The sequence below is a fragment of the Actinomycetospora chlora genome (genome assembly GCF_039542135.1).
GTDB classification, from domain to species: Bacteria; Actinomycetota; Actinomycetes; order Mycobacteriales; family Pseudonocardiaceae; genus Actinomycetospora; species Actinomycetospora chlora.
Genome location: NZ_BAABHO010000003.1, coordinates 56629 through 113007 on the forward strand (window position 1 = coordinate 56629; position 56379 = coordinate 113007).

The 56379-nt window shown below is 75.2% G+C and carries 56 protein-coding genes and 1 tRNA gene (2 of these 57 cut by a window edge); 19 read left to right on the forward strand and 38 right to left on the reverse strand.

Going from position 1 to position 56379, the window contains the following annotated elements:
* Positions 1–452, reverse strand: partial view of an oxygenase MpaB family protein gene (locus tag ABD994_RS02525; protein ID WP_345410797.1) — the 5' portion only. It extends 373 nt beyond the left edge of the window; only the first 452 of its 825 coding nucleotides appear in the window; its start codon is at positions 450–452; its stop codon lies off the left edge, out of view.
* Between the two features lie 132 nt (positions 453–584).
* On the opposite strand from ABD994_RS02525, the gene ABD994_RS02530 reads away from it, so the two are divergent.
* Positions 585–3743 (forward strand): ATP-binding protein, encoded by a 3159-nt coding sequence (locus ABD994_RS02530; RefSeq protein ID WP_345410946.1) that lies wholly within the window; start codon positions 585–587, stop codon positions 3741–3743.
* Here the strand turns inward: ABD994_RS02530 and ABD994_RS02535 are convergent.
* From ABD994_RS02535 to ABD994_RS02545, 3 genes are read right to left on the reverse strand one after another with little or no spacing between them, the layout of a single operon-like run.
* The gene (locus ABD994_RS02535) at positions 3684–4205 is read right to left on the reverse strand and encodes an MSMEG_0567/Sll0786 family nitrogen starvation N-acetyltransferase (RefSeq protein ID WP_345410798.1); all 522 of its coding nucleotides are present in this window, start codon (positions 4203–4205) and stop codon (positions 3684–3686) included. The two genes, ABD994_RS02530 and ABD994_RS02535, sit on opposite strands and share 60 nt — an antisense overlap.
* A complete protein-coding gene (locus ABD994_RS02540; RefSeq protein WP_345410799.1) occupies positions 4202–5350 on the reverse strand; it encodes an MSMEG_0568 family radical SAM protein in 1149 nt (382 codons plus the stop codon). The genes ABD994_RS02535 and ABD994_RS02540 overlap by 4 nt, the downstream gene beginning before the upstream one ends.
* 28 nt (positions 5351–5378) lie before the next feature.
* Complete coding sequence (locus ABD994_RS02545; RefSeq protein WP_345410800.1) at positions 5379–6035, reverse strand: hypothetical protein; 657 nt, start codon at positions 6033–6035, stop codon at positions 5379–5381.
* 79 nt (positions 6036–6114) lie between these two features.
* On the opposite strand from ABD994_RS02545, the gene ABD994_RS02550 reads away from it, so the two are divergent.
* Genes ABD994_RS02550 through ABD994_RS02560 form a run of 3 tightly spaced genes read left to right on the forward strand, consistent with a single transcriptional unit; the run spans position 6115 to position 9835 of the window.
* Positions 6115–7077: a carbamate kinase gene (locus tag ABD994_RS02550; RefSeq protein WP_345410801.1), complete on the forward strand. Its 963-nt coding sequence runs from the start codon at positions 6115–6117 to the stop codon at positions 7075–7077.
* Positions 7074–8672: an AllF/FdrA family protein gene (locus tag ABD994_RS02555; protein ID WP_345410802.1), complete on the forward strand. Its 1599-nt coding sequence runs from the start codon at positions 7074–7076 to the stop codon at positions 8670–8672. Before ABD994_RS02550 ends, ABD994_RS02555 begins: the two co-directional genes overlap by 4 nt.
* Entirely contained in the window at positions 8669–9835 is a 1167-nt protein-coding gene (locus ABD994_RS02560) for an MSMEG_0565 family glycosyltransferase (protein ID WP_345410803.1), read from the forward strand. The genes ABD994_RS02555 and ABD994_RS02560 overlap by 4 nt, the downstream gene beginning before the upstream one ends.
* Here ABD994_RS02560 and ABD994_RS02565 read toward each other — a convergent pair whose 3' ends face one another.
* The 6 genes from ABD994_RS02565 to ABD994_RS02590 all read right to left on the reverse strand — a co-directional run bounded on the left by ABD994_RS02565 (position 9836) and on the right by ABD994_RS02590 (position 13754).
* Positions 9836–10210, reverse strand: a complete 375-nt coding sequence (locus ABD994_RS02565; RefSeq protein WP_345410804.1) for a nitrile hydratase accessory protein — start codon at positions 10208–10210, stop codon at positions 9836–9838.
* Entirely contained in the window at positions 10207–10815 is a 609-nt protein-coding gene (nthA, locus tag ABD994_RS02570; RefSeq protein ID WP_345410805.1) for a nitrile hydratase subunit alpha, read from the reverse strand. Before nthA ends, ABD994_RS02565 begins: the two co-directional genes overlap by 4 nt.
* Positions 10812–11483 carry a nitrile hydratase subunit beta gene (gene nthB / locus ABD994_RS02575; protein ID WP_345410806.1) on the reverse strand — a complete coding sequence of 224 codons (672 nt, stop codon included), beginning with the start codon at positions 11481–11483 and terminating at the stop codon, positions 10812–10814. The genes nthA and nthB overlap by 4 nt, the downstream gene beginning before the upstream one ends.
* Before the next feature lie 85 nt (positions 11484–11568).
* Complete coding sequence (locus ABD994_RS02580; RefSeq protein ID WP_345410807.1) at positions 11569–12042, reverse strand: MSMEG_0572/Sll0783 family nitrogen starvation response protein; 474 nt, start codon at positions 12040–12042, stop codon at positions 11569–11571.
* Between the two features lie 82 nt (positions 12043–12124).
* Entirely contained in the window at positions 12125–12406 is a 282-nt protein-coding gene (locus tag ABD994_RS02585; RefSeq protein ID WP_345410808.1) for a hypothetical protein, read from the reverse strand.
* 1 nt (position 12407) lies between these two features.
* Positions 12408–13754 carry an FAD-dependent oxidoreductase gene (locus ABD994_RS02590; RefSeq protein WP_345410809.1) on the reverse strand — a complete coding sequence of 449 codons (1347 nt, stop codon included), beginning with the start codon at positions 13752–13754 and terminating at the stop codon, positions 12408–12410.
* A gap of 136 nt (positions 13755–13890) precedes the next feature.
* Here ABD994_RS02590 and ABD994_RS02595 point away from each other — a divergent pair, with 136 nt between their 5' ends.
* On the forward strand, positions 13891–14511 hold the full coding sequence (locus tag ABD994_RS02595) for a helix-turn-helix domain-containing protein (RefSeq protein WP_345410810.1): 621 nt from the start codon (positions 13891–13893) through the stop codon (positions 14509–14511).
* On the opposite strand, the gene ABD994_RS02600 is transcribed toward ABD994_RS02595, so the two are convergent.
* The 7 genes from ABD994_RS02600 to ABD994_RS02630 are packed head-to-tail and all read right to left on the reverse strand — an operon-like array spanning position 14442 to position 22158.
* On the reverse strand, positions 14442–15257 hold the full coding sequence (locus ABD994_RS02600) for an oxamate carbamoyltransferase subunit AllH family protein (RefSeq protein WP_345410811.1): 816 nt from the start codon (positions 15255–15257) through the stop codon (positions 14442–14444). The two genes, ABD994_RS02595 and ABD994_RS02600, sit on opposite strands and share 70 nt — an antisense overlap.
* A 4-nt stretch (positions 15258–15261) precedes the next feature.
* Positions 15262–16674: a YlbE family protein gene (locus ABD994_RS02605; protein WP_345410812.1), complete on the reverse strand. Its 1413-nt coding sequence runs from the start codon at positions 16672–16674 to the stop codon at positions 15262–15264.
* Positions 16671–18182 carry an argininosuccinate lyase gene (locus ABD994_RS02610; protein WP_345410814.1) on the reverse strand — a complete coding sequence of 504 codons (1512 nt, stop codon included), beginning with the start codon at positions 18180–18182 and terminating at the stop codon, positions 16671–16673. The genes ABD994_RS02605 and ABD994_RS02610 overlap by 4 nt, the downstream gene beginning before the upstream one ends.
* A complete protein-coding gene (locus ABD994_RS02615; protein WP_345410815.1) occupies positions 18166–19131 on the reverse strand; it encodes a 1-aminocyclopropane-1-carboxylate deaminase/D-cysteine desulfhydrase in 966 nt (321 codons plus the stop codon). Before ABD994_RS02615 ends, ABD994_RS02610 begins: the two co-directional genes overlap by 17 nt.
* The gene (locus tag ABD994_RS02620; RefSeq protein WP_345410816.1) at positions 19128–20468 is read right to left on the reverse strand and encodes a class-II fumarase/aspartase family protein; all 1341 of its coding nucleotides are present in this window, start codon (positions 20466–20468) and stop codon (positions 19128–19130) included. The genes ABD994_RS02615 and ABD994_RS02620 overlap by 4 nt, the downstream gene beginning before the upstream one ends.
* Positions 20453–21373, reverse strand: coding sequence for a DUF7714 family protein (locus ABD994_RS02625; RefSeq protein WP_345410818.1), 921 nt, complete (start codon positions 21371–21373; stop codon positions 20453–20455). Before ABD994_RS02625 ends, ABD994_RS02620 begins: the two co-directional genes overlap by 16 nt.
* Positions 21370–22158: a phosphosulfolactate synthase gene (locus ABD994_RS02630; RefSeq protein ID WP_345410819.1), complete on the reverse strand. Its 789-nt coding sequence runs from the start codon at positions 22156–22158 to the stop codon at positions 21370–21372. Before ABD994_RS02630 ends, ABD994_RS02625 begins: the two co-directional genes overlap by 4 nt.
* Before the next feature lie 63 nt (positions 22159–22221).
* Between ABD994_RS02630 and ABD994_RS02635 the strand changes: the two genes are divergently transcribed.
* Positions 22222–23232: an AIR synthase related protein gene (locus tag ABD994_RS02635; protein ID WP_345410820.1), complete on the forward strand. Its 1011-nt coding sequence runs from the start codon at positions 22222–22224 to the stop codon at positions 23230–23232.
* A 5-nt stretch (positions 23233–23237) separates the two neighbouring features.
* On the opposite strand, the gene ABD994_RS02640 is transcribed toward ABD994_RS02635, so the two are convergent.
* The gene (locus tag ABD994_RS02640) at positions 23238–23600 is read right to left on the reverse strand and encodes a hypothetical protein (RefSeq protein ID WP_345410821.1); all 363 of its coding nucleotides are present in this window, start codon (positions 23598–23600) and stop codon (positions 23238–23240) included.
* A gap of 101 nt (positions 23601–23701) precedes the next feature.
* Here ABD994_RS02640 and ABD994_RS02645 point away from each other — a divergent pair, with 101 nt between their 5' ends.
* Positions 23702–24106 (forward strand): OsmC family protein, encoded by a 405-nt coding sequence (locus tag ABD994_RS02645; RefSeq protein WP_345410822.1) that lies wholly within the window; start codon positions 23702–23704, stop codon positions 24104–24106.
* Positions 24107–24121: 15 nt separating this feature from the next.
* Here ABD994_RS02645 and ABD994_RS02650 read toward each other — a convergent pair whose 3' ends face one another.
* Entirely contained in the window at positions 24122–24652 is a 531-nt protein-coding gene (locus ABD994_RS02650) for a hypothetical protein (RefSeq protein ID WP_345410824.1), read from the reverse strand.
* 86 nt (positions 24653–24738) lie between these two features.
* On the opposite strand from ABD994_RS02650, the gene ABD994_RS02655 reads away from it, so the two are divergent.
* On the forward strand, positions 24739–25512 hold the full coding sequence (locus ABD994_RS02655) for a bestrophin-like domain (RefSeq protein ID WP_345410825.1): 774 nt from the start codon (positions 24739–24741) through the stop codon (positions 25510–25512).
* 7 nt (positions 25513–25519) lie between these two features.
* Here ABD994_RS02655 and ABD994_RS02660 read toward each other — a convergent pair whose 3' ends face one another.
* The gene (locus ABD994_RS02660) at positions 25520–26317 is read right to left on the reverse strand and encodes an SIR2 family NAD-dependent protein deacylase (protein WP_345410827.1); all 798 of its coding nucleotides are present in this window, start codon (positions 26315–26317) and stop codon (positions 25520–25522) included.
* Between the two features lie 136 nt (positions 26318–26453).
* Between ABD994_RS02660 and ABD994_RS02665 the strand changes: the two genes are divergently transcribed.
* On the forward strand, positions 26454–26996 hold the full coding sequence (locus ABD994_RS02665) for a hypothetical protein (protein ID WP_345410828.1): 543 nt from the start codon (positions 26454–26456) through the stop codon (positions 26994–26996).
* A 254-nt stretch (positions 26997–27250) separates the two neighbouring features.
* Here ABD994_RS02665 and ABD994_RS02670 read toward each other — a convergent pair whose 3' ends face one another.
* On the reverse strand, positions 27251–27625 hold the full coding sequence (locus tag ABD994_RS02670; RefSeq protein ID WP_345410829.1) for a hypothetical protein: 375 nt from the start codon (positions 27623–27625) through the stop codon (positions 27251–27253).
* Positions 27626–28152: 527 nt separating this feature from the next.
* Positions 28153–28347 carry a hypothetical protein gene (locus ABD994_RS02675; protein WP_345410830.1) on the reverse strand — a complete coding sequence of 65 codons (195 nt, stop codon included), beginning with the start codon at positions 28345–28347 and terminating at the stop codon, positions 28153–28155.
* An 11-nt stretch (positions 28348–28358) separates the two neighbouring features.
* Here ABD994_RS02675 and ABD994_RS02680 point away from each other — a divergent pair, with 11 nt between their 5' ends.
* Both ABD994_RS02680 and ABD994_RS02685 read left to right on the forward strand, forming a co-directional pair.
* Positions 28359–28577 carry a hypothetical protein gene (locus ABD994_RS02680; protein ID WP_345410832.1) on the forward strand — a complete coding sequence of 73 codons (219 nt, stop codon included), beginning with the start codon at positions 28359–28361 and terminating at the stop codon, positions 28575–28577.
* A 297-nt stretch (positions 28578–28874) separates the two neighbouring features.
* A tRNA-Arg gene (locus tag ABD994_RS02685) sits at positions 28875–28947 on the forward strand.
* A gap of 272 nt (positions 28948–29219) precedes the next feature.
* Here ABD994_RS02685 and ABD994_RS02690 read toward each other — a convergent pair.
* The 5 genes from ABD994_RS02690 to ABD994_RS02710 form a co-directional block, all read right to left on the reverse strand.
* On the reverse strand, positions 29220–29441 hold the full coding sequence (locus ABD994_RS02690; protein ID WP_345410833.1) for a hypothetical protein: 222 nt from the start codon (positions 29439–29441) through the stop codon (positions 29220–29222).
* Positions 29442–29697: 256 nt separating this feature from the next.
* Positions 29698–31371: a molybdopterin-dependent oxidoreductase gene (locus tag ABD994_RS02695; protein WP_345410834.1), complete on the reverse strand. Its 1674-nt coding sequence runs from the start codon at positions 31369–31371 to the stop codon at positions 29698–29700.
* A 133-nt stretch (positions 31372–31504) separates the two neighbouring features.
* Complete coding sequence (locus ABD994_RS02700; protein ID WP_345410835.1) at positions 31505–31765, reverse strand: hypothetical protein; 261 nt, start codon at positions 31763–31765, stop codon at positions 31505–31507.
* A 70-nt stretch (positions 31766–31835) separates the two neighbouring features.
* Positions 31836–32516 (reverse strand): ribulose-phosphate 3-epimerase, encoded by a 681-nt coding sequence (rpe, locus tag ABD994_RS02705; RefSeq protein WP_345410836.1) that lies wholly within the window; start codon positions 32514–32516, stop codon positions 31836–31838.
* Between the two features lie 101 nt (positions 32517–32617).
* Positions 32618–33595 (reverse strand): class I fructose-bisphosphate aldolase, encoded by a 978-nt coding sequence (locus ABD994_RS02710; protein ID WP_345410837.1) that lies wholly within the window; start codon positions 33593–33595, stop codon positions 32618–32620.
* Between the two features lie 770 nt (positions 33596–34365).
* Between ABD994_RS02710 and hxlB the strand changes: the two genes are divergently transcribed.
* The 7 genes from hxlB to ABD994_RS02745 all read left to right on the forward strand — a co-directional run bounded on the left by hxlB (position 34366) and on the right by ABD994_RS02745 (position 41914).
* On the forward strand, positions 34366–34974 hold the full coding sequence (gene hxlB, locus ABD994_RS02715) for a 6-phospho-3-hexuloisomerase (protein ID WP_345410838.1): 609 nt from the start codon (positions 34366–34368) through the stop codon (positions 34972–34974).
* A 55-nt stretch (positions 34975–35029) separates the two neighbouring features.
* The gene (locus tag ABD994_RS02720) at positions 35030–35773 is read left to right on the forward strand and encodes an orotidine 5'-phosphate decarboxylase / HUMPS family protein (RefSeq protein ID WP_345410839.1); all 744 of its coding nucleotides are present in this window, start codon (positions 35030–35032) and stop codon (positions 35771–35773) included.
* A 73-nt stretch (positions 35774–35846) separates the two neighbouring features.
* Positions 35847–36842 (forward strand): class II fructose-bisphosphatase, encoded by a 996-nt coding sequence (gene glpX / locus ABD994_RS02725; RefSeq protein ID WP_345410840.1) that lies wholly within the window; start codon positions 35847–35849, stop codon positions 36840–36842.
* A gap of 55 nt (positions 36843–36897) precedes the next feature.
* Positions 36898–38265, forward strand: a complete 1368-nt coding sequence (locus ABD994_RS02730) for an ATP-dependent 6-phosphofructokinase (RefSeq protein ID WP_345410841.1) — start codon at positions 36898–36900, stop codon at positions 38263–38265.
* 85 nt (positions 38266–38350) lie between these two features.
* Positions 38351–40423, forward strand: coding sequence for a transketolase (tkt, locus tag ABD994_RS02735; RefSeq protein WP_345410947.1), 2073 nt, complete (start codon positions 38351–38353; stop codon positions 40421–40423).
* A gap of 103 nt (positions 40424–40526) precedes the next feature.
* Positions 40527–41195, forward strand: a complete 669-nt coding sequence (gene hxlA, locus ABD994_RS02740; RefSeq protein ID WP_345410842.1) for a 3-hexulose-6-phosphate synthase — start codon at positions 40527–40529, stop codon at positions 41193–41195.
* Positions 41192–41914, forward strand: a complete 723-nt coding sequence (locus ABD994_RS02745; RefSeq protein WP_345410843.1) for a response regulator — start codon at positions 41192–41194, stop codon at positions 41912–41914. The genes hxlA and ABD994_RS02745 overlap by 4 nt, the downstream gene beginning before the upstream one ends.
* Positions 41915–41936: 22 nt before the next feature.
* Here ABD994_RS02745 and ABD994_RS02750 read toward each other — a convergent pair whose 3' ends face one another.
* From ABD994_RS02750 to ABD994_RS02770, 5 genes are all read right to left on the reverse strand, one after another.
* Complete coding sequence (locus ABD994_RS02750; protein ID WP_345410844.1) at positions 41937–43136, reverse strand: GAF domain-containing sensor histidine kinase; 1200 nt, start codon at positions 43134–43136, stop codon at positions 41937–41939.
* Between the two features lie 31 nt (positions 43137–43167).
* The gene (locus ABD994_RS02755; protein WP_345410845.1) at positions 43168–43845 is read right to left on the reverse strand and encodes a response regulator; all 678 of its coding nucleotides are present in this window, start codon (positions 43843–43845) and stop codon (positions 43168–43170) included.
* A 50-nt stretch (positions 43846–43895) separates the two neighbouring features.
* Positions 43896–45398 (reverse strand): CoA-acylating methylmalonate-semialdehyde dehydrogenase, encoded by a 1503-nt coding sequence (locus ABD994_RS02760; RefSeq protein ID WP_345410846.1) that lies wholly within the window; start codon positions 45396–45398, stop codon positions 43896–43898.
* Between the two features lie 58 nt (positions 45399–45456).
* A complete protein-coding gene (locus ABD994_RS02765) occupies positions 45457–45885 on the reverse strand; it encodes a tautomerase family protein (protein ID WP_345410847.1) in 429 nt (142 codons plus the stop codon).
* A 112-nt stretch (positions 45886–45997) separates the two neighbouring features.
* The gene (locus ABD994_RS02770; RefSeq protein ID WP_345410849.1) at positions 45998–46402 is read right to left on the reverse strand and encodes a PNPOx family protein; all 405 of its coding nucleotides are present in this window, start codon (positions 46400–46402) and stop codon (positions 45998–46000) included.
* A 149-nt stretch (positions 46403–46551) separates the two neighbouring features.
* On the opposite strand from ABD994_RS02770, the gene ABD994_RS02775 reads away from it, so the two are divergent.
* Positions 46552–47433, forward strand: a complete 882-nt coding sequence (locus ABD994_RS02775) for a sigma-70 family RNA polymerase sigma factor (protein ID WP_345410850.1) — start codon at positions 46552–46554, stop codon at positions 47431–47433.
* A gap of 4 nt (positions 47434–47437) precedes the next feature.
* On the opposite strand, the gene ABD994_RS02780 is transcribed toward ABD994_RS02775, so the two are convergent.
* From ABD994_RS02780 to ABD994_RS02805, 6 genes are all read right to left on the reverse strand, one after another.
* Positions 47438–48775 (reverse strand): dipeptidase, encoded by a 1338-nt coding sequence (locus ABD994_RS02780; protein ID WP_345410851.1) that lies wholly within the window; start codon positions 48773–48775, stop codon positions 47438–47440.
* Between the two features lie 19 nt (positions 48776–48794).
* The gene (locus ABD994_RS02785; RefSeq protein WP_345410852.1) at positions 48795–49754 is read right to left on the reverse strand and encodes a heparin lyase I family protein; all 960 of its coding nucleotides are present in this window, start codon (positions 49752–49754) and stop codon (positions 48795–48797) included.
* A gap of 155 nt (positions 49755–49909) precedes the next feature.
* Positions 49910–50509 (reverse strand): dihydrofolate reductase family protein, encoded by a 600-nt coding sequence (locus ABD994_RS02790; RefSeq protein WP_345410853.1) that lies wholly within the window; start codon positions 50507–50509, stop codon positions 49910–49912.
* 9 nt (positions 50510–50518) lie between these two features.
* On the reverse strand, positions 50519–51469 hold the full coding sequence (locus ABD994_RS02795) for an NAD-dependent epimerase/dehydratase family protein (protein WP_345410854.1): 951 nt from the start codon (positions 51467–51469) through the stop codon (positions 50519–50521).
* 11 nt (positions 51470–51480) lie between these two features.
* On the reverse strand, positions 51481–52320 hold the full coding sequence (locus ABD994_RS02800) for a DUF6597 domain-containing transcriptional factor (protein ID WP_345410855.1): 840 nt from the start codon (positions 52318–52320) through the stop codon (positions 51481–51483).
* 39 nt (positions 52321–52359) lie between these two features.
* Positions 52360–56379 carry part of the coding region annotated (locus ABD994_RS02805) for a hypothetical protein (protein WP_345410857.1) on the reverse strand (this coding region is incomplete at its 5' end). 1753 nt of the annotated region lie beyond the right edge of the window, so 4020 of the 5773 annotated nt are shown.

Here is a 56379-nt window from a genome sequence, read left to right on the forward strand (position 1 = left end):
TCGGCGGCCCGCACGCTCTCGGCGACGTAGGCGTCCGCCTCGGCGTCGTCGACCACCCCGGCCCGGCGCGCCACGGAGACGTACGAGTCGATCTCGGCGTTGTGCACCCAGAGCAGGTTCTCGGGGTCGTCGAGGGCGATCACCGAACCGTCGGCGTCCCGGCCGCGCAGCGAGGCGTGCAGGCGGCGCACCCGGCTCGCGGCGTTCTCCACGTCGGCCGTCGAGCCGAACGTGCGCGTGCCGACGAACCCGACCGTGCGCTGGAACCGCGGCCAGGCCTTCTTCGGGTCGAACAGCGCCGAGTTCTGGTAGGTCGCGCGCATGACCTGCGGGTGCAGTGACTGCAGCAGCAGCGCCCGCATGCCCGCGACCCACAGCACGGGCTCGAGCTGCACCCGCCACGTCACCGACGTCGGACCGAACAACCCGTCCCGGAGACCCTCGCCGTCCACACCACCAGCATCCACGCCCACGCACGCGGGGTGTCCGGATCGGGGGCGTCCAACCGCGCCCGGCACCCGACGTGGGCCTCCGGCCGCGATGTGTGACCGCGACCATCCCGCCGGTCGTAGCATCACCCGGTGATGACCACGGGCGGCCTGCGGATCCGGCTCGTCGGCCGGTTCGCGGTCGAGGGCGTGGACGAGCGCGCCCCGGCAACGGTGCCCCACGGCCGCGCCCAGCGGCTGCTGGTCGTGCTGGCCGCCCACCAGGGCCGCTTCGTGCCCGCCGACACCCTCGTGGGCGCGCTCTGGCCCGACGGCCCGCCCGACCGAGCCGGCCGGAACCTCGCCGCGCTGGTCAGCCGGCTGCGCCGGGCCGTGGGCCGCGCGCGGATCGAGGGCGACCCGGGCGGCTACCGCCTGGTCCGCGACGCCACCACCACCGTCGACGTGCACGAGGGCCTCGCGCTGGTCGAGGAGGCCGAGCGCGACCTCGAGCGCGGCATGGTCCTGCGAGCGGTCACGGGTGCGCAGGCCGCGGAGGACCTCCTCGGGCGCGGGACCGCGCTGGTCGGCGAGCCCGACGCGCCGTGGGCCGAGGAGATCCGCCGCCTCGTGGCCCTGACGCTCTCGCGCGCCCGCTCGTGCCACTGGACCGCCGCCCTCGCCCTCGGCGAGGACCGCACGGCCATCGACCTCGCCGGGCGGGCCCTGGCCGCCGACGCCCTCGACGAGCCCGCCTGCCGCGCCCTCATGCGCGCCCACATCCGCCAAGGCGCCGACGGCGCCGCGCTCGCCGCCTACGAGCAGCTGCGCCGTGCGCTGTCCGAGGAGCTCGGCGCCGACCCCTCCCCGGCGACCCAGGAGATCTACCGCTCGTTGCTGCACCGGGACGACCGCGCCGACGCGCCGGGGACGGCCGTCCACGGGCGCGATCCCGAGCTCGCCCAGCTCCGTCGGGCGTGGTCGGCGGCGACGCGCGGCCACGGAGGTCTCGTCCTCGTCACCGGCGAGGCGGGCATCGGCAAGAGCGCGCTCGCGCGGGTGCTCGCCGGCGAGGCGCGGGCGGCGGGCGGCACGGTGGTGGAGGTCCGCTGCTACGAGGCCGAGCGGTCGCTGTACCTGCAGCCGCTGGCCGAGGCGGCCCGGGCACTGACCGGCCGACAGGGGGGTGACGGGGGTACGCCCCTGCTCGGCCCGGCCGAGGCCGAGGCCCTCGGCGAGCTGGTCCCCGAGCTCGCCGGGCGCGGCGGGGACGGCACCCGCCGGGCCGCCGACGAGCTGGGTCGTCGGCGGACCCTGCTCGCGCTCGCCGAGCTGTTCGGGCGCAGCGCGGAGGTCCACCCGGTGCTGCTCGTCGTCGAGGACCTGCACCACGCGGGCCAGACGACCGTCGAGGCCCTGCACGTGCTCGCGACGCGCCTGGCCGCGCGCCGGGTCCTCGTGCTGGCCGTCGAGCGTTCCGCCGAGGAGCGCGGCGCCGCCGAGGGCCTGCTCGACGTCGCCACCCACCTGACGGTCGGGCCGCTCCCGCAGCGGGCGGTGACCGCGCTGCTCGTGGCTTCCGGCCGCGGGTACGACCCGGACGCGTTCTTCGCGTGGACCGGCGGCTCCCCGTTGCTGGTCGGCGAGCTGCTGCGCCACCCCGGACCGGCGCCCGGGGCCGGGGCGGGCCCGGTGGTCCCCGGCACGCTCCACGACCTGCTCGACCGCCGCCTCGACGACACCGCCGAGGACGTCACGGTCCTGCTCGGCCAGGCCGCCGTGCTCGGGTCGTCGTTCTCCCTCGACGACGCGTCCGCCCTGGCGGGCGTGGGCCCCGAGGAGTGCGCGCGGCGCGCCGAGCGCGCGGTGCGGGCGGGGCTCCTCGCGCCCGACGGCGGGCGCTACCGCTTCGCCAACGACATCGTCCGCGCCGTCGCCTACGCCCGCGCGGAGCTCCCGGTACGCGTGAGCCGCCACCGGCGCGCGGCGGAGCTGCTCGCCGACCGGCCGGAGGCGGCGGCAGGGCACCACAGCGCCGCCGGCGACCACGCCGCCGCGGCGCGGGGGTGGCTCGGGGCCGCCGACGCCGCGCACCTCTCGTTCGCCCACCTCGAGGCCGAGCGCCTGCTCACCTCGGCACTGGCGAGCGCGCAGCGGGCGGGCGACGTCGCCCTGCGCACGACGGTGCTGCTGCGCCGGGGGCAGGTGCGCTGCGACCTCGGCCGGTTCGACGAGGCGCACGCCGACCACGACGCCGCCCTGGTCCTCGCCCGCGCGCTGGGCGACGAGGAGCTCGAGGCGCGGGCGCTCGAGGCCCTGGGCTGGACGGCCCTGTGGGCGCGCGACGCCTTCGCCGCCGTCGACCTCGCCGAGCGGGCCGGGCACCTCGCCGAGTCCGCCGCCGCGGCGCCGGGCGCGCGGCGCAGCTCGCTGCTGCTGCTCGGCCGGGTCCGGCACTGGGACGGCGACTACACCGGCGCCACCCACGCCTACCAGCAGGTGCTCGCCGTCGGTACCGACGACGCCCTCGGGGCGGTGGCGATGGCCTACCGCGGCGCCCTGCTCCAGCACATGGACCGCTTCGCCGAGGCGCGTGCGGTGCTGGAGCGCGCCGTCGCGCTGTGCCGGGCCACCGGCGAGTTCCGGACGCTGCTGCAGAGCCTGTTCTTCTGCGGGCTCGCGCGCGGCGACGCCGGTGACTTCGCCGGCGCCCTGCGCGCCCTCGACCGCGCCCGGCGGCTCATCGACGACGCCGGCGTCGGCTACTACCGCGCAGGCATCGAGACCACCACATCGTGGTTGTGGCAGGAGCTCGGCGACCTCCGGCGGGCCTACGAGCACGCCGAGGTCGCCGTCGACCTCGCCCACCGCGGCGGCGGCGCCCTCGAGCTGGAGCAGGAGCTGCACGCGCTGCTCGCCCTCGCCGACTGCCTGCTCCTCGACGGCAAGGACGACGACGCCGGCGCGACGGTGGAGGCCGCGGCCCCCCTGCTCGACCGGTCGCTGCCGTTCCGCCCGCGCGCGGCCATGCGCCTGGTCGAGATGCAGGCGCGCTGGGAGCCGGCCCGGGCCGAGGAGCTGCTCGGGATGGCCCGCGCCTACCGCTCGACCAAGTACGAGGCCCTGGCCCTCACCCACCTCCACCGTGACGAGGAGGCGGCGGCCGCCGCCGTGCGCACCCGCTCGGACCTGGTGATCGCGCAGGTCGGGGCACCCTCGACCCGCACGCCCGCGCGCGACCGCATCGCCGCCGGGCTACCCGCCGAGCTGCGGGGCCGGTTCGTCGAGCAGGGGCGCCTGGCCGTCCCCCGCTGAGGGCCCCAGCCCGATCGTCATCAGCACGTGCGGGTGGCCGGCGTACTGCTCGGCGCCGTGCGCGACCCAGCCCAGGCGCTCGAAGAAGCGCTGGTTGGCGGGCTGGACGTGCGCCACCATCCGCCGCCCGCCCGCGGCCGCCGCCGTCGCCACCGCGAAGCGCACCAGCGGCGCGCCCGCGCCCGCCGTGCGCCACCGGTCGAGGACGGCCAGCCGGTCGCCCTGCCAGGTCCCCGTCGCCGGGTCGAGCGGGAAGAGCCGGACGGTGCCGACCACGGTCTCCCCGACACGGGCGACGACGTGCCGCACGTCGTCGCGGGCGTCGTGCGGGTCGAGGTCGTCGCCGGTGAAGATGCCCTGCTCGGCGACGAACACCGCGCGGCGCACCCGGTGGTGCTCGGCGAGCTCGGCGTCGCCGGTCGCCACCGCGCACACCACGGAGCGCGCGAGCGAGCGCGTCACGACCCGCTCCCCGGGCGGCGCCCGATCTGCAGCAGCGGCTGCACGGCGTTCAGCGCCGAGCAGGCCTGGCAGCGCGCGCAGCCGGCCACCGCGTCCGCCGACGACATGTTCCGCTCGGTCATGTACGCCGCCACCTTCTGGTACACGCGGTCGGTGTACGCCGCGTCCGGCGGGGTGGCGTCGGCGAGCAGGCTCCCGGCGACCGGGCGCAGCGGCACCACGAAGGGGTAGACCCCGATGTCGATCGCGCGCCGGCAGCCCTCGACGGTGAGGTCCGGGTCCTCGCCCATGCCGAGGATGACGTAGGTCGACACGCGGCCGCGGCCCCACAGCGCGACCGCGCGCTCCCAGGTGCGGTAGTAGGTGTCCAGGCCGGTGCGCGCCTTGCCCGGTGCGACGCGGGCGAGCACCGCGGGGTCGAACGTCTCGACGTGGATGCCCACCGCGTCGGCCCCGCCGGTGCCGTGGACCTCGTCGAGGATCGCGAGGTCACGCGGCGGCTCGAACTGGATCTCGACGGGCAGCCCCGCGGCGTCCTTGACGGCGCGGCCGCACCGCGCGACGTAGCGGGCGCCGCGGTCGGCGGCGACGGAGCTGCCGGTGGTCAGCGTGGCGTCGACGGCGCCGTCGAGCTCCTTCGCCGCGACGGCGACCTCGGCGAGCTGCTCGGGCGTCTTCCGGGCCACGGTGGACCCGGCGTCGAGCGAGACCCCGATCCCGCAGAAGGCGCACTGGTCGGCGGTGTTCCAGTAGTTGCACGCCTGCACGACCGTGCTCGCCAGCGAGTCCAGGTGCAGCAGGGCGATCTTCCAGTACGGGGTGCCGTCGGCGGTGGTGCGGTCGTAGAAGCGGGGGCGCCGCGCGCCGGTGACCGACGCGAGCCGCACGTCGTCGCGGTAGAGCCCCTGGGCGCCGTTGTCCTCGGCGCGCAGCACGTACGGCGAGCCGCTGCTGGTCGGCACGGTGACCGGGAAGCCCTCGATCCACAGCATGCCGGCGTCGGTGGGCCCGGCCCCGCCCGTGCGGGTCTCCACGGCCGTCTCGAGACGGATGCCGGCGCTCTGCACGGCCACGATGACCGACGCGATCGCCGCCGGGTCGGGCACGTCCGCGGTCAGCGACCCCGGGTCCACCACGCCGGTCATGCCCCACCCGCCCTACGTTGACGAAAAGCTACGGCCGTCTCTTATCGGAAAGCATCGTGTCGCCGCCGTCAAGGGACCCGATCTCGGCACGGCGGCGCGCGCGCTCGGCCCGCCACGCGGCCGCGTCGGCGAAGGCGGTCTCCGCGCCCTCGTCGTCCGCCTCGCCCGCCAGGGGGTCGCCGGTCGCCGCGTCGAGGACCACCTCGCCCAGCGCGTAGGGCTCGTCGCCCGCGTACGGGTCCGCCGTCGCGACCAGCGCGAGCCCCGTCGCGAGGTGCATCTCGACCGTGCGCTGCGACGACCCCGCCGTCTCGTCGAGCACCACCCACGTCTCGCCGGCCGCCCGCGCCGCCGCGATCGCGGCGATCCGCCGGTCGCGCGCCCGCGCGGCGATCAGCTCGTCGCCGCGCACGGCCAGGGCGGCCTCGAGCACCCGGCGGTCGCCGTCGGGACCGAGCAGCGGGGTCGGGTCGGCGTCGAGGGCGAGCAGGCTCTCGACCGTCGGCGTGCACGCGCGCACGCGCTCGAGCACGCCGCCGACGAGCCCGGCGACGCGCCGGTACTCCTCGCCGTCGACGACGGCGATCGACCACACCCGGTCGCCGGTCGCGCGCCACCGTGCCCGCGCCCGCTCGAGCGCGGTGCTCCCGGTGGCCCCTTCCGCGGAGGGCGACGGACCGCTCATGATGTCCACTATAGTAGACGGACCGTGCTCATCATGGAGACGGCGCCCCGCCACCCGCGACCCCGGGAGTGATCCACAGATGCCCAGGACCGCAGTGGTCGCCCTCGGCGGGAACGCCATCACCCGGGGCGGCCAGGCCGGGACCTACGCCGAGCAGGCCGCCAACGCGCACGACATGGCCCGTGCGGTCTGCGCGCTGCGCGACGCCGGGTGGAACGTCGTGCTCGTCCACGGCAACGGGCCCCAGGTCGGCAACCTCGCCATCCAGCAGGACGAGGCGGCGTCGATCGTCCCCGCGCTGCCGCTGTTCTGCGTCAACTCGATGACCCAGGGCCAGCTCGGCAGCCTGCTGAGCCTCGCGCTGCTCGCGGAGGGGCGCGGGCGGCTGCCCGGCGTCGTCTCGGTGGTCACCCACGTCATGGTCGACCCCACCGACCCCGCCTTCGAGCGCCCGAGCAAGCCGGTCGGGCCGTACTTCACCCGCGACCAGGCGGCCGACCTCGTCCGGGAGCGCGGCTGGGACATGGTGCGCGACGGCGAGCGCGGTCACCGCCGCGTCGTCCCCTCGCCCAAGCCGGTCGGGATCGTCGAGGTCGACGCCGTCCGCGCGCTCATCGAGCAGCACATGATCGTCGTCGCGGGCGGGGGCGGCGGCATCCCGGTGATCGCGGGCGACCACGGCCTCGAGGGCATCGACGCCGTCATCGACAAGGACTTCACCGCCCAGCGCCTGGCCGCGTCGGTGAACGCCGACGCGCTGGTGCTGGTCACCGACACCGAGAAGGTGTTCGTCGACTTCGACACCCCGGACCGCCGGGCGATCGACGAGATGACCGTCGACGAGGCCGCGAAGCACCTCGAGGACGGCCAGTTCCCCGACGGCAGCATGGGCCCGAAGGTCCGGGCGGCCGTGCGGTTCATCCGCGAGGGCGGCCGCACGGCGGTGATCACGACGGCCGACCGCGCGGGGCCGTCGCTGGACCTGGGCGACGCCTACGGCACGGAACGCACCGGCACGCGGATCGTGGCGGGCGTGCGATGACCCCCTCGACGAGCGCGGCCGTGCTCCTGTTCCCGGACACCTACCTCGACTCGGTCGTGCAGCTCTCGGGCACGCGCGCCATGCGCGAGGTGCCCGGCGTCGACTGGGCGGCGGTCGCGATGGCCACCGAGGCCAACCTCGCGACGCTGCGCGACGAGGGCTTCGACCCGGCCGACTGGGACGGCGCCGGCCCGGGCGACCTGTTCCTCGCCGTGCGGGCCGACACCGACGCGGCCCGCGACGCCGCCCAGGAGGCGGGACGCGCGGCGGCGTTCGCCCCGCGCACGGCCGCCGGCGGGGCCGGGCTCGCCGAGCCCGACCCGCGCTCGCTGGCCGAGGCCGTCGGGCGGCAGGCCACGAGCAACGTCGCGGTGATCTCGGTGCCGGGCGACTACGCCGCCCTGGAGACCCACCAGGCCCTGGGTGCCGGGCTCGACGTGCTGCTGTTCAGCGACAACGTGTCGCTCGACGACGAGGTCGAGCTCAAGACGCGGGCGGCGGCGCTCGGCCGGCTCGTCATGGGGCCGGGGGCGGGCACGGCCATGCTCGGCCACACGTGCCTGGGGTTCGCCAACGTGGTGGCGCCGGTGGCGCAGCGCACGGGAGCGGTCGGTGTGGTCGCCGCAGCGGGCACCGGCGCCCAGGAGGTCGCGTCGCTGCTCGATCGCCACGGCGTCGGCGTGACCCAGGTGATCGGCCTGGGCGGGCGCGACCTCTCCGCGCGCGTGCGCGGGCTCATGGGCCGGCTCGCGGTGCGCACGCTGGCCGCGGACCCGGCCACCGACGCGATCCTGCTCGTCTCCAAGCCGCCGGACCCCGACGTCGCCCGCGCCGTCGTGGCCGAGGCCGGGGACACGCCCCTGGTCGCGGCCCTCATCGGGATGGACGAGTCGCTCGGCGCGCCGGTGACCGTGGTCCAGGCCCCGACGCTCGAGGCGGGAGCGCTGGCCACGCTCGGGGTCCTCGGGCGCCCGGCGCCCGACCCGGCCGCGGGGCTGCGCGCGCAGGTCGAGGAGGCGATCGCGGCGATCGGGCCGGAGCGCACGCTGGTGCGCGGGCTCTACTCCGGGGGCACGCTCTGCTACGAGTCGCTGGTCGTGCTGGACCGGGTGCTCGGCCCGGTGTGGTCGAACACCCCGCTCGATCACGACCTCGCGGTGCCCGCGCCGCCGGGCAGCCACGTGTGCCTCGACCTCGGCGAGGAGGAGTACACCCAGGGCCGGCCGCACCCGATGATCGACCCCGAGGCCCGTCTGGAGCACCTGCGCGAGCAGGGCCGCGACCCCGACGTCGCGGCGATCGTGCTCGACGTCGTGCTCGGCTACGGCGCGCACCCCGATCCCGCGGCCGCGCTCGCGGGCGAGTGCGCGCGCATCACCACGGGCGGCGGGCCGCGGGTCGTGGTCTACGTGCTCGGCACCGAGGGCGACCCGCAGGACCTCGAGGCCCAGCGCCGCGCGTTCCGCGACGCCGGGTGCGTCGTCACCGGGACGGCCGCGCGAGCGGCCCTCGCGGCGGCGGCGATCGCCCGGCGCGAGCCGGGCATCGTTGAACTCACGGCGCTGCCGGCGCAGGCCGCGGAGCGGGCGCGGTGACCGAGCTCGCCCTCGTCACGCACTCGACGTCGCCGCGTGGCGGGATGGTGCACACCCTCGCCCTCGCCGAGGCCCTGCAGGCCGCCGGACAGGCGGTGCACGTCGTCACCCAGGGCGACCCGGCGGCCGGGCTCTTCCGCCCGACCACCGTGCCGTGCACCGTGCTGCCGGCTCCGCCGCGGGGCGGCTCGCTGTCCGACCGGGTGTTCGCCTCGATCGACCTGCTCTCCGGCGCGCTGGGCGACATGGCCTCGCGGTTCGACGTGCTGCACACCCAGGACTGCATCGCCGCGCGGGCGGCCGCCCGGGTCCGGGACGCGGGCGCGCCGGTGTCGGTGGTGCGCACCGTCCACCACGTCGACGACTTCACCACCCGGGCGCTGATCGACTGCCAGCGCGCGGCGATCCGCGAGCCCGACCGCGTGCTGGTGGTCAGCGAGCAGTGGCGCCGGATCCTGCGCGACGAGCACGGGCGGGAGACGACGGTCGTGCCCAACGGCGTCGACCCCGACCGCTTCCCCCCGGTGACACCCGGGCGCATCGCCGAGCTGCGCGCCTCGATCGGCGCGCAGGACCGCTTCCTCTTCCTGGGCGTCGGCGGGGTCGAGCCACGCAAGGGGACGCACGTCGCGTTCGAGGCCCTGGCCCGGCTGTGCGCGCGCATGCCGCACCCGCCGATGCTCGCGATCGTCGGCGGGCACTCGTTCCGCGACTACGCGGCCTACCGCACCGAGACCCTCGCCCGCCTGCCCGAGCTCGGCCTGGAGCTCGGGCGCGACGTCGTGCTGCTCGGCACGCTGTCCGAGGCCGACCTCGGCGCCTGGTACCGCAGCGCGGACGCCCTGTGCTTCCCGTCGCTGCAGGAGGGCTGGGGACTCGCGGTGCTCGAGGCGATGGCCGCCGACCTGCCGGTGATCGCCGGCGACCTCCCGGTGTTCCGCGAGTACCTGATGAACCGCTACGACGCGCTCATGCCGGCCACCGGTGACGCCACGGCGCTCGCCCGCGCGATGCAGGAGATGTACGCCGACCGGGCCCTGCGCCGGCGGCTGCGCGAGGGCGGGCGCAGGACCGTGGCGCGGTGGACCTGGGCGGCCAGCGCCCGCCGGCACCTCGCGGTGTACGAGGAGGTGCGGGCGGGCGCCGCGCGGGCGGCCCGATGACTAGTGGCCGTGGCCGTGGCCGTCGTCGCGGTGGTCGTGACCCGCGGGGCGGGCGGCGAAGGCGACGGAGCGCTCGGTGACGTCCGCGTCCCCGATCGCGCCGCGGTCGACGAGCACGTCCTCGAGGGCGTCGAGCCAGCAGGCGTAGTACCGGAAGGTCGGGTCGTCGAGCCCGTGCTCGGCCTCCCAGGCCCCGATGCGCGCGACGAGCCGGTCGCGGAAGTCGTCCCACGTGAACGCGCCGGCGTCGGCGAGGGTCACCGCCATGCCGAAGGCGCGGCTCTCCCAGGGCTCACCGAAGACCAGCTCGCCGTTGCTGCGCGGCGGGGCGGCCGGGCCGGCGGTGTCCAGCACGCTGGTCACGGCCTGCGTCACGGCCCGGCCTCGGTTGGGGAGGTCACCGTCGCCACGCCGACCATCGCGTCGCGGGTGACGAGCGGGGTGAGGGCCTCGGCATCCCAGCCCTCGGTGCCCGCCGGCTGCTGGGGCAGGACCAGGTAGCGCACCTCGGACGAGGAGTCCCACACCTCGATCTTCTTGCCCTCCGGCACCTCGCAGCCCATCTCGCGCAGCACCGCGCGGGGCTCGCGCACGACCCGGGCACGGTAGGCGGGGTCCTTGTACCAGCTCGGCGGCAGGCCGAGCACCGGCCACGGGTAGCAGGAGCACAGCGTGCAGACGACGACGTGGTGGACCTCATCGGTCTGCTCGAGCACCACGATGTGCTCGCCCTGCGGGCCGGCGAATCCGAGCTCCTTGATCGCCGCGGTGCCCTCGGCGAGCAGGCGCTCCCGGTACTCCGGATCGGTCCACGCCCTCGCGACGACCTTCGCCCCGTTGAGGGGACCGACGTCCTGCTCGTAGGTCTTGATGAACTTGTCCATCACCGCGGGGTCGATCAGCCCGCGCTCGACCAGCAGCGACTCCAGCGCCTCCGTGCGCCGGGCGGGCTCGGGACGACGGGCGGGGGCGTCGGTCACCGGTCACTCTCCAGGTACGACTCGAACAGGTCCACGTGCACGGTGGACGGCTCCGCGTCGTCCCCGAAGAGCTCGGCGGAGTCGAACCCCACCGTGTAGACGTACTGCGGGTTCTCGCCCTGGAACACCGCGTGGGTGTCGGGCAGCAGGTGTCCCGGCCGCACGGCCGTGACCGTGCCCCGCCGGCCGCGCACGTAGCCGGGCAGCTTCGAGGGCCCCTGCGGGCGCGGGCTGGTCGTCGTCCGCACCGCGTCGCCCGCGGCGAACCGCGGCGGGCCCTCGACCTCGCGCAGCGAGCCCGGGCCGCTCGGGGCGTAGTCGGGCTTCTCCGGCTCGGGGAACTCCGGCTCCTCGACGTCCTCGCCGGCCAGCCGCCGGGCCCGGGCGTCGACCGCGCCCGGTGCCAGGATCCTCGAGTCCTGCAGCATGAGCTCGGCGGCGTTGAGCCAGCGGCCGTAGTAGCCGTCGGCGAGGTAGGACACCGGGTCGAGCCGTTCGAGCGCGTAGCGGAACGCGTCGAGGTTGCGTCCCGAGATGCGGCCCATGGTCAGGACCGTCATCGCGAAACTCCGGCCCTCCCACGGCTCGGCGAACGGCGGCTCGTCCGGGGTAGGCGCCGTGACGGGGCCCCACCCCGGTGCGCCGCCCATGTCGGCCAACGGATCCACGTGCGCTCCCTCCCTGGTGGTCGGCGCCCGGCCGGGGCGGCGCCCCGGTGCGCCGCCCCGTCTCCTCCGACCGACGGCGTCGTGCTCAGACGGTCCAGGTCTGCATCACGAGGGCACCCTCGCGACGCGCGGTGAGCTGGGCGTCGAGGACGTCGAGCGGGTTGATGGGCTTGACGCCCTCCATCATGTCGACCTCTCGCATGCCGTAGAGCATCGCGGCGGAGAAACGACAGGCGTAGATGTGGCCGCCCTCGTCCATGAACGTCTGGAGCTGCTTGTTGTAGCCCAGCGCGCCCGGGAAGCCCTCGTCGCCGACCTTCGGGTAGCCGCGCGAGGCGGAGGCCATCAGCGACCCCGGCCCGAAGAGCACGATGCTGGTGTCGAAGCCCTTCCGGCGGATGCGGGTCGCGGTCAGCATGTTGACCAGGCCCACCGAGCCCTCGTAGGGCACCGTGTGCATGAAGATGTAGGCCTTCTCGCCTGCCTCGGCCTGGATGTCGTCGAAGACCTTGTCCTCGTAGTCGACGATCGCGTCGCCCTTGCTGACACGCTCACCCACGATCTGGACCACTGGTACCCCTCGTCTCTGTCGTCTGCGGTGCTGCCGGCGGGCGGGTCCCGCCGCGGTCGGTGGGCGGTGCTCAGACCGCCGGGTCGCGGCGCGCGGGCGGCGGCGCCCAGGTCCGGCGGTGGCTGCCCGGCATCGCGCGGAGGATCCGGTGGCGCAGGGGCCAGGGCAGGGCCCGGTAGACCGGGGCGAAGACGCGCAGCCAGGCGATCTCCAGCGCACCGTGCGGGCGCGCCGGGGCGCGCGTGCCCGGGTAGCGCTTGGCGAGCTGCTCGTGGGCGCCGACCATCAGGTAGTGCTGGGAGTTCTCGCGCAGCCAGCGCGAGAAGGAGGGCCTGGATCGTCCTCTGGCCATCTCAGAGCTTCCCGGCCTTCCGCAGCTCGTCGAGCCCGTTGGTCGCGGCCACGACGATCGGCTCGTTGAGCGCCCCGATCGCCGGGGAGTAGACGTTCTCCATCGCGGCGAGGTCGTGGAACGTGAAGCCGTGCTTGACGGCCATGGCGAGGAAGTCGGCCCGCTCCTTGATGCCTTCCTGGCCGACCATCTGCGCGCCGATGAGGCGCAGCGAGCCGGGCTCGGCGAGCAACTTGACCTTCACCGGCTTGACGCCCGGGTAGTAGCGGGCGCGCGAGATGCCCTGCGCCTGGCCGAGCACGTACGGGATGCCGAGCGCGGTCGCCGTGGTCTCGCCGAACGACGCGCCGCCGATGACCCACTTGCCGGCCGGCGTGCCCCACGGCACGTAGACCGCCTTGTAGGTGCGGGTGCCGCCCCCGGCGCTCGAGCCCGCGGTCTTGCCCTGGGCGTAGGCGTGGCTGCCGGTCAGGCCCTGCAGGGGCACCCGGGTCAGCCCGTGGGGGACCTCGACGGCGTCGCCCGCGGCGAACACGCCGGGAACCGACGTGGCCATCCGTTCGTCCACGACGATGCCGCCGGTCGAACCGATCTGCAGGCCGGCCGCCGCCGCGAGCCGGGCGTTGGGCTCCTTGTGGGTCGCGACGACGACGAGGTCGCACGGGATCTCCCCGTCCGAGGTGGCCACCGCGTTGACGTGGCCCTGGCCGACGAAGCCCTTGAGCGTGGTGTTGAAGTGCGCGACCACCCCGAGCTCGCGCCACGACTCCTCGACGGGCGCCATGATGTCCGCGTCGGCCATGTCGGCGAGCGGCCACGGGTGGGGGTCGATCAGGTGCGTCTCGATCCCGCGGTGGGCCAGGGAGGTCGTCATCTCGACCCCCAGCGGCGTCGCGTGGACGACGACGGCCTTCTTGACCGAGTCGAGGACCTTGTCCCACTCCATCGCCCGGCGGATGTTCTTGACGTAGTAGAGGCCGTCGAGGTCCCCGCCGGGCACGCCCGGGTCCGCGTACTCGAAGCCCGTGGCGACGATCAGTGTGTCGTAGCCGACGGTGCCCTCGCCCTCGACGGTCACGGTGCGCGCGCGGGTGTCGATCGCCGACACCGTCGTCTCGTAGTGGACGTCGATGCCCACCTTGACGTACTGCTCCTTGGTGGCCAGGAACAGCTTCTCGAAGTCGGGGATCTCGTGGCCGTGGACGTAGGGGATCCCGCACGGGCTGTACGCGACGTCCTCGAACTCGGTGTAGACGACGACCTCGGCGTCCGGCGCCACGGCCTTCACGCCGCCGGCGGCGCCCAGCCCGGCGGCCCCGCCACCGATGATCACGGTCTTCTGCGGCACACGGACCTCTTCCTCGACCCCTACGATGCGTGGCTCGGAGCCGGTCGACGTCCAGCGCCGGATCCGACAGGATGTCCACCAAAGTTGATGCTTGTTGACCATACTGACCGCGTCGTGGGTGTCAAGGAGTAGCGCCGTGGCCCGATCGACCGCCGAGCCGGCACCCGAGTCGTCGCCACCCGGCGCGTCACCACCCGGCTGGGAGTCGGTGGTCGACGCGATCGGTCCGAAGGTGCGGGACCTGCGGCAGCGGGCGGGCCTGTCGCTGCAGCAGCTCGCCCGGCGCGCCGACGTCTCGGCCGCCGCGATCCACAAGGTCGAGCGCGGCGACATGGTCCCGACGATCACGACGCTGCTGAAGCTGGCCGACGCGCTCGAGCGCCCGATCGGCCACTTCGTCGGCGACGACGGGCCGGCCGCGGTGGCCAGCGTCGTCCCGGCCGGGGCGGGCGCGGTGGTGCCGACCGAGGAGCCCGGCACGGTCCGCACCGCGCTGACGGCCGCGCCGGAGCGGTTCCGTGTCGGCGGCACGCTGGTCGTCGTCGACGTCGACGGCTCGGGGTCGTCCGAGGGCCGGGGTGCCGGCGAGGAGCTCGTGCACCTGCTGGAGGGCACGCTCGCGTTCGAGGTGGCCGGGGAGCGCCACACCATCGGCGCCGGCGACACCATCCAGTACCCCGCCGACCGTCACGTGCGCTGGCGCAACGACGGGCCGGCGGTGGCCCGGGCGGTCTGGCTGACGACCCGCGGGAGCTGACCCGCTCCCGTCCGGCACAGCCCCAGCGCCAGGCCGGCGCCGAGGTGGCGGCCGGAGTCGGCGCCGACGGCGTGCAGGCGGGCGAGCGCCCGCCGGGCCTCGGCCGCGTCGCCCGCGGCGACGGCGTCCAGCCAGTCGTGCGCGGGCGCGATCGACTGCCCGCGCGCCGCCCACGCCAGGAACGCCCGGGACACCTCGGTGGTGCGGACGCCGGCGACGAGGTCGGCCAGCCCCGGCTCGGCCGGCTCGCCGCCGGCGATCCGGGCGACGAGCACCAGCCCGGCGAGGACGTCGTCGCCCGCCGGGGTCAGGCCGGGGCCGCGGCCCCCGAGCTCCGCGGCGAGCTCCTCGAGGGTGGTCCGGGTCGGTTGCCCGGCCACCGCGTCCAGCGCCGGCCGGAGCAGCGCGTCGTCGACGGGGCCGAGCGCGGGGGCACTCCCCCGCCACACCGTGCCCGGGCCGCCGACCGCCCAGCGTGGCCCGGCCAGCGTCGACCCGTCGCCGGTCACGCGCTCGCCCGCCCGGCAGGCCGGCAGGTCGGTGACGCGGACGTGCAGCGGTCCCGGCTCCACCCCGGGCGCCACGAGCGCGACGAGCTCCCCGTCCTCCCCCGATGGTCCAGCTCCGCTCCGCTGCGTGTCCAACCGCAGGTAGGCCGCGCGCCGGTGCACCGACACCACCCGCCCGGTCACCGGGCGGCGCAGCAGCGCGGCGGCCCCGAGCCCGGCGTCGAGCACGGCGACCACGGCGTCAGCCCTGGGCGAGGGCGAGCAGCGCGTCGGTGAAGCACGCGAGCGGGGCCGTCGCCACGCCCGCGCCGACCTGCCCCTCACCCGTGGCCGCGGCGAGGATGCCGGTGGTGACCTTGGGTGTCACGCCGGTGGCCACCACGCGGCGCAGGTCCACCCCGACCGGCGTGCCCGTGAAGCCGGCCGCCGGCAGGGTGAACCGACTGCTGGTGCCCGCGCAGATGCGGCGGAAGCCGTCGGTGGCCGCGGCCGCGTCGGCCATGCTGCCGCCGAGGAACGCCGCGACGGCCGGCGAGTTCGCGGCGGCCGGCCCGCCCATCCCCACCAGCTCGAGCACCGCGCTGTCCCCGATGTCGCGCGCGGCGTCGTCGGGGCTGTGGCCCGAGTAGTACAGCGCCTCGCCGACCGGCGGGGCCTCGGTGGTGTACCAGCGGTCCGAGCCCGGCAGCCGGATCCCGAAGGTCGTGCCGTTGCGCGCCATCGTCGTGACGATCGTCGACCCGGGTACCCGCGTGGCCCACAGCGTCAGCGACTTCGCCGCGGCCATGGCCGGGGTGAGGAAGAACAGGTGGTTGCCGGCGAGGAAGTCGGCGAACGGGCCGCGGACGTCGTCGGGCAGGGCGGCGACGTGGCCCACCCAGCTGCGCACGAGCAGGTTGGTGGCGGCCTGGGTGCGCATGTGCAGGTCGTCGCCCATCGCGATGCCCTGCGCGGCCACGGCCAGGACGTCCAGCGGCCCGGACCGGGCGAGGACGGCGGCGAGCGCGGGCCCGACGACGTCGCGGAGCAGGCGCAGGCGGGCGATCGCGGCGTCGGTGTCGCGGCCGAACCACGGCACCTCGCCGGGGCCCTGGTTGACCGGCGCGAACGCGCGTACCGGCCCGCCTCCGTCGTCGGGCGCCGTCTCGACGACCAGCACCGGCGCCGACGGCCCGATCGCGCTGGCCATGGGCACGACGGTGTCGTGGTGGTTGGCGGGCTCCAGCCGGACGTCGCCGGCGGCGAGCAGGCGGTCGGCCTCGGCCGTGTCGGCGGCCCAGCCCTCGGCGACGGTGGCGGCGCGCATCGAGCGGCGCAGCGGGTCGCACACCTGCTCCCAGGCGATGGACGGGCCGCAGTGCAGCAGCATCCGGCCGCCGACGCCGGGCACGACCTCGTCGGCGCGGCGCACGGCGGTCAGGAACGGCACCCCGGTGTCGAGGCGGCGCAGCACCTCGGTGTTCGCGGCGTCGATCCGCTCGTCGGCGTACAGGCGGGTCAGGGCGCGCACGGCCGCCGGGTCGCCGGCCGCGGGCGGGCGCCAGTCGACGTGGGTGACGGTGCCACCCTGGGCCCGGACCGCCTCGGCGAACATCGGCAGGCCGACGTTCACCACGGCGATCTCGTCGGGCAGGGCGCGGACGGGTGCGCTCATGCGGTGTCCTCCATCGCGGGGTCCGTGGCGGCGCGTACCGCCTCGAGCAGGGCGTTCTCGGCCCGGTCGAACGCCGCCAGGCGCTCGCGGGCGCGGTCGTCGAGGTCGTCGAGCCGGCGGGTCAGGTCCGTCGTCATCCGGTGCACCGCGGCGGGTGCCGCACCGCCCTGCGCGTCGCGGGAGAGCACGATCCGCCACGGGTCGAGCGCCTCGGTGAGGTCGCGTCCGGCGAGACCGAGGGCGTGCCCGGTGTGGTCGACGGCCGCGCGGTCCAGCATCTCGCCGGTGATCTCCACGCCCGGCACGCCCGCGCGGCTCGCGGCCCGCACGGCCCGGCCGACGACCAGGTAGGCGGTGCGGTAGTCGACGTCGCAGGTCTGCACGAGGTGCTCGGCGAGGTCGGTCGCCTGGCTGTAGCCGCCGCGGACCTCCTCGGCCAGCCGCGCGCCGTTGACGCGCAGGGTGCGCACGACACCGGCCGACAGGCGCGTGATCCGCACGGCGAGGTCGAGCGCGCGGGGCACCTCGCCGTAGGCGTAGATGAGGTTGTCGCTGCGCGCCGAGGGGCTCTTGCTCACCGCGAGGAAGCCCGACAGCCGCCCGATGAGCACCCCGGACGCGCCACGGATGATCGAGAGCGAGTACGGGTTGCGCTTCTGCGGCATGAGGACGCTGGCGCGGGTGAAGCCGTGGTCGAGGTCGACGTAGTCGAACTCGCTGGACGACCAGATCTCCAGGTCCTCGGCGAGCTTGGACAGGTTCGACACGAGGCTCGACGCCACCGCGAGCACGGAGATCAGCCCGTCGACCTGCCACATCGCGTCGCGGGTGTGCTCGATGACCCCGGAGAACCCCAGCGACTCGGCCACGAACGCCCGGTCCTCGAGCAGCCGCGTGCCGTTGACGCAGCCGGCGCCGCCGGGGCTGGTGTCGACCCAGTCGAGCTCGGCGAGCAGGCGCTGGGCGTCGCGCACGGTCGAGTAGACGAACGAGAGCAGGTAGTGGGCGAACGTCGAGGGCTGCGCGTGCTGCAGGTAGGTCTGGTCGGGCATCACCGTCTCGACGTGCTCCTCGGCGCGCGCCACCGCGTCACGGCCGAAGCGGACGGCCTCGGTGACGAGCTCGGCGATCTGGTGGCGCACGTGCAGGCGCAGGGCGATGCGGACGGCCTCGCGGCGCGGCCGGCCGGCGTGCAGCCATCCCGCGACGTCGCCGAGGTGGGACACCGACCACGCCTCGCGGGAGTTGTACGGCTCGCCGAGCGCGGGGTCGTACGGGAACTCGTCGGCGGGCGTCGCGTGCGCGACCAGCAGCAGCTCGAGCAGCGCCCGCCGGGCGGCCGGTGGCACGAGCCCGCGCCGGGACAGGTCGAGCACGTGGGCCATGTCGGCGAGGTTGAGCCCGCGGTGCAGGAACGGGGCGTCCGCGTTCTCCAGCGCGAACCCGGAGTCGACGAGCTCCGGGGCCGGCCCGCCCACGGGCGGGCCCTCGTCACGGTGTGCGCTCACGGATCTCCTCGTCGTGGGCCTGCTCCCCGGCGTGCGCCAGGGCCGACGGGATCCCGCCGGTGAGCCAGAACAGAGCGGGGCGCGGGTCGGTCCCCAGGTGCTCGACGAGGACGGCCGCGGCCTCCGCGCCGTAGGTGTCGTCGAGCAGGAGTCCCTCGGTGCGGCGGACGAGGGCGGCGGCCGCGCGGTCGGCCGGGGACGCGACGCCGAAACCGGGGCCGCGGGCGTCCACGATCGTCAGGAGGTCGGCGCGCGGCGGGGCGCCGGCGGTGGCGGCGGCCAGGTCCAGGACCGTCGCGGTGATCTCGTCGGGCGGGCGGCTCACCGACACCCCGAGCACCGGCCAGTCGGCTCCGGCCGCGGCGAGCCCGGCGAGCAGCCCGGCCACGCTGCCACCGCTCCCGACCGGGATGACGACGGACGCCGGGGGCTGCGGCTCCGGCCACTGGGCGACGACCTCGGCCGCCGCCGCGGCGAACCCGGCCGCCCCGACCCGCGTCGACCCGCCGCGCGGCACCGCGAGCGGGCGCCGTCCCTCCCGGGCCAGGCCGGCCGCGAGCCGCTCGACGGCGGCGTCGATCCCCTCGCGCGGCCCGTCGAGCGGGTGCAGGACCGCCCCGGCGTCGGCGGCCAGGGCCAGGTTGGTCGTGCGGTGGGCACCGCCGGCGACCACCAGCTCGCAGTCCATCCCCGCCACGGCGGCCGCCAGCGCCGCGGCGGCCACGAAGTTCGAGTCCGGCCCGCCGCCGGTGACGAGGACGTCGGCGCCCCGGGCGAGCGCGTCGCCGACGAGGTGCTCGAGCGCGCGGGCCTTGTTGCCCGCGACGCCGAACCCGGTGAGGTCGTCCCGCTTGGCCCACAACGGGCCGCGGCCCAGCGCCGCGGCGAGCCGGTCGAGGCGGGTCAGGGGGGTCGGCAGCACGGCGAGGGGGAAGCGCGCGGACGTCACGGCGTCCCCTCGCCCAGCCGGGCCACCGTCGCGTCGACCATGGCGACGGCCAGGCGGTCGGCGGGGCGCTCGAGCCAGGCCCGGACCTCGTCGCGGCCGGCCACCCCGCGCCCGGCGAGCTCGTCGGCCAGGTCGCCGCCGCCGGCGAGGACGTCCTGGAGGAGCTCCTGCGCGGCGTGCTTGCCGAGGCGGCGCGCCAGCGCCGCGAGCACCCGCTCGGAGCCCAGCCGGTCGCCGTGGCGGGCGAGGTTCGCGGCCATGGCGTCGGCGTGCACCTCGAGCCCGTCGAGCAGGGTGCGGGCGAGCGACGTCGCCGTCCCGACCAGCAGGCACACCTCGGGCAGCGCAGCCCACTCCGCCTTCCACGCCCGACCGTCGCGCTCGTGCGCCGCGACGACGCCCTCGAGCAGCACGCCCGCCGACGAGCGGGCCAGCCGCGCGAGGGTGTCGAGGTGCTCGGAGACCTCGGGGTTGCGCTTGTGCGGCATGGTGATGCTGCCGACCGCTGTCGGGGTGGTCGGCTCGGCGAGCTCGCCGATCTCGGGGCGCGCCAGCTCGTAGACCTCGCCGCCGACGCGGGCGAGCGTGCCCGCCACCATCGCCAGCACGCCGCCGAACTCGGCCACGCGGTCGCGGCTCGTGGTCCAGGACAGACCGGGGTCGCCGAGCCCGAGCTCGGCGCAGAACGCCGCGCGCAGCGCGAGCGGGTCGACACCGTCGTCGTCGTGGAACGCGAGCGCCCCCACCGCGCCGGCGAGCTGCCCGACGGCCCACCGTGGGCGCCCCTCGGCGAGGCGCGCCAGGTGGCGCGCCAGCTCGTCGGCCCACGACGCCGCCTTCAGCCCGAACGTCACCGGCGCCCCGGGCTGGCCGTGGGTGCGGCCCGCGATCGGCGTTGCTCGGTGGGTCGCGGCGAGCGCCAGCACCCGGGCGAGCAGCGCCCGCACGTCGCGCGCCACGAGGTCGCCCACGTCGCGCATGACGGTGCCGAACCAGGTGTCCGTCACGTCCTGGACGGTGGCCCCGTGGTAGACGTGCCCGCGGGCCGACGGGGGCAGCACCGCGTGCAGGCCCCGGATCAGCCCGAGCGTCGAGTGCGAGGTCAGGCGGGTCTGCGCGGCGACCTCGTCCCAGTCCAGGCGCTCCACCCGCGCGCCCTCGGCGATCTGCTCCGCGGCCTGCACCGGCACGATCCCGGCCCGCGCCTGGACGCGGGCCAGCGCGACCAGGACGTCCAGCCACGCCTGCCAGCGCGCCCGCTCGCCGAGCAGCGCGTCGAGCTCCGGGGTGGACCAGAGGTGGGCGTAGACCGGCGAGTCGGTCAGGCGGGTGACCACGCGGGCTCCTCCCGCCCCGCCAGGCGCCGCAGCGCCTCGCGGACGTGCTCGAGCGACGATCCCCACGGGACCGACACCCAGCGCGTCGTGCCCGCCGGGCCCTCGACGGTCCCCTCGGCGAGCTCCTCCTGCTGCAGGCAGCACTTGGTCAGCACCGCACCCGGCCCGGACGCGGCCACGGCGGCGAGCGGACAGGTGTCGGCGCCGGGGGCGTCGCGGCCGTAGAACCACCGGTGGATCTGTCGCGAGCGCTCGCAGCCGAGCAGCGTCCAGTCGGCCTCCGGCGGCCGCTCGTCGAGGTAGGACACGACGGCACCGGGCACCTCGCCGCCGCCACCGCGGCAGGGCAGCAGGTAGTGCTGCGCGGGGTGGTCGCGGGCGAGGTCGGCGAGGTCGACGGTCTGCGCGTGCAGCGCCATCGGCGCCAGGTCCTCGCTGACCTCGAGGACCCGGCGGGCCTGGTCGGCGAGCTTGGCCGGGTACGGCGGCACCACCTCGCGCACCACGACGGGCAGCGGCCGTGGCTCGACGATGAAGTTGACGTGCTCGTAGCGGCCCTGGACGACGACCGCCCGGGCGCCCGGGGCGTCGCGGGCGGCCTCGGCGAGCAGCGACGGCACGGCGGTGTCGAGCTCCGGGCGGCGCAGCAGGACGCACTCGTCGGGTCCCGCGAGCAGCGACACCGCGACGATGGGGCTGAAGAGCGCGTCGACGCCGGCGCGGGTGACCGCGAGCAGCGCGACCGGGCCGTCGTCGGTGCCGGGCGGGCGCACGACGAGGAAGCGGGTCTTCCAGTAGGCCTCGCGGCCGAGGAACCGGCGCCGCAGCGTCTCCTCGTCGTAGGGCAGCGGCGCCCGGGCCACCGCGACGCCCCGATAGCGCCCGGGGACGAGGTTCGCGGTCACCGCGCCAGCTCGTCCCACACGGCGGCGCCCACCGTGCTGGACGCCGTGTCCGAGCGCAGCCCCAGGCGCAGCGTCTCGAGCCCGAGGACGTCGTCGAGCGCGACGTTGCCGATGTTGACGTCCGGGCCGAACCGGCGCACGAACCACGCCTGCTGGGCCGCCCGCGGCGCCTCGAACACGAGGTGCTCCGGCCCGACGGCCTCGACGAGGGCGTCGACGACGTCCTCGCGCACCTCGCCGTCGGCGTCGAAGATGCCGACGGTGCCGCTCTGGCGGCCCTCGGCGACGACGAGGCGCGCACCCGCCTCCCGGTCGGCGGCCGCCTCGTCGCGCCACTGGTCGAGGGTGTGCTGCTGGTCGGGGTCCTTCGCCCCGACCTCGGTGATCACCGCGAAGCGGTCGGCGGCCCGACGGACCAGGGCGCGCTTGTCGGCGACCGTCATCGGCACCGTGCCCCGTGAGACCTCGACGTGCCGGAACCCGACCGCGTGCGCCCAGACCAGGCACTCCTCGGCCACGCCCTGGGCCCAGGCGATCTCGAGCAGGGTGCCGCCGAGGCAGGACCCGACGCCGTGGCGCGCGAGCACGGCCAGCTTCTCGCCGACCCGCGGGTCGACGTAGGCGGTGCCCCAGCCGGTCTTCCAGATGTCGACGCATGCTCCCGCGCCGGCCAGCAGATCGGCGGCCGCCGCCGGACCGACCCCCGGGTCGAGGACGTGCGTGAGCCCGGTCGTCCGCGGCGCGGACGTCCGGGCCGGCAACGTCAGGAAGTTCGGGGTCGCCATGCGTCGATGTTAGATCACATAATGGACGTGCAACCACCATCGTTGACGACGGGAGCCCGCCCGGTGTCCAGCGCCACCTCCGCCCGCGCGACCCCGCACCCCGCCCCGGACCCGGCCGCGGAGGTCACCGCGCTCGCCCACCGCGTCGCGACCCACCCGGGCACCACCGGGAAGGCGGCGATCGGGCTGGTCAGCGAGGTGCTCGGCGGGGCCGACTGGCTCTCGGGCCCCGGCGACGACGGCGCCGTCGTCGCCACGACGGCGGGCGGACGCGTCGTCGCGTGCGGGGAGGCCCTGTGGCCCCCGTTCGTCGCGCGGGACCCCTGGGGCGCGGGGTTCGCCGCGGTGCTGACGAACGTCAACGACGTCGCGGCGATGGGCGCCGTGCCGCTCGGGATCGTCAACACGGTGACCGCGTCGGACGGCCACGCACGGTCCGTGCTCGAGGGCATGCGCCACGCCTGCGGGCTCTATGACGTCGGGATCCTCGGCGGCCACCTCACGCGCCACGACGGCGAGCCGTCGGTGTCGGCGTTCGCGCTGGGCGAGGTCGAGGACCCCCTCTCGGTCACGCGCGTGGCACCGGGCCAGAGCCTGGTCGTGGCCGCCGCGCTCGACGGGGCGATGCGCGAGGACTTCCCGTTCTTCCCCGCGTTCGAGCAGCGCGGGCGGCGCTGCGCCGGCGACGTCCGGCTCCTCGCGAGCCTCGCGCGGTCCGGGGCCGTGGTGGCCGCGAAGGACGTGAGCATGGCCGGGCTGGTGGGGTCGCTGGCCATGCTCCTGGAGTGGGGGACGTTCGGGATCGAGGTCGACCTGGACGCCGTGCCGACCCCGGCCGGCGTCGACCCCGGCGACTGGCTGACCTGCTTCCCGAGCTTCTGCTTCCTGCTCTGCGTGCCCGCGGGGCGCGAGGCGGAGGCGATCGCCGCGATCCACGCCCGGGACCTGGACGCGGCCGTCGTCGGGCGCGTCGACGACACCGGCCGGGTGCGCCTGCGCCGCGCGGACGCGGTGGCGACGGCGTTCGACCTGGCGCGCGACGGCGTCACCCGGCTCGCGCGGGGTCCGAGGTGAGGCCCTCAGAGCTCGCCGCGCAGCAGGTCCGCCGGCGACAGCGCGCAGCCGCCCGGGCGCGGGCCGCGCAGGGCGACGTCGGAGGCGAGCGCGAAGGTGCGCAGCACGCGGTCGGGGCAGCGCCAGGGGTGGTCGACCGCGAAGTCGAGCCACGCCTCCGGCGGCACCACCTCGGCGCCCGTGTAGTCCAGCTCGCCCCACGTGACCGCGAGCTCGAAGAGGTCGAGCACGGCCTCGGGGTCCGATTCCACCGCGAGCAGCCGGTCGTGGTGCGCGCTGCGCCGCAGCGCCGGGGGGCAGCCGCACGGAACGCCCCCGGTGTCGAGGGGCAGCGGGACGACGACGTCGTCCGCGACGGACCGCGTCATGTCGGCCTCCTCCACGGTCGGGCCCACGAGGGGGCGGCTGTGATCGGGACCACTGTGCCTCGCGGTGTTGCACGCGTGTTGCACGACGGTGGAACCGCCCGGTGAGCGCGGCGGAGCGCACCGTCGGGGCCGTCTGGGAGGGCGGCATGCGCTGCACGGTCGACGCCGGCGGCTTCCCGCTCGTCGTCGACGAGCCACCCTCGGCCGGCGGCACGGGGCAGGGCCCGCAGCCCACCGAGCTGCTGCTGGGGGCGATCGCGTCGTGCTTCACGCTCGCCGTCGCCCACAGCGCGGCCAAGCGCGACATCGAGCTGCGCGGCCTGCGCGTCGAGGCGACCGGCACGTACGACGGCCCGCGGTTCTCGTCGCTGCGCATCGAGGTCCGCGCCGACGCCCCGGTCGGCGCGGACCTCGAGCGGCTCACCACCGCCGCCGCGCGCGTCTGCTACGTCACGAACACCCTGCGCGGGAGCCCGCCGATCGAGATCGCGGTCCCGGACGCCTGAGGCGGGCGTGGCCGCTCAGGCCGCGCGGACCTCCTCCCGGCCCCGCTTGCGGGCGAGCTTCGCGGCCTCCCGCACGCGCTTCTCGGCGTCCTTCTCGGCCTTGCGCTCGGCCTTCGCCGCCGCCTTCTCCGCGGCGCGGCGGCGGGAGCCGCCCAGCACGAGACCGGCGCCGATGCCGAGCATCCAGATGTCCTTGGCGACGGGCGTGCCCTGCTGGGTCGGGCGGTAGTGCTCGTCGTGCATGCCGGGCGTGCGCAGGTAGAGCCCGAGCATGCTCGCGGAGAAGCCACTGAGCGCGAGCCCGGCCAGCCGGCCCGGGATGAACGGGGCCAGCAGCGTGGCACCGACGGCGATCTCCCCGGCCGAGAGCGCCTTGAGGAAGGTCGGCGGGTCCATGTCCTTGAGGAAGGGGTAGGTGCCCGACGCGAAGCCGTGCAGGCCGGCCGCGGTCTGCTCGTCGCCGGACCACTTCTGCAGTCCGGAGTTGAGGATGAAGGCGCCGGTCGCGAGACGCGGCGGCAGCTGGGCGAGGTCGACTGAAGGCATGGCCGCGATCGTGCTCCCGTGACGGAGCGGTTGCACGACCCGGGAGGACTGGGTCACGTCGCGACGCGCGGTTAGCATCCCGGCGCGTGACGGGTTGGCCGATCTGGCTCCTGGGGCTGCTGCTCATCGTCGCCGTGCCCGCCGCGGCGGTCGGCATCCAGTTCCTCGTCCGCCGGAGGTGGCCGCGCCTCGCCGAGGGCGACCACAACGACGTCGCCGGCTTCATCATCGCGATCGTCGGCGTCATCTACGCCGTGCTGCTCGCCTTCGTCGTCATCGTGTCCTGGGAGGAGTTCAGCCAGGCCGAGGACCTCGTCGGGCAGGAGGCCAGCGCCCTGCGCGGGCTCTACCGCGAGACCGTCGCGTTCCCGCCCGGCGTCCGCGACCGCATCGAGGCCGACGTGCTCGCGTACGCGCGCAGCGTGGTCGACCCGGAGTGGCCGGCCATGTCCCGCGGGGAGCCGGGCGACCCGGCCGTGGCCGCGTCCCTGGACCGCATGGCCGAGCACCTCGCCACGCTGCCCACCGACACCCCGATCCAGCAGCAGTACGTCAGCGTCGAGGCCGACCGATTCGGCGAGCTCGTGTCGTTCCGCTCCCAGCGCCTCGACTACGTGGAGCAGGGCCTGCCCCCCGTCCTGTGGGTGGCCCTGGTCTTCGGCGCGCTCCTCACCATCGGCTTCGCGATGATCTTCGGGCTGCGCAGCACCGGGCTGCACATGATCATGACGGGCAGCCTGGCGGCGCTGATCGGGGTCCTGCTCTTCGTGGCGGTCGCGATCGACCACCCCTTCGCGGGCGACGTCTCGGTCGACCCGGCACCGCTCGTGCGCGTGCTCGACGACTTCGGCAGCCGCTGACGCCGCGTCAGTCCGTCGCGGCCGGCAGGTCACGCACGAGCCGCGGCAGGACCTCGCCGATCCCGCCGCGCAGGACGACGTCGGCAACGGGGTCGTAGGGCGTCGGCTCGCCGTTGACGATGACGACCGACGCGCCCGCGGCCGCCGCGAGGTCGACCACGCCGGCGGCCGGGTGGACGCCGAGCGACGTGCCCACCGCGAGCAGGACGTCGGCCTCGACCGCCGCGCGGCGTGCCCGCATCAGCACACCGGCGTCGAGCTCCTGGCCGAACGAGATCGTCGCCGACTTGAGGATGCCGCCGCAGTGCGGGCACGGCGGGTCGTCCTCCCCCGCCGCGACCCGCGCCAGCGCCTCGGACATCGGCGCCCGCGCCCCGCACGACAGGCACGCCACGTGGTGGAGCGTCCCGTGCAGCTCGACGACGAGGTCGGGCGACGAGCCGGCGGCCTGGTGCAGCTCGTCGATGTTCTGGGTCAGCAGCGCGAGCAGGCGCCCGGAGCGCTCGAGGTCGACCAGCGCGGTGTGCGCCGGGCCGGGCCGCGCGTCCCACACCGGGTGGACGGCCCGCTGGCGCCACGACTCCCGACGGACCTCCGGGTCCTCGACGTACGCCTGGAGCGTCGCGAGGCGCTCGGCGGCCGGGTTGCGCGTCCAGACGCCCTGCGGCCCGCGGAAGTCGGGGATCCCGGAGTCGGTGGACACACCGGCGCCGGTGAGGACGGTGACGCGCCGGGCACGGGCCAGGAGGTCCGCGGCCCGCGCCACCGGGTCGTCACGGTCGTCCCGCTCGTCCTGGTGACCCACGTCTCCACCGTGACAGGTCCCCCGACCGGGTGCCGCGTGTAACGCCCGCATGGTTCACCCCGACCACACCCATGCGACGTCGCGAGCACCTCCGGGTGTCGGATCCCCGGCTCCGGCGCGCAGTGGGAGGGGTGTCGTGGGGACCCACCGGAATGCGAGCTCGTCGCCGACGTCGCGCGTCATCGGGGTGCACAGCCTGCCGATGGCGGTCATCTCGCTCATCAAGGACCAGTCGGTGGCGCGCGGGCTCGTCCGCGACCCGCTGCCCGAGGTGACCCACGCGGTCCGCACCGAGGTCGCCGCGAGCTCCGGCCGCTGGTTCGGCCGCGGCCGCGTGCGCCACGCCGTCACCGAGCTGCTGCTCACGCCCGAGGTCCTCGTGGTGGTCGACCGCGACCCCGAGCGGGACGGCCTCGACCCGGACCTGCAGCTCACGTTCCACCGTCTCCACCAGCTCGAGGTCACCTCCGAGCCGGAGCAGGGCATCGGCCTGCTGAGCACCCCGGTCGGCTCGACCGAGCGCAGCTCGCGGGTCGTCCCCTCGGACGGCGGGCCGGAGACCACGCGGTTCCGCCAGGCCCTCCTCGAGGCGGCCGAGCGCTCGCGCGGCATCGACGTGCCGGCCACCCGCCTGCCCGACGAGGCCGAGTCGACCTCGCGCTCGCCCGAGTACTCGTAGGGCGGTCCCGCGACGGGTGACGACCCCGCCGGCGCTGGCTTCTCAACCCCGACGGCGTCGCCCCGAACCGTCGGCACTCGGCCGGCGGCGGTCGGGCGTTTCCCGTTCGTGCGCCGACCCCAAACGGGGCGTCACGCCTCCGGGGTCGCGCGCGGGACACGGCCCGTCCTCCCCCGGTTCCGGCTCATCCGTGGAGGACGTGATCCCCGGAGATTCGCGAGCAACGCCCTTCTCCGGCTCGCCGCCTCGACCCGTCAGGCGGAGCCCGTTGCGGGCCGGGGCAGGAGCATGCGGACGGAATCGCACAGCCCCTGCATCTCGACGATGGGTGCAGTGCTGAGCAGCTGCATGAAGTGCCGCCACCTCGCTCCGTCGACGGTGACCGTCATGGCTCCGGGCCCCGCGACCAACGCGAGCAGGCCGTCCAACCCCTCGCGACCGCAGTGGGTGACAGCCGCCATGTTCAGGTGCAGGTCCGTCTGGCCGCCCCGCTCGAGGTGCTCGCAGTAGTTGGCGAGGCTGATCATCTCAGGTGGACCGATCTCGCCGGCCAGCACGATCGTCCGCGGCGTGGAGGCGTCCACTGGCGGCCCCCGCTCAGGTTGGCGAAAGCCGAGGGTCCCGCTCACGCGACGTGTCCGCAAGTACTCGGACTGCTTCTGGACGGCACGGTCCGCCCGGCGACGGCGTTCGGACACGCGGGGCGGTCCGTCCGAGATGCCCGCCGGCCAACCACCAGCCGAGCAGTGAGGAGCGGGGCGGCCGTCAGGGGTGCGGAGCGCTGACGTCTGTCGTGCCGTCCAGGCGTCCCGCGGATGATCGAGCGGGTCGGGCGTCGTCGATGCTTGTCATCGGCGACGTGCACGAGGACAGTGGTTCAGAGCTGGGACTCCGCCGAGGGTCGCATGGACCAACGGCTTCAGTGCAGGACCCGATCAGGGGCATGGGCACTCCTAGGAAGCGACCAGCGGCTCCTCTCATCGGCTCTGTGTGTCGGTGCTCGACAGACCACCGTCGCCGCGGGCCTCTCCCACGCTCCGCGAGGGGCGCGGGGCGGTGGTGGGCTCGTACCGGCCGGGCCGATCGGTGGGATCCGAGGAGTCGGCGAGGTAGGCGTCACCAGCGCCATCCACTTCGGAAGTAGGACACGATCACTTCATCCGTGGCAGTACAGACCCTCTCCGATCACATCAGGCGCGCCTGGATCGACCGACTCGTCGATCTCCAGGTCCTCGCCGCTCATGGTGACCGCGAAGCGGTCGTCGACCTGGAGGAGTGGCTGGCGCACGACGCTGAAGCTCGCCAGGTGTGGAACATCATTGCCCAGACGTGCCAGCAGCTTCGTCCTCACCGCCTCGACGCTTGATCACCGACAGCGGGCGCCGCATCGCGGCCGATATCCTGGATCTCGTCGGTGAGGGTGCTGCCGCGTTGATCATCTCGTCGGTCTCGGCGGTGCACATGCCCGTGGCCCGTGGCCACCACGATCGCGCGTGCCTCAGCGAGGCCGGCGGCGACGGTACCCCGGGGGAGGATCACGGGTCGGAGCTCGACGGGCCGAGCGAGCGCTGGTCGCGCTGATGGGAGGCGCGATGCCGGCCTCGGACGACACGCGACTGCCCCGGTCGAGCTGCGGCACACCGCGGCGTCGCCGGCGATCGCCTCCGGAGCAGACGTCGAGGTCCTGCCGCTGCTGCTCGGGCACAGCGCGGCGACGCCGACCCTGGACCTGTACGGGCACCTCTTCCCTGACAGACTGGACGAGCTGGCCGACCGGTTCGACCGCGCCGTCTGTGCCCCGGATGTGCCCCAGGACCCATCCGAGGACGACGACGAGGACGACCAGTGACCGCATCTGCGCAGCTAGGCTGCGTGCAGGCCCTCGTAGCTCAGGGGATAGAGCACCGCTCTCCTAAAGCGGGTGTCGCAGGTTCGAATCCTGCCGGGGGCACGGGCCGGGGATCGCGGGGCAGCTGTGGGGCGCACGCCAACGCCCCGACGCCGACGTCCTCCCGGGTCGCATCGTCGCTCCACGCGTTCGACACCGTGATCGCCGGTGCCCTGGCCGAGGACCCGGCGGCTTGCTTCGCCCGGGCCAGCGACCTCGCCGCGGCGGCACGCCGGGCGCTGGGCGACGTCGACGTCACGTCGCCCGCCACGCCGCGGACGGTGGGCAACGTCGGCGCGCAGGTCCGCCCGGCGTCCCGTGGTCGGGCGGGGACCTCAGGGCGGAGAGCGGTCGTCGTGCTCGGCGGGCTGATGTGCCGCGGTCCCCGCGGTACCGAGGTGTCCACTGACGAAGGCCGAGACGACGGCCACCAGGATCAGCCACAGGACCTGGACACCGGTGCCCGCCTGCAGAACGAGCACCCCGGTGGCCACCAGCGCCAGCGAGGCCGGCTCCTCGAAGAGCCCACCCGTCGACGGTGACGCGGCGTTGATCATGATGACGGCCTCCTCCGACCCACGACAGGGTCGACGCACACAGGTGTTCGTCGGCCGCGGCAGCGAAGTTCGACGTCGCCGTCCGACGCGTCCCGGAGGACGCCCTCCCGCGCCCCGAGGTCGACGGCGACACCGCCGGGCCCCGAGCTCCGTCCAGCTCACGTGGGGCGGCCCCTGCGACGCTGCCGAGCGCTCTCCGAGGAGACCACTGCCGTCGTCGCCCGCCCGGTGGCCTGGACCGCCGCGGCCACCGTCCTCAGATGGCGGTGACGTCGACGGTGTGCCAGCCGGTGGCGCCGTCGGGGATGGTGAGGCTGGGCGTGGCCACCTGGGTGTCGCCTCCCCGGTCGGTGGCGCGGACCTGCAGGCGATGTGCTCCCGGCGACAGGTCGACGTCGGTGCGCCACATGCGCCAGGTGTCGATCGAGACGTCGCGGGCGAGCTCGGCGTCCTGCCACGCGCCACCGTCGGCGCGGACCTCGACGCGCGCGACCCCGGTGTGCTGGGCCCAGGCGACCCCGGCGAGCGTCGTCCGCCCGGCCAGCACGGAGCCCCCCGAGCGCGGGACGTCGATGCGTGACTGGGTCTTCACCGGCGCCTGCGCGGCCCAGCCCCTCTGCTGCCAGTAGGACGTGAACTCGTCGAAGGTGGTGAGCTCCATGTCGGTGAGCCACTTGCAGCCGGACACGAACCCGTAGAGGCCGGGAACCACCATGCGCACGGGGAAGCCGTGCTCCACCGGCAACGGCTCCCCGTTCATGGCGACGGCGAGCATCGCGGCGCGACCATCGGTCACCGCGGCGATCGGGGTCCCGGTCGTGAAGCCGTCGACGCTGGTGGATGCGATCTGCTGGGCTTCCGGCCGCACCCCGACCTCGGCGAGCAGGTCGGTCAGCGGGACGCCGAGGAAGACGGCGTTCGAGATCAGGGCGCCGCCGACCTCGTTGGACACGCAGGTCATGGTGATCGGCGCCTCGACGAGGCGACGTGACCGGAGATCGTCGTAGGACAGGCGGAGCTGGCGGTCGACCAGCCCGTGGATGCGCAGCGCGTAGTCGCGGGTCGTGAGCTGCGGGACCTGCAGGGCGGTGTCGATGCGGTAGAAGGCGTTGGTCGGCGTCAGCCACGTCGGGGTGCCCTGCGCGGCGAAGTCCGCACCGGCGAGATCGGCCAGGGGACCCGGAACGTCGGGAAGCGCCCCGACCGCCGCCCGTGACGCGTCGGCCCCGCCGGTCACGGCGAGCCAACGACCCACCGCGGCCGCCGCGGCGGCCCCCGCGGCGGCGCCGACGACGCCGAGCAGGAAGCGACGCCGGGTGGCGCCGAGCGTCCCCACCGGGCCCTTCCGATGCACCGTGGGCTGTTCGGTGACCGAGGGCGCGTCGTCGCCGCCGTCGTCCCGGCCCGGGCCGTCGTGGGAGGACGCCCCCGAGCCGCCGACGGTCGCCGCCGCGGCGGCGCGGCGCATCGCGAGCCGGTGCAGCCCGAGCCACACCGCCAGCCCCGCGACGAGGGCGGCGAGCGGGGCGAGCAGGTCGACCGGCGAGAACGCCGGGGCGGCCGTGGCCGAGGCGACCGCGACGAGACCGAGGAGGACGACCACGAGTGCGCCCGGGGCTGCGCTGCGCCGGCTCCCGAGGCCCGCCGCGGCGGCCACGAGCACGAGCACGACCGCCATGCCGAGGAGCAGGGCCAGCTTGTCGTAGACGCCGAACGTGGCGATCGCGAGGGCCTTGAGCCACTCGGGCGTGAGTCGGATGAACTGACCGCCGACGGCGAGGACCGGAGAGGACGCCGGCGAGAGCACGCCGGCGACGAGGTCGCCCACCGCGAGCGCCGCGGCGACGCCGAGCAGTCCGCAGAGCACGGCAGGACGCGCGTCCACGCGCGTCGCGCAGCCGGGTGTCGGGTCGTCGGTCGCGATGGGCACGCCCCGCGTACGTCACCGACCCGGGGCGAGTTCGCCCTTCCCCGCGCGGAGGCGCGGACCACGAGGACCGGGTCGTGGCCGCGTCCCCGGAGGGCGCCACCGGCAACGAATCTGCCGGGGGCGCGAGGCCGGCTCAGTGCGAGCGCGGCCAGAGGGGCGACGCCTCGGGCTGGTCGTCGTCCACCAGCCGGTGGGCGAGGGCGAGCGCCTCCTCCCGGTCGGTCCCGTCGCCGTCGTCGGCGGCCGCGGCGGCCTCGAGCACGCCGACCACGTCGGCGGCCTCGCCCGACGAGACCCCCGGGTACCCGGTCCCGAGCTCGTAGCGGGTGCGCAGCACCCCGACCGCCTGCCGCAACAGACGGTCCTGACTCTCCCGCGTGGCGTTGTCGATCATCGGAGAACTCCCCTCCGTCGTGCGTCGGCACCTCCGGTGGACGTGCCCTGGCTGATCGTGCGTCGGTGTTTCAGGAGGCCGTCCCCGCCTCCGTCAGCACCTGGCGGATCTCCTCGGTCGCGACGCCCTTGCCGTCGGGATGGTCGAGGATCGCGGAGCCGACGACGAGGAGGTCCGCGCCGGCCCGCCAGGGCGCGGCGGCGGTGTCGGCGGAGATGCCGCCGTCCACCTCGACCTGGACGGGGCGCTCGGACCGGTCGGCGATCTCGCGGGCCTCGGCGACCTTGTCCTCCATCGCCGCGATGTACTCCTGGCCGCCGAACCCCGGGTTGACGGTCATGACCAGGATGTGGTCGAGCTGGTCGAGGACGTGCGCCACGAAGTCGAGCGACGTCGACGGGTTCACGGCCACCCCGGCGCGCGCGCCCATCCCCTTGATCATGGACAGCGTCCGGTGCAGGTGCGGGCACGCCTCGACGTGGACGATCACCGTGTTGCACCCGGCGGACACGAAGTCCGCGAGCACGGGGTCCGGGTCCTCGACCATGAGGTGGGCCTCGAAGGGCAGGTCGACGTGGGGCCGGCAGGCCCCGACGACCGCCGCGCCGAAGGTCATGTTCGGGACGAAGTGGCCGTCCATGACGTCCCACTGGATGCGGTCGACCCCGGCGCTCTGCAGGTCGCGGACCTCACCCGCGAGGCGGGAGTAGTCGGCGCCGAGCACGGACGCGACGATCGCGGGTGCGTTCACTGGTGCCCTCCGTCCGGGGCGTCGCGGCCGGGTCCTCGGCGAGCCGGCCGCGCGCTCGGTGATGACGTGTCGTCGGTGCAGCGTCCATGTCGCCATCGGGCTCAGCGGACGGAGGCGTTCGCGACCGCGCGCTCCGAGAGGGCCTTCTGCGCGGCGTCCCACTGGTCCTGGCTGCCCCGCCAGGTCTCGAGGGCGGGACCGACCAGGGCGCGCCCGAACGAGTAGGTCAGCTCCCAGGGCAGGGGCGCGAGCTCCTTCATGGCCGCGAGGTTGCTCGTGGCCTCCTCCGGGTCCTGCCCGCCGGAGAGGAACGCGATCCCCGGTACCGCCGGCGGCACCGTCTCGCGCAGCGTGTCGACGGTGGCGCGCGCCACCTCGGACGGGCTGGGCCGCTGCCCGGACTCGTCGCCCGCGACGACCATGTTCGGCTTGAGGACGATGCCCTCGAGCTCGACGCCCATGAGCCCCAGCTCGGCGAACACCGACCGCAGGACCGTGCGGGTCACCTCCCGGCACTGCTCCAGGGAGTGCTCGCCGTTCATGACGACCTCGGGCTCCACGATCGGCACGAGACCCGCCTCCTGGCACAGACCCGCGTACCGGGCGAGGGCGTGGGCGTTGGCGTGCATCGCGCGCTCGGAGGGCAGACCGTCGCCGATCGAGTACACGGCGCGCCACTTCGTGAACGTGGCCCCCAGCCCGACGTACTCCTCGAGCCGGTCACGGAGCCCGTCCAGCCCCTCGGTGACGGTCTCGCCCGGCGCCCCGGCGAGCGCCTTGGCCCCGGTGTCGACCTTGATCCCGGCGAGCACCCCGATCCGGTCGAGCGCGTCCGGGAACGTGGTCCCGTCCGAGAGCACCTGGCGGATCGTCTCGTCGGACAGGATGGCGCCGCTGATCGACGCGGCGAGGTCCGGCGTGGTGAGCAGCAGCTCCCGGTAGAGACGCCGGTTCTCCTCGGTCGACTCGACCCCGACGCCCTCGAGGCGCTTGCCCATCGTCCCGACGCTCTCGTCGGCCGCCAGGATGCCGCGCTTGTCGGACACCAGTGTCCGGGCGATATCGCTCAGAGATGACATGAGTCCCCTACCTCTCACGTGGAGTGCCGGCCGGATCGAGGGCCTCGGTCCGGCGCGGTGACGAACGATCACCGGCGACCGGTCGCGCCGATCGCGACGACGTCGCGGGCATCGACCCGGTGCGGGATCACGGTGACGACCGGATGCGCGCAGGACGGCGCCATCCGTGCGTGACACCCGGAGGGGCGCGCTCCCCGAGGGGGCGAGGGAACGGGCCGGGGTGTCGTCGGACGACTCGAGGCGTCCGACGGGGACTTTGTAGCCGCCCCCGGCGAGGACGCGCAAGCGCCGGGACGCGATACGTCGGACGTACCTGTCGAAGTCGGGCAACCGGGGGACCGCGCGCACCCCGGGTAACCCCTCGACTCCCCCGCGTAGGGGAGGCCCCGGGTCCGACGGCGTGCCTAGCGTCACATCCGTGAACGCCGAGAGGACGGGCCGGCCGCGAGCGCCGGCCGGAGCGAGGGGCCCGCCGACCCGTCGCCGGGACGGCACGGAGACCGGCCACGAGCCGGTCCGAGAAGGCAGAACGCGCCGCGCCGAGGTCCGGCGCCGGGCCGGGCGGGGCGCCCGGGCACGGCAGCCACCGGACACCGGCGGCAGCGACCCACGCTCGACGTCGCGCCGGGGCTCGAGGACCCGACCGACCGCACGACCTCCCCGGGAGGGCTCCATCCCGGACGCACTGACTCCCACCCGGACCGCGAGGCCCCGGGACGGCTCGACGCCCGACGAGGGCACGGGACCTCCCGGCGAAAGGGGCTGTCTCCATGTCGACGTCGACATCGCACGAGCTCGACACGGGTGGCGCCGGCGGTGATGCGGCCCGGTTCGGCGAGGCCGCGCACCTGATCACCGCCGAGCACGGCCGGATCGTCGAGGGTCTCGACACCGACGCGTGGGGCAAGGCCGCGGAGATCATCACCAGTGCCTCCGGCGTGTTCACCGTCGGCACGGGACGCAGCGGGCTCGCCCTGCAGATGGCCGCGATGCGGTTCATGCACCTCGGCAAGGCCGCCCACGTCGTGGGCGAGACCACCACGCCGGCGATCGTCGAGGGCGACGTGCTGGTCGCGGCGTCGGGCTCCGGGTCGACGAAGCGGGTGGTCACCGCCGCGCGTGCCGCGGCCGACCAGCGCGCCTGGGTGCTCGCGCTGACCACGGATCCGGACTCCGACCTCGCGTCCCTCGCCACCGTGACGCTGGTCGTGCCGGCGGCGGACAAGCAGGACTTCGACGGCACCACCTCGGCCCAGTACGCCGGGAGCCTGTTCGAGCAGTCCGTCCTGATCCTCACCGACGCGCTCTTCCACGTCCTGTGGCAGGGCAGCGGGACCACGGCGCGCGACCTGTGGCGCCTCCACGCGAACCTCGAGTGAACGCCGCCGTCCCCCGTCACCGCGACCGTCACCGATCCCGCAGGGAGGCAGGATCATGAAACTGCAGCTCGCCCTGGACGTGGCCACGCTCGACGAGGCGCTCGTCGTCTCCCGCGCGGCGGCCGAGTACGTCGACATCCTCGAGCTGGGTTCCACGCTGATCAAGAACGAGGGCACCGCGGCGATCAGCGCGATCAAGGCCACCCATCCGGGGACGACGGTCCTCGCCGACATGAAGACCGCCGAGGCCGGCGGTCTCGAGGCCGGCCTCGCCTTCGCCGCGGGTGCCGACCTGGTGACGGTCCTGGACGGCGCCGACGACGACACCATCGCGGCGGCGGTCGCCGTCGCCCGCAGCCACGGCAAGGGCGTGGTCGCCGACATGATCACCGCTCGTGAGCTCGTCGCCCGTGCTCGCGAGGTCGTCCGGCTCGGCGCCGAGTTCTGCGAGATCCACGCGGGCCCCGACGGGGAGGCTCCTCGCGGGTGGTCGATCCGCGCCGTGATCGAGGCGGGCCGCCAGTCCGAGGTGCCGTTCTCCGTCGCCGGCGGCGTGGACCTCGAGAGCATCGGCGACGTCGCGCGCTCGGGCGCCGTGGTCGCGGTGGTCGGCACCGCCGTCACGGCTGCGCCGGACCCGCGCGCCGCCGCCCGCGGGCTCCGCGTCGCCGTCGACACGACGATCGTGGGCGGCGAGGTGCCGTGGGTCCGGCAGGGCCGACCGCACGGCATCCCCAGCGGGCCGGGACCGGCACCGGCCCGTCCCGACCGGCTCGCCGACCGCGCACCGAGCAGCTAGCCGGCCGTCCCGGGCCCGGCTCCGCCGCGCGCGCCCGGTCCGACGCTCTTCGTGACGAGAGGTGGAGTCCGACATGCCGGTCCAGAACGACACGCTGCTGCCGCCACGCGTGTACCTCGACGTCCTGGGGTCCACGGCGATCGTGGCGACCCACAGCGCCGCGCTCGCCTGCTCGCCGTGGGTGGGCCGGCACGACGCCGACGCCGCCGACGGCGCCGCGACCGACGCCATGCGCCGCGCCCTCGCGCACGTCCCCGGCTGCGGGACGGTCGTCATCGGGGAGGGCGAGAAGGACGACGCCCCGATGCTGTTCAACGGGGAGGTCGTCGGGGACGGCGAGGCCGGGCCCGACTTCGACGTCGCCGTGGACCCGCTGGAGGGCACGTCGTTCTGCGCGATGGGTCTCCCCGGCGCCATGTCGACCATCGCGCTCGGCGCTCCGGGGGTGTTCTGGTCCCCCGGCCCCGGCTTCTACATGGACAAGATCGTGGTCCCACCGGCGGCCCGCGGCGCCGTCGATCTCGACGACCCACCCGAGCGCACCCTGCAGAAGGTCGGCGAGGCCCTGGGCAAGCCGGTGCGCGAGCTACGCGTGGTGATCATGGACAAGCCCCGGCACCAGGGGCCGGACGGGCTGATCGCGCAGGTGCTGGCGGCGGGCGCGAGGGTGCACACGCCGCCCGGCGGCGACGTCGCCGGGGCGCTCGAGGTGCTCCTGCCGACCTCCGACACCGACCTCCTGCTCGGGGTCGGCGGCACCCCGGAGGGCGTGATGACGGCGGCCGCGGTCCGGGCCCTCGGCGGCGGGATGCTCGGGCGGCTGGCCCCGAAGACCGCCGAGGAGGCCCAGGCGATCCGCGACGCGGGCATGAGCCTCGAGCGCGTCCACGACCGCGACGACCTCGTCTCCGGGGAGGCCGTCTTCGCGGCGTCCGGCGTCAGCGGCGGCGCGCTGCTGGCCGCGCCGCGACGCGTCGACGGCACCACGCACACCGAGTCGCTGCTGGTCGCGGAGGGATCCGTGCAGTTCATCCGGCACATCACCGCCGACCGGGTCCCGACGGGGTGACCCCGGCGAGCCCCAGCCGAACGGACCGCAGACCACCCAGCTCCGGGGATGAATCGTGACGGTACATCTGCACGACCTCCACGTGCGCACCCTCGGCGAGGGGCGCCACCCCTCGCCGTTCTCCGAGCGGCTCGCCGACAAGCAGACGTCCCCCCACTTCGTCCACGAGGACGACCGGGTGATGCTCGACGACACGATCTCCGTGGTCGGCGCGACTCCCGCCGCCGACCTCCCGTCGTTCGAGACCGCCGGCCCCCGCCGTCGGATCTACTTCGACCCGGCCGTGACGACGGCCGGCATCGTCTCCTGCGGGGGCCTCTGTCCCGGCGTCAACAACGTCATCCGGGGGGTGGTGCAGGAGCTCACGGTGCACTACCGGGTGCGGCGGATCCTCGGCTTCCGCAACGGTCTGCGGGGACTGACGCGCAAGTACCGGCACGACACCATCGACCTGACGCAGAGCGGCGCCGAGATCACCCGCTCCGGGGGCACCATCCTCGGCAGCTCCCGCGGCGACCAGGACGCCGACGAGATGGTCGACACCCTCGTCGCGCGCGACGTCGACATCCTCTTCGTCATCGGCGGCGACGGGAGCATCCGCGCCGCCATGCGGATCGTGGACGCCATCACCCGCCGGGGACTCGACATCGCGGTGATCGCGATCCCGAAGACGATCGACAACGACCTCCCCTACACCGATCAGTCGTTCGGCTTCCAGAGCGCCTTCGAGCGGGCGACCGACTTCATCGACGCCGTCGCCATCGAGGCCGCGGCCCACGAGCACGGCGTGGGGATCGTGAAGCTGATGGGCCGGCACTCCGGGTTCATCGCCTGCTACGCGGCCCTGGCCGACCCGGGGGCCGACATGGTCCTCATCCCCGAGGTCCCCTTCGACCTCGAGGGGGAGGACGGGCTGCTGGCCCGGGTCGAGCACCACGTCATGACCCGCGGCCACGTCGTGATCGTGGTCGCCGAGGGCGCCGGCCAGGACCTGCTCGAGGCGGCGGGCCGGCTCGACGCGGACGGCGCGACCGACGCCTCGGGCAACCTGCGCCTCGGGGACATCGGGCAGTTCCTCACCGACAGCATCCGGGCCCACCTCACGCGGGTCGGCCTGCAGCCGACGCTGCGCTACATCGACCCGAGCTACTCCATCCGGAGCGTCACCGCCAACGCCTACGACAGCGTCTACTGCCTCCGGCTCGCCCACGCCGCGGTCCACGCCGCGATGGCCGGCCGGACCGAGACGGTCGTCGTCCGCTGGCGGCGCCGGTTCGTGCACGTGCCCATGCCCCTGATCACGAGCCACCGCAACCGCGTCGATCCCGACGGTGACCTGTGGATGTCCGTGCTCGAAGCGACGAACCAGCCCGAGACGCTCGCGGGCCGCGGGCCGGCCCGTCCGGCGCCGACCGCACCGTGACCTTTCGCCCCCAGGAGGGCCCGTGAACACCGTCGAAGCCAGCCCCGTCCGTCCCGATGCGGACGTCCCCGACGACGTCTCCTCGCTGCTCGCGGTCTCGGTCCCGGAGGGCTGGTCGGACCTCGACCGGCGGGCGGTCGACACCGTGCGGGTCCTCGCGGCGGACGCGGTGCAGCGCTGCGGCAGCGGCCACCCGGGGACCGCGATGTCGCTGGCCCCTCTCGCGTACACCCTGTTCCAGCGGGTCATGCGCCACGACCCCGCGGACCCGGGCTGGGCCGGCCGCGACCGCTTCGTCCTCTCGTGCGGCCACTCGAGCCTCACCCTCTACCTGCAGCTGTTCCTGGCCGGCTACGGGCTCGAGGTCGAGGACCTGCAGCAGCTGCGGACCTGGGGATCCCGGACGCCGGGACACCCCGAGTACGGCCACACGGCGGGCGTCGAGATCACGACGGGCCCGCTCGGGCAGGGCCTCGGGGCGGCCGTCGGCATGGCCATGGCGGCCCGGCGCGAGCGGGGCCTGGTCGATCCCGACGCGGCCCCCGGCGAGAGCCCGTTCGACCACCGGATCTACGTCATCGCCTCCGACGGGGACATCGAGGAGGGGGTCACCGCCGAGGCGTCCTCGCTCGCCGGCCGCCAGCAGCTCGGCAACCTCGTGGTGATCTACGACGACAACCGCATCTCCATCGAGGACGACACGTCGATCGCCCTGTCCGAGGACGTGGCGAAGCGGTACGAGGCCTACGGGTGGCACGTCCAGAGCGTGTGCGGGGGCGAGAACGTGGCCGGCATCTGCGACGCCCTCGAGCGGGCCGCGGCGGAGACGGACCGGCCGTCGTTCATCGTCCTGCGCACCGTGATCGGCTTCCCCGCCCCGGAGAAGATGAACACCGGCGCCGCGCACGGCGCGGCGCTCGGCGACGACGAGGTGGCCCAGGTCAAGACCATCCTCGGCTTCGACCCGGAGCGCAGCTTCGCCGTCGACGACGACGTGCTCGCGCACACCCGCGGGATCCGCGAGCGGGCCCGCGACGTGCGGCGCACGTGGCAGGACTCGTTCGACGCGTGGGCCGCGACCAACCCGGACCGCCACGAGCTGTGGCGACGGATGTCCCGGCGCGAGCTCCCCGACGGCTGGGCCGAGAACCTCCCGGACTGGAGCGCCGACGACGACGCCCTCGCGACCCGCAAGGCGCTGGCGGCCGTCCTCGCCTCGGTCGGCGACGTGCTCCCCGAGCTCTGGGGTGGGTCGGCCGACCTCGCCGAGAGCAACAACACGACGATCGAGGGCGCCGACTCCTTCGGTCCGAGCTCCATCGCGACGGAGAAGTGGGGCCAGGCCTCGCCGTACGGGCGCACCCTGCACTTCGGCGTCCGCGAGCACGCCATGGGCGCCGTCCTCAACGGGATCGCGCTGCACGGCGGCACGCGCGCCTACGGCGGCACCTTCATGGTCTTCAGCGACTACATGCGCCCCGCGGTGCGGCTGGCCGCGCTGATGGAGCTGCCGACGATCTACGTCTGGACCCACGACTCCATCGGCCTCGGCGAGGACGGACCGACCCACCAGCCCGTCGAGCACCTCGCCGCCCTGCGCGCGATCCCCGGCCTGGCGCTGGTCCGCCCGGCCGACGCCCGCGAGACCGCGGCGGCCTTCCGACGCGTCCTCGAACGGCCGGACGGGCCGGCCGGGCTCGCCCTGACCCGGCAGAACGTCCCGATCCTCGAGGGCGTCACCGGCGAGGGCGTCCGGCGCGGCGGCTACACGATCGCCGAGGCCGACGGCGGCGGGGCGCCGGAGCTCCTGCTCATCGCCACGGGATCCGAGGTCGCGCTCGCCCTCTCGGCGCGCGACGTGCTCCAGGGCGAGGGCGTGCCCACCCGGGTCGTCTCCATGCCGTGCGTCGAGTGGTTCGACGCGGAGGACGAGTCCTACCGGGACGGGATCCTGCCGCCCGCGACGACCGCGCGCGTGGCCGTGGAGGCCGCGATCGGGATGCCGTGGCGACGCTTCGTCGGTGACCGGGGCGAGATCGTCTCCCTCGAGCACTTCGGGGCCAGCGCGGACCACCAGACCCTCTACGAGCAGTTCGGGCTGACCGTGGACGCCGTCGTCGACGCCGCCCGCCGCTCGCTGTCGCGCGCGTCGACGTGAGCGTCCCCCGCGCGGCCGAGCACCCGTCGCCGTCGACGCACGGCGACCCCCCTTCCGAGTCCGCCCGGACGAGGAGCACGTCGAACACAGATCAGGAGATGCCGTGAAGCTGCAGGTAGCACTGGACGTTCCCACGCTCGACGAGGCGCTCGCCCTCGCACGGAAGGTGGCCGACTACGTCGACATCCTCGAGCTGGGCACCCCGCTGATCAAGGCCGAGGGCGTCAGCGCCATCGGCGCGATCAAGTCCGCGCACCCGAACAGGCTCGTGTTCGCGGACCTGAAGACCGCCGACGCGGGCGAGCTCGAGGCCGACCTCGCGTTCGCCGTCGGCGCGGACCTGGTCACGGTCATGGGTACGGCCGACGACGACACGATCAAGGGGGCTGTCGAGGCCGGGAAGAAGGCAGGCCGCAAGGTCGTCGCCGACATGATCACGGTCGTGGACGACCGGGTGCGCCGCATCCAGGAGGTCTCCCAGCTCGGCGTGGACTTCGTCGAGATCCACGCCGGGCTCGACGAGCAGGCCCGCCCCGACTACTCGATCGAGTCGCTGCTGGTCGACGGGCGCGAGGCCGGCGTGCCGTTCTCCATCGCCGGCGGTGTCAGCGTCAGCACGATCGCCTCGGTGAAGGAGGCCGGCGCGGAGATCGCGGTGGTCGGCGGGTCGATCTACTCGGCTGACGACCCCGCGGCGGCCGCGAAGGCCCTGCGCGAGGCGGCGGACCTCCCGCCGGTCGGCGAGGAGCTGCCCACCGTCGGCGCGCGATGACGGACTCCCGGCGCCCCGCCGAGCCCACCGGCCGGCGGGGCGCCGGGTCCCGGCCCGGCGACGACGCGGTCCGCCCGGTGACGGTCGTGATCATCGACGGTCACGAGATGGTGCGGGCCGGTCTGCGGATGATGGTGGCCGACCGCCCCGAGGTCCGGGTGGTCGGCGAGGCCGAGGACGCACGCACCGGGGTGGCGGTCGCCATGGACCTCGCCCCGGACGTGGTGCTCGTCGAGACGCGGCTGCGGGACGCCGACGGGCTGGACGTCTGCCGTGACCTCGTCGCCCGGGGCCCCGCGCAAGTCGTCGTCTTCGCCGCGCACGACGACGAGGCGTCCGTTACCCGCGTGCTCGACGCCGGGGCGCGTGGCTACCTGCTCAAACAGGTCTCCGCCGGGGAGCTCGTCGACGCGCTGCTCCGGGTCCGTGCCGGCGACCTGGTCGTCGATCCGCGCGCGGCGGGCCGTGGACAGGAGGAGACGACGACCGGCGTCGGCCCGGCGGACCACCGGTCCGGCGGACACCTGGGGCTGACCCCGCGGGAGAGCGACGTCCTCGCGCTGATCGTGACCGGGATGACCAACAGCGCGATCTCCGCGCGCCTGGTGGTCGGCGAGCAGACCGTGAAGACCCACGTGCGGGCGATCTACCGCAAGCTCGGGGTCAACGACCGGGAATCCGCGCTCGCCAGGGCGTTGCGCGAGGGTCTGTTCCACTGACCCTGTTCTCCCGGCGCGGCCGTCAGCCCGCCGGGAGCGGGGCGGTGACCGTGACCGTGGTGCCCTCGCCGGGCCGGGTCGCGACCCGCAGCGTGCCCCCGATGAGCTCGGCGCGCTCGCGTACCGAGGCCAGGCCGAACCCGCCGTCGTCCCCGACCGGCTCCGAGGCCTCGTCGGGGCTGAACCCGACACCGTCGTCGGTCACCTCGAGCCGGACGCCCGCGGGGTCCGAGCCGAGCCGGATGCTGATCCGGTCGGCGGCCGCGTGCTTGACGACGTTCTGCAGTGTCTCCTGGGCGATGCGGTAGAGGGCGATCTCGATGTGGTCGGGCACCTCGACGTCGTCGAGGGCGACGAACGTCGCGATGCCTCCGGGCGTGTCGTGTGCGAGGGCGGCGAGCGCACCGGCGAGGCCGAGGTCGTCGAGCACCGGGGGCCGGAGCGCGCCGATCACGGCGCGGGCCTCGCCGTAGGTGGTGTCGACGAGCGCGACGGCGGCGTCGATGTCGTCGCGCGTCGGGCCCGGGTCGCCGCGGTCGAGATGGGTGATCGCGGCGTCGAGGTGGTAAGAGAGGGAGACGAGGCCCTGGGAGATGCCGTCGTGGATCTCGCGGGCCAGCCGGCGGCGCTCGGCCTCCTGCGCGGCGACGATCTGCTCGGCGAAGCGCTCGCGGGCGCGCTCGCGCGCGGCGAGCTGCCGGTGCATGCGGGCCTGGTGCACCCCGCCCGCCAGCAGGCGCCCGATCGCGAGCAGGAGCCGCACGTCGCGATCGCCGAAGTCGTGCCGCTCGCGGGTGTGCACGTTCAGCACCCCGGTCAGCCCCCACGGGGAACTGATCATCGGGACCGACACCATCGAGGTGAAGTCCTGACCGCGCAGGGCCGGGATGGGCAGGTAGCGCGGGTCGGCCTCCTTGTCCTCGAGGATCACCACCGGCTCCTGGTGGCTCGCCACCCAGCCGCTGACCCCGCGCCCCAGGGGCAGGTGCACCGACCCGACGTGGGCGTCGAACGGGGGCGTCGCGCCGAGCAGCGTGAGCGACTGCTCGGAGTCGTCGAGGACGTGGACGAAGCAGACGTCCGTGGCGGTCGCGTCGGTGATCACGCGCGCGACCGCCTCGGCGCGCGACTCCGGGTCGGGGCCGCTCGCGGAGGCCTCGATGATGGCGAGCAGGACGGCGTTCTCGCGCTCCGGGTCCGCGAACCCCAGGCTCCCGATCACGCGACGCGGTCGCGATCGCGACGAGATCCGGTCACTGGAAGACCCCTTCCCGCAACGCCTTCGCCACCGCGGCCGTGCGGTCGGGGACGTCGAGCTTGCGCAGCACCGCGCGCACGTGCGTCTTCACGGTCTCGTCGCCGACGACGAGACGGGCCGCGATCGCGCGGTTGGTGCACCCCGCCACGATCAGCGCCAGGACCTCGCTCTCGCGGTGGCTGAGCCCCAGGTGGGCGCCCGGCCAGAACTCGTCGCGCTCCAGGCGCGCGGCCGACGTGACGACCCGGCCGGCCATCGTGGCGTCGATGACCGTCGTGCCACCGGCCGCGAGCTCGAGCTGCGAGACGAGCTCCTCGCCGCGGATGCGCTTGAGGAGATAGCCCGCGGCGCCGGCGCGCAGCGCCTGGAACAGGTACTGCTCGTCGTCGTAGACCGACAGCAGCACCACCCGGTGCCCGGCGGACTGCTCCCCGAGGCGCCGGCACAGGTCGAGCCCGCTCTGGCCCTCGAGGCGCACGTCGGCGAGCACGACGTCCGGCTCCAGCGACCCGATGACCTCGAGCGCCTCGTCGACGCCGTGGGCCGACCCGACGATGCGGACCCGGTCGGTGAAGGGCGCGAGCATCGCCGTCAGCCCGGCCACGACGATCTCGTGGTCGTCGACCACGACCACCCGCAGCGGTTCCGCTGCCGGTGCCGTGGCGGGGGTCATCACGCCAGCCTAGGAGCCCGACCTGGTCTCCGGCAGCACTCCGCGCAGGATCAGGCGTTGCGGGGGAACCCGAGGTCGATCCCGCCCGCCCCGCCGCGGTGGGCGGGGTCGATCCAGCGGGTGGTGACGACCTTGCCGCGGGTGAAGAAGTGCACGCCCTCGGTGCCGTGGGCGTGGGTGTCGCCGAACAGCGAGCTCTTCCACCCGCCGAAGCTGTAGTAGGCCATCGGCACCGGCACCGGCACGTTGATCCCGATCATCCCGACCTCCACCTCGTGCTGGAACCGCCGGGCGGCCCCGCCGTCGTTGGTGAAGATCGCGGTGCCGTTGCCGTAGGGGTTGGCGTTGACCAGCGCCACGGCCTGCTCGTAGCTGTCCACCCGCAGCACCGAGAGCACCGGCCCGAAGATCTCGTCGGTGTAGATCGACATGTCGGTGGTGACGTGGTCGAACAGCGTCGGCCCGACGAAGAAGCCGGACCCCTCCGCGTCGGGCGTGACCTTCCGGCCGTCCACCACCAGCGTCGCCCCCGCGGCCTCACCGGCGTCGACGTAGGACGACACCCGCTCCTGCGCCGCGCGGGTCACCAGCGGGCCCATGTCCGCACCGCGGCGGCCGTCGCCCGTCACCAGCCCGCGCGCCCGCTCGGCGATCCTCTCGACCAGCGCGTCCCCGGCCGACCCGACCGCCACCACCGCCGAGATCGCCATGCACCGCTCCCCCGCCGACCCGAACCCGGCGTTGACGGCCTGGTCGGCGGCCAGGTCCAGGTCGGCGTCGGGCAGCACCACGGCGTGGTTCTTCGCCCCGCCCAGGGCCTGCACCCGCTTGCCGTGCGCCGTGCCGGTCTCGTAGACGTGGCGGGCGATCGGCGTCGACCCGACGAAGCTGACGCTCCGGACGTCGGGGTGGGTCAGCAGCCCGTCCACGGCGGTCCGGTCGCCGTGCAGGACGTTGAAGACCCCGTCGGGCAGCCCCGCCTCGGCCCACAGCTCCGCGAGCCACTGCGCGGCCGACGGCACCTTCTCCGACGGCTTGAGCACCACGGTGTTGCCGGCGGCGATCGCGATCGGGAAGAACCACATCGGCACCATGGCCGGGAAGTTGAACGGGCTGATGATCCCGACGACGCCCAGCGGCTGGCGCACCGAGTGCACGTCGACGCCCGTCGAGGCGTTCTCGGTGGCGCTGCCCTTGAGCAGGTGCGGCATCCCGCACGCGAACTCCACGACCTCCTGCCCCCGCGCGACCTCCCCGGCGGCGTCGGAGAGCACCTTGCCGTGCTCGGCGGTGATGATCGCCGCGAGCTCGTCGGCCCGGGCGTTGAGCAGCTCGCGGAACCGGAAGAGGATCTGCGTCCGTGCCGTCAGGGAGGTGTCCCGCCACCCCGGGAACGCGTCCCGGGCGGCCCCGATGACGGCCTCCACGTCGGCCTCGGTGGCGAACGCGACGTGGCGGGTCACCTCACCGGTCGCCGGGTCGGTCACCTCGCCGACGCGCTCGCCGGTCGACGTGAGGGCGGTGCCGCCGGCCCAGTGGTGCAGGGTGTCCATGGGGAGTTCCTACCCGCTGGGGGCCGGGGGCGCGCCCGTCGCACCGACGGCGGCGACGTCAGTGCTGGTCGGCCGGGTAGCGGCGCAGGAACTCCGCGTTCCAGGCGGCCTCGGCGGCGGGCTCCGTCGGCGGGGTGACCATGCCGGCCTCCATCGCCCAGCTCGGGTCGAAGTCGAACAGGGCGACGAGCACGTCCCGCTCCGGGAGGCCGGTCACGTCGCAGAAGAGCGTGCTCATCCGCTGCATCATGCGGGTGCGCACCTCCGGGGAGCGGCCCGCGCGCACGCTGGCGTTGATGATGTTGGGCGAGCCGGGCCGGCTGGACGACCACGCCACGCCCTGCGGGTAGGCGTTGAAGATGACGTGGATCAACGGCTCCGGCGCACCGGTCTCCTCTCCGTGGATCGCGGTGATGCCCTTGGCCAGCCGCTCGCGCTGCTCCTCGTCGAGGCGGCCCATCTGGGTGGTGACGGTGTAGACGGGCATGTCGGCTCCTCCCGGCGTGGCGGTCGCCCCGACGGCGACCGCTCGTCGGGAACGCTGGCAGGGCCGACTCCCACCTCGCTCCCAGCGGCTCCCCCGGCTGGTGGGAGCGGGGTCAGCGCGGCGTCAGCCGGAACGCGCGGGCCCCGGCGGCCCAGGCCAGGCGGAGGTCCTCGGCCACCGGCTCCCCCCGCTCGTCGAACCCGATCCCGTTGAAGCCCGCGAACCCGTGGTTGTCGCGGGCCATCACCGCGTAGGCCGCCACGACGTCGTCCTCGCCGGTGAGGACCTCGACGTCCGCGACCCGCCGCCGCCCGCGGAGCCGGATCGAGACGGGCTCACCGGTGCGCAGGTTGCGGCCCCAGGCGAACTGCGTCCCGATCAGCAGGACCTCCCCGAGGGGCGTGTAGGCCACCGGGACCTCGAAGCGCCGGCCCGATCGGCGGCCGACCACCTCGAGCACGGCCAGCCGGCGGCCCACGAGCCCGGCGAGCACGGGCGTGCGCAGGACCGCCCGCACGGTTGACGAGGCCCTGCATCCTCAGGGTCCGGGCGCGGGGTGTGGTGTCCATGGTCGCGTCCTCCGTGTTCGAGATGGCGTGCGCGTGAGACCTCGGCGTGCTGCGGTTCGTCACCACCTCGACGGACCGCACGGCCGGGAGGTGACAGGTGGGGACCGAGCAGGACGCCCTCTTCGAGGCGCACCGCCGGCGCCTGGGCGCGGTGGCCTACCGGATGCTGGGGTCGCTGTCCGAGGCCGACGACGCCGTGCAGGAGGCCTGGCTGCGGTTCGCCCGCCACGACACCGACGGCGTCGAGAACCTCGGCGGCTGGCTCACCACCGTCGTCTCGCGCATCTGCCTGGACATGCTGCGGGCCCGCGCCGCCCGGCGGGAGGAGCCGTGGGCGGTCCACCTGCCCGACCCCGTCGTGACGGCCGCCGACGACGACCCCGAGGAGCGGGCCGTGCTCGCCGACTCGGTCTCGTTCGCCTTGCTGGTGGTGCTCGACGCGCTCTCGCCCGCCGAGCGCCTCGCGTTCGTGCTGCACGACCTGTTCGGCGTCCCGTTCGCCGAGATCGGGCCGATGCTCGGCCGCTCCCCCGCGGCGGCCAAGCAGCTGGCCAGCCGGGCGCGGCACCGCGTCCGCGGGAGCACCCCGTCGGCCGACGGCGCCACCGACACCGGCACCGACGCCGCGCGCCGCCGGGAGGTCGCGGAGGCCTTCCTGGCCGCCGCGCGCGACGGCGACCTGACCCGCCTGCTGGCCGTGCTCGACGCGGACGTCGTGCTGCGCGCGGACGCCGGCGACGGGCCGCTGGGGCCGTCGCGCCGGGTGACGGGCGCACCGGCCGTCGCCCGGCAGGCCCGGCGGTTCAACGCGCTCGCGCCCCACGCCCGGCCGGTCGTCGTCAACGGGGCGCCCGGCTACCTGACCGTCGCGGGTGGCCAGGTCCTCACGCTGGTGACGATGACCGTGCGCGGCGACCGGATCGTCGCCATCGACGTCATCGCCGACCCGCAGCGGCTGCGCCGGCTCGACCTGCCGTGACGCCTCAGCGCTGCGCGAGGGACCGCAGCAGCAGCGCCTCGGCGAGGACGCAGCGACCGAACATCCCGAGGTCGAGGCTCTCGTCGACGCCGTGCCAGCGGCTCGCCGGGTCGCCGACGCCGGTGACCATCACCGTCGCGCCCGGGAAGGTGCGGGCGAACTCGGCGATGAACGGGATGGTGCCGCCCATGCCCATCTCGACGGCGTCGTTCCCGAACGCCGTGGCGAGGGCGTCGCGGGCGAGGTCGTAGACCTCGCCGGTGGCCTCGAGGGCGAACGGCTCGCCGGTCGCGCGGGGCGTCACGTCGAGGTGGGCGCCCCACGGGACGTGGCGCCGCAGGTGCTCGGTGACGGCGCCGACGGCGCGGCCGGTCTCGTCGCCGGGGGCGAGCCGCACGCTGACCATCGCGCGGGCGCGGGGCAGCAGGACGTTGGCCGAACCGTCGACCGCGGGCGCGTCGATGCCGAGCACGGCGATCGCGGGCTTGTGCGACAGGCGCTCCGAGATGGTGCCGGTGCCGAGCAGCTCGACGCCGTCGAGGAGGCCGGCGTCGCCGCGGAAGGTCGCTTCCTCGGTGTCGGGGGCGTCGGACGACCCGACGGTGAGCCCGGCGACGGCGACCTCGCCCTTGTCGTCGTGCAGCGTCGCGAGCAGGCGGCAGAGCGCGGTGAGCGCGTCGCCGGCCGGCCCGCCGAACATGCCGGAGTGCACGGCGCGCTCGGAGGTGGAGACGTCGACGACGATGTTGGCCAGGCCGCGCAGGCTCGTGGTGAGCGCCGGGACGTCGACGGCCGGGTTGGCGGCGTCGGCGATGACGATGACGTCGGCGGCGAGGGCGTCGCGGTGCTCGGCGAGCAGCGCGGACAGCGTCGGCGACCCGGACTCCTCCTCGCCCTCGACGAACAGCACGACGCCCACCGGCGGGCGCCCGCCGTACGCGCGCAGCGCGGCGAGGTGGGTCATGACGCCGGCCTTGTCGTCGGCCGCCCCGCGCCCGTAGAGCCGGCCGTCGCGCTCGGTGGGCTCGAACGGCGCCGAGGTCCACAGCTCGTCGCCGCCGGTGGGCTGGACGTCGTGGTGGGCGTAGAGCATGACGGTCGGCGCGCTGTCGGGGGCCGGCCAGTGCGCGACGACCGCGGGCGCACCGCCCGCCGCGGCCAGGACGTCGACGGTCGCGGCACCGGCCGCCCGGGCGAGGGTGGCCACGGCGTCGGCGCTGCGCCGGGTGTCCTCGGCGTGCGCCGGGTCGGCCCAGATGCTCGGGATGCGCACGAGCGCCTCGAGGTCGGTCCGCGCGTCGGGCAGGACGGCCTCGACGGCGGCGCGCAGGTCGGTGTCCACGACCCGAGGGTAGGGGCCCTCAGGCCACCGACGCCCGCGTCGGTCCGACGACCCAGCCCCGGAAGTCGACCGCGGCCGGCCGGGTGATCATGGGGTCGCGGGAGAGGCCGGTCTTGAGGTAGCTCGTCTGGCCCGGGTAGAGCGTCCCGCCGGGCGGGTGGAAGGAGTGCAGCTCCTGGTCCCCGTCCTGCCAGACGCTGACGTCGCCGCGGTCCGGGTCGGCCGAGAACCGGATGCGGACCACCACGTCCGACCACTCCTCCACGGGTGCCGGGCCGAGCACGCGGTCGAACGTGCGCGGCCCCGACGGGTGGCCGTAGCCCCCGTGCAGCACCAGGTGCCCGTCGCGGACGCGGAGGTCCAACGGCGCGGTACCCGGGCTGTCGTTCTTCCACTGCGTGATGACCTGCCGGCTCGACCCACCGGCCGGGAAGCGGTCGTCGAGCCGGACCGAGAACGCGAACCAGTACTCGTCGCCCTCGCGCATCTCCGGCGCGGCGGGCTCGAGCTCGCTGCGCTGATGGGGGCCGGTGACGGCGAACCGCGTGACGTCGCCGTCGGTGCGTGGCGGGGTGGTCCCGACGGTGTTCCACGGGGTGGCGCGGAAGGCGTCCGGCCCGTCCGCCCGCCACACGGGCCGGTCCGGCGCCGCCTCGGGGACCGGCGTGGCCGCGACCGGGGACGGCGTCTGCGGCGCCTCCACCTCCGGCGCGGCCGCGCCGGGCGGTGCTGCCTCGGGGGCCGCCTCGGGTGCCACGTCGGGCGCGGGAACCCGGTCGTCGGCCTCCGGCCGTGCGGGACGACCGTCGCCCGCGGACAGCGCGACCCCGGTGGTCACCGCTCCCCCGGCGACGGCGCCCGCGAGCACGATCGCCGTCAGGTGCCGCGCACCGGGCGAGGGCCTGCGGTGCCGCGGCGCTCCCGTCGCGGGGGCCGCGTCGAACGCGGCCGCCGCGGTCGGCGCGCGGTGGCGTGTCATGGACGTCCCGTCGTCCGGTGGCGGTTTCCTGGGCCCCGACTCCCTCCTCGATGGTTGGTGAGATCGCTCGCGACGGAAACCGTTGCCCGTCACCGGATGCGGGGTCGGGGCAGCAGATTCGTCCGATCAGCGGTCGGTACAGACGCCCTGTGGGGTCAGCGGCGCACGGTGAAGTGCAGGTGCAGGACGCGGTCGCCCCGCACGACGCGGTCGGGGTCGTCGAGCTCGACGGTGCCGGTGTGGTCGCCGAAGAAGCGGACGCCCTCCCCCAGGACCACCGGCGCGACGTCCATCTCGACCTCGTCGACGAGTCCGGCCGAGAACGCCTGCCCGCCGACGTCGCCCGCCGTGACGCAGACGAACCCGTCCTCCCCCGCGAGCTCCTTCGCCCGCGCGATGCCCTCGGCCACCGAGCCGGCGGTGTGGAACGGCGCGTCGGGATGGGCGGCGAGCCAGTCCTCGGGCAGGGGCCGGTGGGTGACGACCACCAGCTGGTCGCCGGCCGCGGGCTTGCCGTCCCAGCCGTCGGTCGTGTCGAACAGGTGCCGCCCGATCACCGTGACGTCGATGGCGTCCCAGAAGGGCCGCAGGTGGGCGTGCGACGCCGCCGAGACCCGGAAGGTCCACCCGCTGGGCTCCGCGACGAGCGCGGTGTCGCCGTTGAAGTACCAGTCGAACAGTGGCCCGACGCTGTCGTCGGGCCGGGCGATGAACCCGTCCACCGACACCACGGCCTGCATCACGACCCGTGCCATCCCCGCTCCTCACGCCTCGTGGGTGCGCAGCCAGCCGACGTAGTCGGCGACTGCGCGGTCGACGTCGTACTCCGGCACGAAGCCGGTGTCGTGCTGCAGCCGGGCGATGTCGAGGTGTCCCTCGGGCGGGCGGCCGCTGCTGTGCCCGGCCGGCAGGACCAGATTCGCGCCGGGGACGGCCGCGTTGATCGCCGCGACGACCTCGGCGTAGGGCACCAGCCGCCCGCTCGAGACGTTGTAGGTGGCGTGCCCGAGACGGTCGGCGACCATCAGCAGGGCGATGGCCCGACCGCAGTCCTTGACGTAGCAGAGGTCGGTCGCGTCCCCGGCGTGGGCGGGCGGCCGGGGCGGGGTCAGGTCGGGCGCCTCGCCGCGCACGGCCGCGCTGAGCAGGCGCGGGAGCGCGAAGAACGGCGAGTCCGGTAGCCCGAGCGGCCCCCAGATCGTGCCGATCCGCAGGTGGACCACGTCGAACCCGGCGTGCGCGCCCACGAGCGAGCTCCACAGCTCGGCGGTCTTCTTGGCCACCGGGATCTGGTGGGCCGCCACCGTCGGCAGCGGGGACTCCTCGCGCCACGGCGGGTCGTCGACGCCGAGGTAGACCGCGATCGAGCTGGCGACGGCGAACCGCCGGACGCCCCGGGCCGAGGCCGCCGCGAGGGCGTTCAGCAGCCCCGTGGCCTCCGCCTGCAGGTAGGCCACGGGATCGGGCGCGTCGTGCGGGGCCGCGGCGAGGTGGACGACGCCGGTGATCCGGTAGCGCTCGGCGAGGGCGAGGAAGGCCTGGCGGTCGGTGGTGTCGAGCGGCTCCACGGCGAGGCGGTCCGTCGGCTCCCCGGCGAGGAACTCCGGCAGCCGGGTGGAGCGGTGCGCGGTGAGCACCACCGGCTCGCCGAGGTCGAGCAGCGCCCGCGCGGTGTGCGCCCCGATGGAGCCGAGGCCGCCGGTCACGAGGATCATGGTCGGCGACGCTAGGCCGGGCGGGGCCGCCGCTCTTGTACGGAACGGCCACGCAGCAGCGGGCGGTAGGCCGCGGCGTGGTCGTGGTCGTCGGCGCCGCCGCACGCCGCCCGGTACTGCGCGAGGAACTCCGCCGGCGTCACCGCCGCGAGCCGGCGGCACTCCCGGGTCAGGTGGGCCTGGTCGTGGAAGCCCGCCTCGACGGCCCACGCGGCCAGGTCGCCGGGCGCGCCGTCGTCGACCGCCGCCTGGACGCGGGCGGTGAACACGCGGAACCGGAGGAGGCGCTGGAGCTCCTTGGGGCCGACCCCGGCGGCGGCCCGGCACCGCCGGCGGAGCTGGCGCTGCGACAGCGGCACCAGGCCCGGCAGCACGGCCGTGCCGCCGCGCCCGGGCACGAGGTGGCGCACGGCCTCGTCGACGAGGTGATCGGGCTCGCCGACGGCGCGGGCGACGAAGCCCTGCAGCAGCTCCAGCGCGGCCCGCGCCGACGGCGCGCCCCCGAGCTCGTCGGTCCAGCGGGCGAGGTCGCGCCAGAGCTCGACACCGGGCACGTCCTCGTCGGCGAGCTCGTCGGCCGGCAGCCCCACGAGGCCCCCGAGCACACCCGGACGCAGCCGCACCCCGACGACCGTGCCGCCGGCCGGGATGTCGCAGTGGGTCGCGACGGTCAGCGGGCCGAGCAGGCGGGGTGCCTCCCCGAGGACGCAGCGCACCTCGGCCCCGCCGTGCGGCACGTGGCGCTGGGCGAGCGGGGCGTCCCCGACCTCCTGGATCCACACCGACGACGCGATCCCGGCGAGGCACGGCGCCGGCGGCAGGTCCCGGAAGGACGACGATCCCGCGGTCACGGGGGCATCATCGCCCACTGGCCGCCCGTGAACAGGTCGTCAGAACAGGTCGTCCAGCACGTCTCCCAGCGCGTCGACGGCGTCCCCGGCGAAGTCCACGAGGTCGTCGACCACGTCGCCGACCGCCCCGGCCGCGTCCCCGAGGACGCCGGCGACGTCCTCGACGACGGAGGCGGCCGCCCGCCCGGCGTCCGCGGCCGCCTCGGCGATGTCCTCGGCGGTGCCGCCCACGGCGTCCTCGATGTCGCCGGCCAGGTCGTCGACGACGTCGGCGAGGTCCTCCATCCCGGAGCCGAGCGCCTCGGCGCCGTCACCGATGGCCCCGCCGATGTCCACGACGCCCCCGGCGAACCACTCGGCCGTGTCGCCGAAGAACTCGCCCACGTCCTCGGCGGCCCCGATCGGGTCGGTGATCACGTCCCCGATGCCCTCGACGAACGAGCTCGGGCTGAAGGACAGGTCCAGCTCGATGCCGAGCTCGATGCCGAGCCCGATGCTGGCGTCGAAGCTGAAGCCGATCCGGTCACCGGAGATCTCGGCGTCGGCCTCGAGCTCGGCCCCCAGCCCGACGCCGACCTCGGCCCCGTACTCGCCGCGGACGAAGCCCAGGTCCCCACCGCCGGAGGCGCCGACCCGGGCGGCGACCATCGCCTCCGCGGACACCGAGGCCTGGACGCCGTCCAGGCCGATGTGTGCGGTGGCGGCCGCCGCCGCGTAGATCATGGCCTCGGCGTCGGCCTCGCCCCCGATCTCGCCGAGCGGGGTGCCCAGGGTGCCGCCGAGCCGGCCCTCCGCACCGAGGAAGACCTCCACGGACCCCTGCGCGTCGATGCCGGTGTCGCCGATCTCGACCGACCCCTGTCCGGCGATCGAACCGCCGATCCGGCCCTCCGCGGTGAACTCGCCACTGAACAGCCCGGTCTCGAAGCGCTCGGTGATCGAGCCCTCGAGGGCGAAGGCGGCCCGGAAGGCGCCCTGCGCCGCGAGGCTCTGGTCGCCGAGGCGGGGCGGCAGCGTCGGGATGCCGGGAGGCGCCGCCTGGGTGTCCGGCGGGCGGAGGACGACGGTGTCGAGGGTCAGCGCGCCCTGGGGGTCGAACTTCTTGACGAACAGCAGGTTCTGCTCGCCGATGACGGTCGCGGCCGGGGTGCCCGCGGTCGTGCCGGCGGGATCGGTGATCTCGACCCGTGACCCGTCCTGGTAGGTCAGCTCGGTGCGGGTGTAGCCGCTCGCGGTCTCGAGGCGCCAGAACCGCTCCAGGGGCACGGGCGCGTCGCCGCCCGCGACCTGCCCGCGCCCGAAGTTCCGGGTGCCGGGGTCGGTCCACTGCGTGATCACCCGGTCGCCGTTGGTGTACTGGTGGACCTCCGACCACGAGCCGTTCGGCTGCGTGATGCGGGTGCGGAGCGAGCCGTCGGTGTCGCCCCAGCTCTCGATCGTCGCGCTCGGGTCGGTGGACGTCGCGGACCGATCCTCGGACTTCGTCCAGAACGTGCCGTCGGGCTCGGTGACGCGCTCGAAGTGCGACCCGTCCGCGTCGTCGCGGGCCTGGAAGCGCCAGCCGTCCTGGTGCATGTCGGTCCAGGTGGACGGCCATCCGCCGGGGCCCTTCTCCAGCACCGTGATGCGGCCGTCGGCCGTCAGGTTCTGCTCGCGGGTGCCGCCGTCGGGGAGCTGGGTGCTCTTCGTCCAGGTGTGGTCGGTCCGCGTGGTGAGCTTCTCGACCGTGCCGGCGCCGTCGTCGGTGCGCTGCTCGATGGTGCCGTCCGGCCACTTGGTGACCGTCGTCGTCCGCGACCCGTCGATCTCGGTCTGGGTGGCGTAGCCGTCGGGACGTGCCTCGCCGACGAAGTCCCGCCCGTCCCGCTGCCCCTCGATGTGGATCGTCCCGTCGGGGCGGTCGGTCTGCTCGGAGCGGTCGCCCCCGGGGGTCGTGATGATCTCGGTCCGGGTGCCGTCAGGGGCTACCGAGACCGAGTGCGACGCGCCGCCCTCGCCCCGGATCGACTGCGTCTCGGTGCCGTCCGGCAGATGGATCCGCAGGATGGTCTGCTCGGTGACCGGGTTGTACACGCTCGACTCGACGCGGCCGTCCTCGGACGTCGAGGTGGTCGCCTCCGTGCCGTCGACGTCGGTCACCCGCACGACCAGTGACCCGGGCCAGCGCGTGACCTCCGTCGAGCTGCCGTCGGCGAGCGTCACGGTCTTGCTGATCGAGCCCGCCGTGACGTCCGTGCGCAGCGTCTGCCCGTGGGCGTCGGTGACCTCCGAGACCCAGTTCCCGACGGTGCTGGTCGTGATCCGTTCGACCGACCCGTCGGCGTGGGTGCGGACCTCGTAGCGGTCGCCGTCGGGCGTCGTCGAGACCTCGACCGTCGGCGGGGTGGCCTCGGAGTCGGCGGCCGGCGGCACCGGGCCGCCCGCCGGCACCCCCTCGTGGTCGATCACCAGGCCGGTGCGCCCGTCGACCGTCACCGACTCGGTGCGGCCGTCGGGGAAGGTGTAGACGCGGGTGGTCGACCCGTCGGGGTGCGCGACCGTGCGCACGTCGAGACGGGTGGTGACCGAGACCCCGTCGCTGCGGGTGGCGACGGCCGCGGCCCCGCCGTCGGCGGTGGTGACGACGCTGGTGCTCAGCGTCTGGCCGGTCAGGCCGATCTGGACCGTCGAGAAGAGCTCGCCGCCGGGGTTCGGGACCCGGCCGTACAGGTCGGTCCGGAAACGGGTCGCGCTGCCGTCGAGCTCGGTGCGGTCCTCGGCGAAGCCCGTGTCGGCGTCCCAGCGGCGCACGGTGCTCGACCCGTCCGGGCCGACCTCGGTGCTGGCGCCGGCCGTCCCCTCGGCGTGCTGCGTGACGCGCGTGCCGTCGTCCTCGACCCACGACTCGTACACGTCGTCCCCGGTGGCGAAGCGCTGGACCTCCTGCACGGTCCCGTCGGCGTGGACGACCTCGACGGTCACGCGACCGGTCCCGGGGTCGGTGCCGATCACCCGCTCGGTCGCGAGGCCGGTCGACCCGCCGTGGCCGGGGTGGCCTTCGTGGTGGACGACGACGCCGTTCGCGTCCAGGGTGAACGCGTCGGTGCGGCCGTCGGGCGCCGTGAAGACGCGCGTGACCGTCCCGTCGACGTTCTCGATCTCGTCGACGTCGAGGCGGGCGGTGGTGGTGCCGTCGGGCCCGGTGACGGTGGCGAGCGCACCGCCGTCGGCGAGCATCCGGACGCCGGTGACGGTCTCGGTGCCGTCGGTCCCGGTCTCGGTGGTGCGGAACTGCACGCCCGCGGCGCCGTACGTCCACTGCGTCTCCGAGGACGCACCGTCCGGGTGCTCGGTGAGTGCGGTGTAGGCCAGGTCGTCCCACCAGCGCCGGGTGAGCGTGCCGTCCGGGGCCTCGCTGGTGGTCGTCCCCCACCCGCCGCCGCCCTGCTCGGCGACGCGGGTGCCGTCGGGGAGGGTGGCGACGGCGTCCTCGCCGGGTGCGGGACGGTCGAGCTCGACGACCGTGCCGTCGGCGTACGTGCGGGTGATGTGCTCGGCGCCGGTGGCCGGGTCGGTCGTGACGTCCTCGCGCACCGTCCCGCCGTGGTACGAGCCGTTGACCGCGGCACCGGGGTCGCCGGTCGGGGTGGCCGGTCCGCCCGCGTCCGCCCGGGTCTCGAGGGCGACCGGCGCGCCGTCGGGCCCGGTGGTGACGAGCTCGGTGCGGCCGTCCGGGAAGCGCAGGACGTGGGTGACGCTGCCGTCGGGATTCGCGACGGCCTCGATCGCGACCCGCACCGTCTGTGTCGTCCCGCCGTCGCGGATCGTGGCGGTCGCGCCGTCGCCGTCGGCGTCGAGGACGACGGAGGTCTCCACGTCCCCGACGGTGGTCCGCAGGACCTCCGCCGACGGCGAGAAGCTCGTCGCGGTCGTCACCGTGGTGACGCCGTCGGGGCCCGTCGTCGTGAGCTCGGCCTGCCACCCGTCCCGGACGAGGACGGTGGTCGTGCCGTCGAGGGCGGTGGTCGTCGTCGTGGCGCCCGGCCCGCCGGGCACCGACCTCTCCACCACCGTCGACCC

What these genes read in the sequence shown, in the direction of transcription:
- ABD994_RS02530 (WP_345410946.1), top strand. Translation starts at nt 585, where the DNA reads ATGACCACGGGCGGCCTGCGGATCCGGCTCGTCGGCCGGTTCGCGGTC.
- ABD994_RS02540 (WP_345410799.1), bottom strand. Translation starts at nt 5,350, where the DNA reads ATGACCGGCGTGGTGGACCCGGGGTCGCTGACCGCGGACGTGCCCGAC.
- ABD994_RS02545 (WP_345410800.1), bottom strand. Translation starts at nt 6,035, where the DNA reads ATGAGCGGTCCGTCGCCCTCCGCGGAAGGGGCCACCGGGAGCACCGCG.
- ABD994_RS02550 (WP_345410801.1), top strand. Translation starts at nt 6,115, where the DNA reads ATGCCCAGGACCGCAGTGGTCGCCCTCGGCGGGAACGCCATCACCCGG.
- ABD994_RS02555 (WP_345410802.1), top strand. Translation starts at nt 7,074, where the DNA reads ATGACCCCCTCGACGAGCGCGGCCGTGCTCCTGTTCCCGGACACCTAC.
- ABD994_RS02585 (WP_345410808.1), bottom strand. Translation starts at nt 12,406, where the DNA reads ATGGCCAGAGGACGATCCAGGCCCTCCTTCTCGCGCTGGCTGCGCGAG.
- ABD994_RS02605 (WP_345410812.1), bottom strand. Translation starts at nt 16,674, where the DNA reads ATGAGCGCACCCGTCCGCGCCCTGCCCGACGAGATCGCCGTGGTGAAC.
- ABD994_RS02630 (WP_345410819.1), bottom strand. Translation starts at nt 22,158, where the DNA reads ATGGCGACCCCGAACTTCCTGACGTTGCCGGCCCGGACGTCCGCGCCG.
- ABD994_RS02640 (WP_345410821.1), bottom strand. Translation starts at nt 23,600, where the DNA reads ATGACGCGGTCCGTCGCGGACGACGTCGTCGTCCCGCTGCCCCTCGAC.
- ABD994_RS02650 (WP_345410824.1), bottom strand. Translation starts at nt 24,652, where the DNA reads ATGCCTTCAGTCGACCTCGCCCAGCTGCCGCCGCGTCTCGCGACCGGC.
- ABD994_RS02690 (WP_345410833.1), bottom strand. Translation starts at nt 29,441, where the DNA reads ATGATCAACGCCGCGTCACCGTCGACGGGTGGGCTCTTCGAGGAGCCG.
- ABD994_RS02700 (WP_345410835.1), bottom strand. Translation starts at nt 31,765, where the DNA reads ATGATCGACAACGCCACGCGGGAGAGTCAGGACCGTCTGTTGCGGCAG.
- ABD994_RS02710 (WP_345410837.1), bottom strand. Translation starts at nt 33,595, where the DNA reads ATGTCATCTCTGAGCGATATCGCCCGGACACTGGTGTCCGACAAGCGC.
- hxlB (WP_345410838.1), top strand. Translation starts at nt 34,366, where the DNA reads ATGTCGACGTCGACATCGCACGAGCTCGACACGGGTGGCGCCGGCGGT.
- ABD994_RS02720 (WP_345410839.1), top strand. Translation starts at nt 35,030, where the DNA reads ATGAAACTGCAGCTCGCCCTGGACGTGGCCACGCTCGACGAGGCGCTC.
- glpX (WP_345410840.1), top strand. Translation starts at nt 35,847, where the DNA reads ATGCCGGTCCAGAACGACACGCTGCTGCCGCCACGCGTGTACCTCGAC.
- ABD994_RS02745 (WP_345410843.1), top strand. Translation starts at nt 41,192, where the DNA reads ATGACGGACTCCCGGCGCCCCGCCGAGCCCACCGGCCGGCGGGGCGCC.
- ABD994_RS02755 (WP_345410845.1), bottom strand. Translation starts at nt 43,845, where the DNA reads ATGACCCCCGCCACGGCACCGGCAGCGGAACCGCTGCGGGTGGTCGTG.
- ABD994_RS02760 (WP_345410846.1), bottom strand. Translation starts at nt 45,398, where the DNA reads ATGGACACCCTGCACCACTGGGCCGGCGGCACCGCCCTCACGTCGACC.
- ABD994_RS02765 (WP_345410847.1), bottom strand. Translation starts at nt 45,885, where the DNA reads ATGCCCGTCTACACCGTCACCACCCAGATGGGCCGCCTCGACGAGGAG.
- ABD994_RS02785 (WP_345410852.1), bottom strand. Translation starts at nt 49,754, where the DNA reads ATGACACGCCACCGCGCGCCGACCGCGGCGGCCGCGTTCGACGCGGCC.
- ABD994_RS02790 (WP_345410853.1), bottom strand. Translation starts at nt 50,509, where the DNA reads ATGGCACGGGTCGTGATGCAGGCCGTGGTGTCGGTGGACGGGTTCATC.
- ABD994_RS02795 (WP_345410854.1), bottom strand. Translation starts at nt 51,469, where the DNA reads ATGATCCTCGTGACCGGCGGCCTCGGCTCCATCGGGGCGCACACCGCG.